At 72.6% G+C, this 57671-nt stretch carries 47 protein-coding genes (1 of these 47 running past the window's edge); 30 read left to right on the top strand and 17 right to left on the bottom strand.

The window, feature by feature from the left end:
• On the bottom strand, positions 1-179 hold the start of the coding sequence (locus ACFZAM_RS35735; protein ID WP_391052390.1) for an SDR family NAD(P)-dependent oxidoreductase. The gene continues 769 nt to the left of window position 1, outside the view; the window shows 179 of its 948 coding nt (coding positions 1-179); the start codon lies at positions 177-179; its stop codon lies off the left edge, out of view.
• 162 nt (positions 180-341) lie between these two features.
• On the opposite strand from ACFZAM_RS35735, the gene ACFZAM_RS35730 reads away from it, so the two are divergent.
• The 3 genes from ACFZAM_RS35730 (at position 342) to ACFZAM_RS35720 (ending at position 2498) form a co-directional block, all read left to right on the top strand.
• Positions 342-920, top strand: a complete 579-nt coding sequence (locus ACFZAM_RS35730; protein ID WP_355345886.1) for a helix-turn-helix domain-containing protein — start codon at positions 342-344, stop codon at positions 918-920.
• Positions 921-1104: 184 nt separating this feature from the next.
• Complete coding sequence (locus tag ACFZAM_RS35725; RefSeq protein ID WP_391052386.1) at positions 1105-2007, top strand: SigB/SigF/SigG family RNA polymerase sigma factor; 903 nt, start codon at positions 1105-1107, stop codon at positions 2005-2007.
• Between the two features lie 209 nt (positions 2008-2216).
• Complete coding sequence (locus tag ACFZAM_RS35720; protein ID WP_391052382.1) at positions 2217-2498, top strand: hypothetical protein; 282 nt, start codon at positions 2217-2219, stop codon at positions 2496-2498.
• A gap of 79 nt (positions 2499-2577) precedes the next feature.
• Here the strand turns inward: ACFZAM_RS35720 and ACFZAM_RS35715 are convergent, their stop codons facing one another.
• From ACFZAM_RS35715 to ACFZAM_RS35685, 7 genes are all read right to left on the bottom strand, one after another.
• Positions 2578-4377, bottom strand: a complete 1800-nt coding sequence (locus ACFZAM_RS35715; protein WP_391052380.1) for a beta-xylosidase — start codon at positions 4375-4377, stop codon at positions 2578-2580.
• Positions 4374-6440 carry a TIM-barrel domain-containing protein gene (locus ACFZAM_RS35710; protein ID WP_391052377.1) on the bottom strand — a complete coding sequence of 689 codons (2067 nt, stop codon included), beginning with the start codon at positions 6438-6440 and terminating at the stop codon, positions 4374-4376. The genes ACFZAM_RS35715 and ACFZAM_RS35710 overlap by 4 nt, the downstream gene beginning before the upstream one ends.
• Before the next feature lie 103 nt (positions 6441-6543).
• A complete protein-coding gene (locus ACFZAM_RS35705) occupies positions 6544-7305 on the bottom strand; it encodes an ABC transporter permease subunit (RefSeq protein ID WP_391052400.1) in 762 nt (253 codons plus the stop codon).
• Between the two features lie 74 nt (positions 7306-7379).
• Positions 7380-8351, bottom strand: coding sequence for an ABC transporter permease subunit (locus ACFZAM_RS35700; protein ID WP_391052374.1), 972 nt, complete (start codon positions 8349-8351; stop codon positions 7380-7382).
• 13 nt (positions 8352-8364) lie between these two features.
• Positions 8365-9621, bottom strand: coding sequence for an extracellular solute-binding protein (locus ACFZAM_RS35695; protein ID WP_391052371.1), 1257 nt, complete (start codon positions 9619-9621; stop codon positions 8365-8367).
• 215 nt (positions 9622-9836) lie between these two features.
• On the bottom strand, positions 9837-10844 hold the full coding sequence (locus ACFZAM_RS35690) for a substrate-binding domain-containing protein (RefSeq protein ID WP_391052369.1): 1008 nt from the start codon (positions 10842-10844) through the stop codon (positions 9837-9839).
• 146 nt (positions 10845-10990) lie between these two features.
• Positions 10991-12466: an MFS transporter gene (locus tag ACFZAM_RS35685; RefSeq protein WP_391052366.1), complete on the bottom strand. Its 1476-nt coding sequence runs from the start codon at positions 12464-12466 to the stop codon at positions 10991-10993.
• 495 nt (positions 12467-12961) lie between these two features.
• Here ACFZAM_RS35685 and ACFZAM_RS35680 point away from each other — a divergent pair, with 495 nt between their 5' ends.
• The 9 genes from ACFZAM_RS35680 to ACFZAM_RS35640 all read left to right on the top strand — a co-directional run bounded on the left by ACFZAM_RS35680 (position 12962) and on the right by ACFZAM_RS35640 (position 28529).
• Positions 12962-13696 carry a DUF1275 family protein gene (locus tag ACFZAM_RS35680; protein WP_391052363.1) on the top strand — a complete coding sequence of 245 codons (735 nt, stop codon included), beginning with the start codon at positions 12962-12964 and terminating at the stop codon, positions 13694-13696.
• Positions 13697-13844: 148 nt separating this feature from the next.
• The gene (locus ACFZAM_RS35675) at positions 13845-14174 is read left to right on the top strand and encodes a YciI family protein (protein ID WP_391052361.1); all 330 of its coding nucleotides are present in this window, start codon (positions 13845-13847) and stop codon (positions 14172-14174) included.
• A 42-nt stretch (positions 14175-14216) separates the two neighbouring features.
• A complete protein-coding gene (locus tag ACFZAM_RS35670) occupies positions 14217-15614 on the top strand; it encodes a sigma-70 family RNA polymerase sigma factor (protein WP_391052360.1) in 1398 nt (465 codons plus the stop codon).
• Between the two features lie 241 nt (positions 15615-15855).
• Positions 15856-17109, top strand: a complete 1254-nt coding sequence (locus tag ACFZAM_RS35665) for a glycoside hydrolase family 3 N-terminal domain-containing protein (protein WP_355345853.1) — start codon at positions 15856-15858, stop codon at positions 17107-17109.
• A 290-nt stretch (positions 17110-17399) separates the two neighbouring features.
• Positions 17400-18590, top strand: a complete 1191-nt coding sequence (locus ACFZAM_RS35660; protein WP_391052397.1) for an imelysin family protein — start codon at positions 17400-17402, stop codon at positions 18588-18590.
• Complete coding sequence (efeB, locus tag ACFZAM_RS35655) at positions 18587-19864, top strand: iron uptake transporter deferrochelatase/peroxidase subunit (protein WP_391052357.1); 1278 nt, start codon at positions 18587-18589, stop codon at positions 19862-19864. The genes ACFZAM_RS35660 and efeB overlap by 4 nt, the downstream gene beginning before the upstream one ends.
• A 182-nt stretch (positions 19865-20046) precedes the next feature.
• Positions 20047-22026, top strand: a complete 1980-nt coding sequence (locus ACFZAM_RS35650; protein ID WP_391052354.1) for an alkaline phosphatase family protein — start codon at positions 20047-20049, stop codon at positions 22024-22026.
• 493 nt (positions 22027-22519) lie between these two features.
• A complete protein-coding gene (locus tag ACFZAM_RS35645) occupies positions 22520-25129 on the top strand; it encodes a discoidin domain-containing protein (RefSeq protein ID WP_355345842.1) in 2610 nt (869 codons plus the stop codon).
• A gap of 439 nt (positions 25130-25568) precedes the next feature.
• The gene (locus ACFZAM_RS35640) at positions 25569-28529 is read left to right on the top strand and encodes a glycoside hydrolase family 3 C-terminal domain-containing protein (RefSeq protein ID WP_391052351.1); all 2961 of its coding nucleotides are present in this window, start codon (positions 25569-25571) and stop codon (positions 28527-28529) included.
• A gap of 93 nt (positions 28530-28622) precedes the next feature.
• On the opposite strand, the gene ACFZAM_RS35635 is transcribed toward ACFZAM_RS35640, so the two are convergent.
• Complete coding sequence (locus ACFZAM_RS35635) at positions 28623-29129, bottom strand: cupin domain-containing protein (protein WP_355345836.1); 507 nt, start codon at positions 29127-29129, stop codon at positions 28623-28625.
• A 139-nt stretch (positions 29130-29268) separates the two neighbouring features.
• Here ACFZAM_RS35635 and ACFZAM_RS35630 point away from each other — a divergent pair, with 139 nt between their 5' ends.
• From ACFZAM_RS35630 to ACFZAM_RS35570, 13 genes are all read left to right on the top strand, one after another.
• The gene (locus ACFZAM_RS35630; protein WP_391052348.1) at positions 29269-29772 is read left to right on the top strand and encodes an Rrf2 family transcriptional regulator; all 504 of its coding nucleotides are present in this window, start codon (positions 29269-29271) and stop codon (positions 29770-29772) included.
• Positions 29769-30695 carry a DsbA family protein gene (locus ACFZAM_RS35625; RefSeq protein ID WP_391052345.1) on the top strand — a complete coding sequence of 309 codons (927 nt, stop codon included), beginning with the start codon at positions 29769-29771 and terminating at the stop codon, positions 30693-30695. Before ACFZAM_RS35630 ends, ACFZAM_RS35625 begins: the two co-directional genes overlap by 4 nt.
• A 579-nt stretch (positions 30696-31274) precedes the next feature.
• On the top strand, positions 31275-32816 hold the full coding sequence (locus tag ACFZAM_RS35620) for an ABC transporter substrate-binding protein (RefSeq protein WP_391052342.1): 1542 nt from the start codon (positions 31275-31277) through the stop codon (positions 32814-32816).
• Positions 32813-33889: an ABC transporter permease gene (locus ACFZAM_RS35615; protein WP_355345824.1), complete on the top strand. Its 1077-nt coding sequence runs from the start codon at positions 32813-32815 to the stop codon at positions 33887-33889. The genes ACFZAM_RS35620 and ACFZAM_RS35615 overlap by 4 nt, the downstream gene beginning before the upstream one ends.
• Positions 33886-34770 (top strand): ABC transporter permease subunit, encoded by an 885-nt coding sequence (locus tag ACFZAM_RS35610; protein WP_391052338.1) that lies wholly within the window; start codon positions 33886-33888, stop codon positions 34768-34770. Before ACFZAM_RS35615 ends, ACFZAM_RS35610 begins: the two co-directional genes overlap by 4 nt.
• Positions 34754-35992: an oligopeptide/dipeptide ABC transporter ATP-binding protein gene (locus tag ACFZAM_RS35605; RefSeq protein WP_391052335.1), complete on the top strand. Its 1239-nt coding sequence runs from the start codon at positions 34754-34756 to the stop codon at positions 35990-35992. Before ACFZAM_RS35610 ends, ACFZAM_RS35605 begins: the two co-directional genes overlap by 17 nt.
• Positions 35989-37083, top strand: coding sequence for an oligopeptide/dipeptide ABC transporter ATP-binding protein (locus tag ACFZAM_RS35600; RefSeq protein WP_391052333.1), 1095 nt, complete (start codon positions 35989-35991; stop codon positions 37081-37083). Before ACFZAM_RS35605 ends, ACFZAM_RS35600 begins: the two co-directional genes overlap by 4 nt.
• A 45-nt stretch (positions 37084-37128) precedes the next feature.
• A complete protein-coding gene (locus ACFZAM_RS35595) occupies positions 37129-38211 on the top strand; it encodes an LLM class flavin-dependent oxidoreductase (RefSeq protein ID WP_391052331.1) in 1083 nt (360 codons plus the stop codon).
• Positions 38208-40715, top strand: coding sequence for a molybdopterin-dependent oxidoreductase (locus tag ACFZAM_RS35590; RefSeq protein ID WP_391052329.1), 2508 nt, complete (start codon positions 38208-38210; stop codon positions 40713-40715). The genes ACFZAM_RS35595 and ACFZAM_RS35590 overlap by 4 nt, the downstream gene beginning before the upstream one ends.
• Complete coding sequence (locus ACFZAM_RS35585) at positions 40712-41932, top strand: acyl-CoA dehydrogenase family protein (RefSeq protein WP_391052327.1); 1221 nt, start codon at positions 40712-40714, stop codon at positions 41930-41932. Before ACFZAM_RS35590 ends, ACFZAM_RS35585 begins: the two co-directional genes overlap by 4 nt.
• Positions 41933-41983: 51 nt before the next feature.
• Positions 41984-43147, top strand: coding sequence for an LLM class flavin-dependent oxidoreductase (locus tag ACFZAM_RS35580; protein ID WP_391052325.1), 1164 nt, complete (start codon positions 41984-41986; stop codon positions 43145-43147).
• Positions 43144-43950: a serine aminopeptidase domain-containing protein gene (locus ACFZAM_RS35575; protein WP_391052323.1), complete on the top strand. Its 807-nt coding sequence runs from the start codon at positions 43144-43146 to the stop codon at positions 43948-43950. The genes ACFZAM_RS35580 and ACFZAM_RS35575 overlap by 4 nt, the downstream gene beginning before the upstream one ends.
• Positions 43951-44024: 74 nt before the next feature.
• Positions 44025-44576 carry a flavin reductase family protein gene (locus ACFZAM_RS35570; RefSeq protein WP_355345797.1) on the top strand — a complete coding sequence of 184 codons (552 nt, stop codon included), beginning with the start codon at positions 44025-44027 and terminating at the stop codon, positions 44574-44576.
• Positions 44577-44609: 33 nt separating this feature from the next.
• On the opposite strand, the gene ACFZAM_RS35565 is transcribed toward ACFZAM_RS35570, so the two are convergent.
• The 6 genes from ACFZAM_RS35565 to ACFZAM_RS35540 all read right to left on the bottom strand — a co-directional run bounded on the left by ACFZAM_RS35565 (position 44610) and on the right by ACFZAM_RS35540 (position 51595).
• Positions 44610-45371 carry a methyltransferase domain-containing protein gene (locus ACFZAM_RS35565; protein WP_391052319.1) on the bottom strand — a complete coding sequence of 254 codons (762 nt, stop codon included), beginning with the start codon at positions 45369-45371 and terminating at the stop codon, positions 44610-44612.
• 244 nt (positions 45372-45615) lie between these two features.
• Positions 45616-46950, bottom strand: a complete 1335-nt coding sequence (locus ACFZAM_RS35560) for a hypothetical protein (protein ID WP_391052316.1) — start codon at positions 46948-46950, stop codon at positions 45616-45618.
• Between the two features lie 166 nt (positions 46951-47116).
• Entirely contained in the window at positions 47117-47707 is a 591-nt protein-coding gene (locus tag ACFZAM_RS35555) for a lytic polysaccharide monooxygenase (RefSeq protein WP_391052314.1), read from the bottom strand.
• 248 nt (positions 47708-47955) lie between these two features.
• Positions 47956-49335 carry a cellulose binding domain-containing protein gene (locus tag ACFZAM_RS35550; RefSeq protein ID WP_391052311.1) on the bottom strand — a complete coding sequence of 460 codons (1380 nt, stop codon included), beginning with the start codon at positions 49333-49335 and terminating at the stop codon, positions 47956-47958.
• Positions 49336-49682: 347 nt separating this feature from the next.
• A complete protein-coding gene (locus ACFZAM_RS35545; RefSeq protein ID WP_391052309.1) occupies positions 49683-50633 on the bottom strand; it encodes an anti-sigma factor RsbA family regulatory protein in 951 nt (316 codons plus the stop codon).
• A gap of 323 nt (positions 50634-50956) precedes the next feature.
• Positions 50957-51595 carry an alpha-ketoglutarate-dependent dioxygenase AlkB gene (locus ACFZAM_RS35540; RefSeq protein ID WP_391052307.1) on the bottom strand — a complete coding sequence of 213 codons (639 nt, stop codon included), beginning with the start codon at positions 51593-51595 and terminating at the stop codon, positions 50957-50959.
• Positions 51596-51763: 168 nt separating this feature from the next.
• Between ACFZAM_RS35540 and ACFZAM_RS35535 the strand changes: the two genes are divergently transcribed.
• Positions 51764-53317 (top strand): ATP-dependent DNA ligase, encoded by a 1554-nt coding sequence (locus ACFZAM_RS35535; protein ID WP_391052304.1) that lies wholly within the window; start codon positions 51764-51766, stop codon positions 53315-53317.
• A 129-nt stretch (positions 53318-53446) separates the two neighbouring features.
• On the opposite strand, the gene ACFZAM_RS35530 is transcribed toward ACFZAM_RS35535, so the two are convergent.
• Entirely contained in the window at positions 53447-53824 is a 378-nt protein-coding gene (locus ACFZAM_RS35530) for a hypothetical protein (RefSeq protein ID WP_355350292.1), read from the bottom strand.
• A 126-nt stretch (positions 53825-53950) separates the two neighbouring features.
• On the opposite strand from ACFZAM_RS35530, the gene ACFZAM_RS35525 reads away from it, so the two are divergent.
• Positions 53951-54385 carry a YchJ family metal-binding protein gene (locus tag ACFZAM_RS35525; protein ID WP_355350289.1) on the top strand — a complete coding sequence of 145 codons (435 nt, stop codon included), beginning with the start codon at positions 53951-53953 and terminating at the stop codon, positions 54383-54385.
• On the top strand, positions 54346-55008 hold the full coding sequence (locus ACFZAM_RS35520) for a hypothetical protein (protein WP_391052300.1): 663 nt from the start codon (positions 54346-54348) through the stop codon (positions 55006-55008). Before ACFZAM_RS35525 ends, ACFZAM_RS35520 begins: the two co-directional genes overlap by 40 nt.
• A 9-nt stretch (positions 55009-55017) precedes the next feature.
• Here the strand turns inward: ACFZAM_RS35520 and ACFZAM_RS35515 are convergent, their stop codons facing one another.
• Complete coding sequence (locus ACFZAM_RS35515; RefSeq protein ID WP_391052298.1) at positions 55018-56277, bottom strand: MFS transporter; 1260 nt, start codon at positions 56275-56277, stop codon at positions 55018-55020.
• Between the two features lie 434 nt (positions 56278-56711).
• On the opposite strand from ACFZAM_RS35515, the gene ACFZAM_RS35510 reads away from it, so the two are divergent.
• Positions 56712-56882 carry a hypothetical protein gene (locus ACFZAM_RS35510; RefSeq protein WP_355350281.1) on the top strand — a complete coding sequence of 57 codons (171 nt, stop codon included), beginning with the start codon at positions 56712-56714 and terminating at the stop codon, positions 56880-56882.
• Positions 56883-57279: 397 nt separating this feature from the next.
• On the top strand, positions 57280-57528 hold the full coding sequence (locus tag ACFZAM_RS35505) for a DUF5133 domain-containing protein (protein ID WP_355350278.1): 249 nt from the start codon (positions 57280-57282) through the stop codon (positions 57526-57528).
• Positions 57529-57671 lie beyond the last annotated feature (143 nt).

Below are 57671 nucleotides of genomic sequence, written 5' to 3'. Positions count from 1 at the left end.
CGTACGGCCAGCGTCACCTCGGCCCCGGCGGCGGCCAGGGCGCGGGCGGTCTCGACACCGATACCGGACGCGCCACCGGTCACGACGGCGCGGCGGCCGGTCAGATCGATGCCCGCCAGCACGTCGGCGGCGGTGGACTCCCTGGTGAAGGGGGTGGTGATGAGGGGGTTTGACGTCATGATCCGTGCGTCTCCTCGGTAGCGCGGAGGGCATGGCACTGCCGGTACGATAAAAACCGGAGGAACCTCCGCTCAGATCCACCGTAAGTGGAGGAACCTCCGCTTGCAAATTCGCCGGGCCCCCGTACCCCGACGATCCGCGTCCCACCGAGGAGAGACACCGTGCCGGGCACCTCACCCCGCCCCCTGCGCGCCGACGCGCAGCGCAATCGCGACCGGCTGCTGGCCGCCGCCGTGCGCGCGTTCGCCCACGACGGGCCCGAGGTGACGCTCGAGGCCATCGCCAAGGACGCGGGGGTCGGCATCGGCACGCTCTACCGGAACTTCCCGACCCGAGAGGCGCTGGTCGAGGCCGCGTACCGCAACGAGCTGACCCGGCTGTGCGACGCCGCGCCCCGGCTGCTCACCGCCGCTCCCCCCGACGTGGCGGCGCGCGCCTGGATGGACCACTTCATCGACTACATGACGACCAAGCGCGGCATGGCCGACGCGCTGCGCGCCGTGATCGCGTCCGGCGGCGACCCCTTCGCGCACAGCCGTGAGGCGCTGCTCGGCGCGGTCGGCACCCTGCTGCGGGCGGGCGCGGAGGCCGGGACGCTGCGGGCGGACGCCGACCCCGAAGACGTGCTCGTCGGGCTCGGCGGGGTGGCGCTGTCGGCGGCCGGTCCGGAGCGCAGGGCGCAGGCGGGACGTCTGCTGGACCTGCTCATGGACGGATTGCGCTACCGTGCGGGGCAGTAGTCGCGGCGCGCGGCCGGAGACGGGACGCGCGACGGGACCCGGCAGAACACGGACGAGGACGCGAAACAGGCCGCCGCTCGGACCCGTTCGGGGCCCGGAAAAATTGCTCGAAAAAAAGTTGGCATAGGACGTTCGACAGCGGGCAAGCGGCTTGTGGACAGTCTTACCGAGGCGAGGCGATGACGTGACCACACAGGTTCAGCAGTCGGACAGCGCGTACGAAACGGCGACGCTTGAGGCATCACCGCGATCCGAGGGCGGCTTGATTGGTGAACTTCCGCGGATCGACGACGCCACGGCGGTAGCCCCCAAGGACGCGCGGGCGCTGTCGAAGCTCTTCTTCGACCGGCTCCAGGCCGTCGAGGAGGGCACCCGTGAATACCAGTACGCCCGCAACACGCTGATCGAGATGAACCTCTCGTTGGTGCACTTCGCCGCCGGGCGCTACCGCAACCGGCCGGCCACCGACATGGAGGAGATCGTCCAGGTCGGCACGATCGGCCTGATCAAGGCCATCGACCGGTTCGACCTGTCGCGGGAGAACGAGTTCACCACCTTCGCCATCCCGTACATCGTCGGCGAGATGAAGCGGTTCTTCCGCGACACCTCCTGGGCCGTCCACGTGCCGCGCCGCCTCCAGGAGCTGCGCGTCGAGCTGAGCAAGGCCAAGGAAGCGCTCGCGCTGGTGCTGGACCGCGACCCGACGGTGGCCGAGCTGGCCGCGCACCTTGACCTGACCGAGGAAGAGGTCATCGAGGGCCTGGTCGCCGCCAACGGCTACACCGCGGGCTCGCTGGACACGCCGTACAACGACGGTGAGAGCGGCGGTGACGGCGAGGGCCGCACGCTGGCCGACACCTTCGGCGAGTGCGACTACGCGATGGATCTCATCGAGAACTTCCAGAGCCTGGCCCCGCTGATCGCCAAGCTCCCCGAGCGCGACCGGCAGATCCTCCAGATGCGCTTCGGCGAGGAGATGACGCAGGCGCAGATCGGCGAGGAGCTGGGCTACTCGCAGATGCACGTGTCGCGGCTGCTGAGCCGCACCATCGCCGGCCTGCGCGCGGGCCTGATGACGCAGAAGTAGGCAGCCGGAAGCAGGCAGCGAGCACGACGAACGGCTGAGGGGCCTCCCGGACCGGGAGGCCCCTCAGCCGTTCACGCCTGCCCGTACCGCTCCCCCGTCGATTGCGCGACACGTGAAGTGTGTGACGGACAGTGAACGGGGAATGCGAGGGGTAGTTGACGATTGCGGGATGAGGGATCCGGATGACGGATGACGAAGGGGTGCGGTCCATGACCATTGCCAGTGACAGCCAGTCGGTGTCGGACGAACTGCGCGACCGGGCGGGCGCGTTCGTGAACAGCCATGTCGACATGTGGGTGACGGTGGAGGACGACGGGGTGCTGATCCTCGCCGGTGGCGACGCCGCCGAGCTCTTCCAGGCCGCCACGGACTGGCTGCGCGAGGGGCCCGCCTACACGGTCGCCTCGGTCGGCTGGGCGCGCCAGGAGACGGAGCCCGCTTACGCGTTGCGACTGGTCCTTCGGCAGCCGGTGGGCGGCGAGGCCGTGTGACCGGTGCCCGTCCGCGGCCCCGTGGCCGGAAGGCCGGGGGTCGCGGACGGGCCGGTGTGCGTCGCGGAGGCGTTCGGGACTACGAGACGTCCGCGCGGTCGACGGCGATGTTGTTCCCGGTGCTGTGCGCGTTGCGCGCGCCGGTGTTGGTGATGGTCAGGGTGTGGCTGCCGGACGGGAGCGCGGGGCTGGTCCACACGGTGCCCGAGGCGTTGCGGGCGGCCGCGTAGTTGTCGACGGTGACGGGTGAACCGCCGTCGACCGAGAGCGACATGATGCCCTGGTCGGTGTCGCGGACGGCGTGCAGGGCGACGGTGCTCCCGTGGAAGTGGAAGGTCGCCGAGGCGCCCGCGGTGAACGTCCAGTTGGCGGTCTGCTGGTACATGTCGGTGATGCCGTTGGCGACGCCCCAGTTGGCGCCGTACTGGAAGTAGTTGGCGTCACCGGAGTTGGTGGCGGTGCCGTCCACGACGGTCGTCACCGGGTCGACGGGCCCGGTGGAGCCGTTGCCCGCGGTCAGGGTGACCGTGTAGGCGTCGGTGCCGCTGGTGAGGGTGACGGGGACGCGCAGGGTGTTGCCGTCTGGGGTGAGGTCGGAGTCCAGGACGGTGGCGGGCGCGCCGAGCGGGGACTGGTCGGGGATGCGCTGGATCTTGGCGTGCACCTTGCCGTTGCCGCCGCGCAGCCAGGAGGCGGCGGACAGATTCTGGAAGGTGACCGTGGTGGTGCCGCCCTGGCCCGAGTTGTTGCCGATCAGCGCGAGGACCTGGTGGGCGGTGGTGTCCGCGCCCGCGGCGACGGCGATACCGCCGCTGCCCGTGGTGCCCAGCAGATGGCCGCCGATCCGCGCGTACGCCTGGTAGACCCACCACTGGCCGGTCGGCTGGCCGCCGACGAGCAGGGAGTCGAGCGTCCCGGCCCCGCAGCAGTCGGTCCAGATCGCGTGCGCGGCGGACGCGACGCCCGAGGCGGAGAGCCGGTCGAGGAACCAGGCGGTGTACGCGGCGTTCTGCTGCTGCGAGAACAGGTACTCGTTGATGGTCAGCGGGAGCGGGGCGATGCCGTGCGCGGACAGCAGGGCGCGGGCGTCGGCGGCGTCGGCCGCGGGGTCGTTGCCGAAGTGCCAGTTGACGACGGTCGGCAGGGTGTTGTCGGCCTTGGTACGGCCGAGGAAGTCGTCGAGCCAGCCGTGGTTGTAGCCGCTGTAGGAGGGGCCGACGATCTGCGCGGAGGGCACCAGGCGGCGGATCTCGCGCACCGCCGTGTCCCACATCTGGTAGTACTGCGCGCTGTTGACACCGCGCTGCCAGAAGCCGGTGCCGTCCGGCTCGTTCCAGATGTCGTAGCTGACGGGCACCCCGGACGCCTGGACGTCGGCGACGAGCCGGTCGATGAAGGCCGCCCAGTTGGAGCAGTCGCCGTTGTCGCAGGGGTAGACGGTGTTCGACGGCTGGGTGGTGTCGGCGCCCCAGACGTCGGAGACCAGCAGGTGGTAGGTGGCGCGGTAGGGCGCGGCGGTGACGCGGCGGGCCTGGGACAGCGCGGAGTCGACGCGTATCCGGTAGCCGGAGCCCGCGGTGTAGCCGTCGCCCAGCCAGCCGCCGCCCGCGATCCGGGCGCCGCCGCCGCGGAAGAGGGTGGGCTTGAGGGGTTGGAGCAGGCTGTCGGCGGGCCCCGAGCCGTCCTGGCTGAGGCCGTAGAGGAAGCCGGAGCCGGCCTGGTTGGGCACCGCGCCCTGGTTGCCGAGGTCGACGGAGACGGTGGTGTCGGCCGCGGCGGCCGGGGACGGGCCGAGGGTGGCGCAGGCCAGGACGGCGGCGCCCAGCGCCGCCGCCAGTGCGGTGGCGCGCCACCGGGGTCGTGCCGTGGACGGGTTCATCTGTCCTCCTTGACAGGTGGGGTGGGGGGTACGTCAGCAGGTGGGCCGAGCGGGTCGGCGCGGTCGCGCACGAACAGCGGTACGGCGTCGAGCGGGGCGGGGACGGTGACCCACCGGCCGCCCGCGTACCGCGTCGGTGTCGGCGTTGTGGGGTGGTCCGGGGCCCCGGCGCCTTCGAGGTGCGTCCAGTCGGCGCCCGCGGGGAGGTAGACGCGGCGCTCACGGGCGCCGGGGCGTGTGACCGGGGCCACCAACAGGTCGTGTCCGCACAGGAATTGGTCGTCCACCGACCAGGCGGTGGCGTCGTCGGGGAATGCGAGCAGCAGCGGGCGGAGCAGCGGCAGCCCGTCCTCGCGCCCCGCGTCCAACTGGGCGTGCAGGTAGGGGCGCAGCCGCTCGCGCAGGGCCAGCGCGCCGGTCATCGCGCGCTCGGCGACCGCGCCGTAGGACCAGATCTCGTTGGGCCCGCCGCCGGTGCCGATCGGGCCGTGGAAGACGCGCGGCTCGCGGTGACCGTGCAGCCGCAACAGCGGGCAGAACACGGCGAATTGGAACCAGCGGACCATCAGCTCGCGGTAGTCCTCGTCGTCCGGGTCGCCGCCGTGGAAGCCGCCGATGTCGGTGGTCCACCACGGGATGCCGCTCATGGCGACGTTGAGCCCGGCCCTGATGGAGTCGGCGAGCGCGTCGAAGGTCGCGGGGATGTCGCCGGACCAGAGCGCGACGCCGTACCGCTGCGAGCCCGCCCACGCGGATCTGACCAGCGACAGGATCTCCGTCTCGCCCTGCTCGGCGAGGTGTTCGTACACACCGCGGGCGTGTTCGCGCGGGTAGAGGTTGGCGACCTCGCTGCCGGGGCCCGCCGCGTAGCTGAGATTGTGCGGGTGTCCGGGGCGCATCTCCGGTTCGCAGGCGTCCAGCCAGAAGGCGCGGACGCCGAGCTTGTAGTAGTGCTCCTGGAGCCGGTCCCACAGGGCGGCGCGGGCGGCGGGGTCGGTGGCGTCGTAGAAGGCGACGCCGATGCCCTCGGCCGCGTCCTCGGTGTCCGGCCAGTCGCCGTGCGAGGTCACGCCGTTGTACGTGGCGACGAGCTGGCCCGCGTCCCGAAGCGCCGCGTAGCCGGTGGACAGCGGGCTGACCGACGGCCAGACGGAGACGGCCAACTCAACGCCGAGCGCGCGCAGTTCCTCGACCATGGCGCGCGGGTCCGGCCAGTCGCGGCGGTCGAAGTCCCAGTCGCCGAGATTGCGCCAGTGCAGGTAGTCGACGACGATCACCGACAGCGGCAGGCCGCGGCGGGCGTATTCGCGGGCGACGGCGAGGAGTTCGTCCTGGTCGCGGTAGCGGAGCTTGCTCTGCCACAGTCCGGAGGCCCAGCGCGGGAAGGCGGGGGCGTGTCCGGTGGCGGCGGCGTAGTGGCCGAGGACGTCGGCGGGGGTGCGGCCCGCGGTGAGCCAGTAGTCGAGCTGCTGGGCGCGGTCGGCGACCCAGCGGGTGCCGTTGGCGGCGAATTCCACCCGGCCGACCGCCGGGCTGTTCCACAGGAAGCCGTAGCCTCGGCTGGACACGGCGAAGGGGACGGTCACCTCGCCGTTGCGCTGCTGGAGTTCGAGGACCGTGCCCTTCTGGTCGAAGCGGCCGTGGCCGTGCTGGCCGAGGCCGTGGATCCGTTCGTCGTCGTACGCGGCGAAGCGCTGCTCGATCCGGTACTTGCCGCCGCCCGCCGACTCGAAGTGCCGTGCTCCCGGCCACCAGAAGTGCGGCGGCTCCTCGCGCAGCAACTCCGCGCCGGTGTCGGCGCGTACGGCCGTGAGCAGTCCGTCGGAGGCGGCGACGGTGATCCGCAGCAGGCCGTTGGTCAAGGTGGCGTGCGTGTCGTGGACGTCGATCTCGCACGCGGAGGGTGCGGGCGCGGTCTCCAGCGCGCCGGGCAGGCCGTCGGTGACGCGGTGGACACCGGCCCGCACGCGGACGCTGTCGGGTCCCCACGGCTGGATCTCCAGCACGTGGTGGCCGTGACGCCACCGCAGGCGGTTCGGGGAGCGGGTGAACGCGGACGGCAAGGTCTCTCCTCGGTGGTCGGGGTCGCGGGCGGCCGGGGTCGCAGGGTCCGGTCGTGGTCGCGAGGCGGTGCGGGGCTGTTGGGCCGGGCGGGGCTGTTGGGGGTCAGTCCTTGACGGCGCCGCTGGTCACGCCCGCCGCCACGTAGCGCTGGGCGATGACGAGCAGCACCGCGGCCGGGAGCGAGGCGATGATCCCGGTGGCCATCACGCTGTTCCAGTCGCTGAGATGGGCGCCGATGAAGCGGTAGATGCCGACGGTGACGGGCGCCCGGTCGTCCTGGGTGGTGAGGGTGACGGCGAACAGGAAGTCGGCCCACGCGAAGAGGAAGGAGAACAGGCTCGCGGTGACCACGGCGTTCCTGCTGACCGGCAGGATCACCGACAGCAGGGTGCGCAGCCGTGACGCGCCGTCGAGTTCCGCCGCCTCGCTCAGTTCCGCGGGCACACCGCGCATGGCGGTGCTCAGGATGAGTGCCGCGAAGGGCACGCACAGTGTGGAGTCGGCCAGGATCAGCGCCAGCGGCGAATTCAGCAACTGGAGCTTGTTGGCCATCGTGTAGAGCGAGTTGGCCATCACCACGCCGGGGATCATCTGCGCCACCAGGAAGGCGAAGGTGAGCATCCGGCCGCCGGGCGCCCGCAGTTGGGCCAGACCGTACGCGGCGGGCACCGCGATCAGCAGCACCACCAGGACGGTCCCGGCCGACACCCCGAGGCTGACCAGGAGGTGGCCGCCCTGGCTGGACAGCGCCCTGCGGTAGCCCTGGAGCGTGCCGTGCAGCGGGAACCAGGTCGGGGAGCTCTTCACCAGATCGGTCGAGGGCAGCAGCGACGCGTTGAGCATCCAGTACAGCGGGAAGAGCATCACCGCGAGGATCAGCAGCGCGATCACGGTGTTCAGCGGGCGGGTGAACCGGCGCGCGCCGGTGGCGGGGGCGCTCACCGTCCCGCCCGCCGCTGCTCACGGGTGCTGCGCAGATAGACCGCGGCGAAGACCACCGCGACCACGATGAGCAGGTTGCCCACCGCCGCGCCCCGCCCGAACAGCAGTTGCTGGAAGGAGAGGTTGTACGCGTAGGTGGTCAGCGTCTGCGAGGACCCGGCGGGGCCGCCCTGGGTGAGGATCATGATCACGTCGAAGACCTTGATGGTGTAGATCAGCCCCAGCGTCAGCACCACGGCCGTGACCGGCCGCAGCAGCGGGAGCGTGATGTGCCGGAAGCGGCGCCAGGCGTTCGCGCCGTCCAGCGACGCGGCCTCGTACAGCTCCCCCGGAATGCTCTGGAGTCCGCCGTAGAGGATCACCATGTTGAAGGGGATGCCGACCCAGATGTTGACCAGCGTCACGGCGATCAGCGAGTCGTGGGTGCTGGCGAGCCACGGGATCGGATGGCCCGTCAGACCCAGGCTCAGCAGTGCGTGGTTGAGCACGCCCGAGTCGGTGTCGAGGATCCAGCGCCAGGCGGTGCCCGAGACCACCAGCGGGAGCAGCCAGGGGATCAGCAGCAGTGAGCGCAGCGGGCCGCCCAGCGGGAAGGACCGGTTGAAGAAGACCGCGAGGGCCAGGCCGATGGCGAACTGGAAGGCCAGCGAACCGGCCGTGAACAGCACGGTGTTGACGACGGTGCGGGAGAAGTGGCTGTCGTGGAGGACGGCCGTGTAGTTGTCCCAGCCGACGTACGGCGCGACGCCGGTGTAGAAGGAGGAGACGGTGTAGTTCTGGAAGCCCATCCGGACGTTGCCGGCCAGCGGGTACAGATAGAAGCCGAGGACGTAGAGCCAGGCGGGGGCGATGAAGGCGAAGGCCGCCCAGCGACCGGTGCGGCGCCGGGGGCGGCGGCCGTGGCCGTCCTGCCGGGCGGCGACGGGCTTCGCCCGTGCCACCGGGGCGTTGCGGACAGTGGTGGACATCGGTCGGCCCCGCCTAGTTCCGCGCGGAGCGCTGCGCCTGGGCGAGCGCGGACTGCGGGCTGGTGCCGCCCGCGAGCGCGGCCTGGATCGCGTCGGCGAGCGCCTGGCTGACCTTGGGGTAGTCGGTGCCCAGTTCCGTGGTCCTGGCCCGCGCGGTGCCGACCTCCGCCACGAAGGCCGCCAACTGCGGCTGACTGGTCGCCAGTTGCGCGGCGGCCTGCTGGTTGCTGGGGATGTAGCCCGCGTCCTTGGACCACTTCAGGCTCTCCTCCTGGCCGAGCAGGCACTTCACCACGGAGACGGCCTTGGCCTCGCGCGCCGCATTGCTGTGCCCGACCGTCCAGACCTCGCCGCCCAGCGGCACGACCGGCTTCGCGGAGGGATCGGGCACCGGTATGGGCACCACGCCGAAGTGCAGGTCCTTGGCCGCGTTGAGCGTGGGGAGCTGCCAGGGGCCGTTCACCATCATCGCCGCGTTCCCGGCGAGGAACTGGTCGTTGACGTCCGCCTGCGTCCAGGTGACCACCGATTTGGAGGCCGAGCCCGTACCGACCAGGTCCTTCCACAGCGTGAGCGCCTTGACGGCCTGCGGCGAGTCCAGCGCCTTAAGGCTGGCGCCCGCGGTCCAGAAGAAGGGCTCGAACTGGAAGCTGCCCTCCTCGGTGCCGACCGCGCTGAACGCGACGCCGTAGCGGGAGCCCTTGGTCAACTTCTTCGCCGCGGCGGTCAGTTCGTCCCAGGTCTTCGGCGGCGTGAGCCCCGCCCGGGTGAACAGGTCCTTGTTGTAGTAGAGCGCCAGGCCGTTGACGCCCGGCGCGATCCCGTACGTCTGGCCGTCGTACTGCCCCGCGGCGACGATCGACGGGTACAGGCCCTCGGTGGTCAGTCCGGCCTTCGACAGCGACACCAGGCCCCCGGTGGCGGCCAGTTGCTGGAGGTCGGGGTTGTCGATCAGCGCCAGGTCGGGGAGGGTGCGGGCCGATGCCTGCTGGAGCAGTTTCGGCATGAACTGGGCGCGCGGCACCTGCTGGTGCTTGATGTGCACGCCGGACTTGGCGGCGCACTCGTCGAGTATCCGCGGCAGTTGGGTGTTCTGTGGCGCCGCGTCGTAGTAGTCGATCTCCGTCAGCGTGTCGGAGCCGGAGCCCGAACTGCCGGAGCCGGTGCCGCAGGCGGCCAGCACGAGCACCCCGGCGGCGGCCAGCGCCGCCAGCGTGCCGGGTCGGGCGGCGGTGCGGGAGAGGCGGGGGAAGGGGAGGGAGCGGCTCATCGACGTGCCTTTCGAATTGATTCGACAGTGGCGCCGCGGGCACGGGACCGCCCACCGGTCCGTGCCGTGCGTGAGGGAGTGTGGGCAAGGAAACGCAGAGGGTGGTGCGGTGTGACACCGGGTTCGGTGCGGTGACACCGGGTCAGAGCGGTGACACCGGGTCAGAGCGGTGACGCCCGGTCAGAGCGGAGGCGGTAAGCGCCGGTGGACGCGCCTCAGCGGGCTGGACCCGTACTGCCGCGCACCTTCAGCGTCGGGGCGAGCAGCGTGCTCGCGGGCAGCTCCTCGCCCTTGATCCGCCGGGCCAGGCTGCGTACGGCCGCCCTGGCCAGTTCCTCGGCGGGCAGCGACACCGAGGTCAGCGGCGGGGTGCACCGCTCGGCCTCGTCGTCGGGACAGATCGCGATGACGGAGATGTCGCGCGGGACCGCGCACCCCATACCGGCGAGCCGGTCCATCACCAGCGGCAGCACCCGCTCGTTGTAGACGATCAGCGCGGTCAGTTCGGGCTCGCGGGTCAGCAGGTCGTCCAGCGCGCGGACCACCCCGCCGGGAGCGGGCTCGCACGCGGCCCAGACCGCGGTCCTGCCCCCGCTCTCCAGCGCGGCCAGCACCGACTCGCGGGCGTGCACCGCGTAGGCCACGTCACGGCCGAACGCCTCGGGCGCCTGCCCGAGGTAGCCGACCCGGGTGTGGCCCGACTCGTGCAGATGCTCCGCGCAGGCCCGCGCGGCCAGCGCGAAGTCGAAGTCGACGCGCGGCAGTCCGTGCGGGTCGTCCGGCGTGCCGACCAGCACCGCGGGGCACTTCAGCTCGGTGAGCAGCGGGATCCTGGGGTCCTGCCGCTGCACCTCCATCAGCATCACGCCGTCGACGAGCGCGCTGGCGACCGCGTCCCTGATGGCCGCCTCACCGTCGTCGTCGGTCAGCATCAGCACCTTGAGCCCGCTGTCCTGGGCCGCGGTGAGTGCGGCCCAGACGTACGGCATCTGCACCTGGTTGTGCGGGCCGTAGACCATCGGCAGGGCCATCGCGATCACACCGGTGCGGCGGGTGCGGATGGACCGCGCCCCGGCGTGCGGCCTGAACCCCAGCGTCTCGATGCTCAGTTCGACGCGCCTGATGGTCTCGGGCGAGATGGTCCGGTTGCCGCTCAGGACGTACGACACCGTGCTGCGCGAAACGCCCGCGTGCCGCGCCACATCCGCGATCGTCACCGTCATGACCGACTCCGAGTCCCTCGACTGTCGAACTGATTCGATTCGTTCGATTGGCGGTGAACGTAGCACCGGCTCCGGGCCCCGGACAAGACAGTGGACGCGACCGGAATCCGGCCGCGTCCACTCGGTTCGCCCCGCGGGGCCCGCCGCTAGGCGGAGGCGGACGCCGGTTCGGCGGACGACAGCGGGGTGGCGATGTCCTCGAGCGAGCGGCCCTCGGCCTTGACCGCGAGCACCGCCGCGACCAGGCCCGCCGCGCACATCAGGGACGCGCCGATCACGAAGGCCAGCACGGTGTCGTCCACGACACCGGACTTGGTGAGGTCGGCGAAGACCAGCGGCCCGCTGATGCCGCCGGCGGCCGTACCGATCGCGTAGAAGAAGGCGATGGCCATCGCGCGGGTCTCCATCGGGAAGATCTCCGAGACGGTCAGATACGCGCTGCTGGCACCGGCGGAGGCGAAGAACAGCACGACGCACCAGCACGCGGTCATCGTCGTGGCGTCCAGCGAGCCGCGGTGGAAGAGCCACGCCGTGCCGAACAGCAGGATGCCGGAGATCAGATACGTCGAGGAGATCATGATCCGGCGGCCGACGGTGTCGAAGAGCTTGCCGAGCAGCAGCGGGCCGAGGAAGTTGCCCGCCGCGATGACCGCGAAGTAGTAGCCGGTCTTGCCGGTCGAGACGCCGAAGAAGGTGGTGAGGATGGAGCCGAACCCGAAGGTGATGGCGTTGTAGAGGAACGCCTGGCCGATGAAGAGCGACAGGCCGAGCACCGCGCGCTTGGGGTACTTGTGGAAGACGGTCTTGGCGATCAGCCCGAATCCGATGCTCTTGCGCTGGTGGATGGTGATCGAGTTCTTGGCGCGCGGCAGCCGCTCGCCCTTCTCCTCCTCGATCTCCCGCTCGACCGTGCCGACCAGTTGGTCCGCCTCGTCGCCGTAGCCGTGGATGAACTGCCAGCGCGGGCTCTCCGGCACGTGCCGCCGTACCACCAGGATCACCAGACCGAGGACGACGCCGAGGGCGAAGGTGAGCCGCCAGCCGACGTCCTTGGGGAAGATGTCGGTGTTCAGCGCGACGATCGACAGCAGCGAGCCGCCGATGGCGCCGAGCCAGTAACTGCCGTTGATGATCAGGTCGACCCGGCCGCGGAATCGGGACGGGATCAGTTCGTCGATGGCCGAGTTGATCGCCGCGTACTCGCCGCCGATGCCGAAGCCGGTCAGGAAGCGGAAGGTGAAGAACCACCAGGGCTGGAAGGACAGCGCGGTCATCGCGGTCGCGGTGAGGTAGACCGCGAGGGTGACCATGAAGAGCTTCTTGCGGCCGAAGCGGTCGGTCAGCCAGCCGAAGAACAGCGCGCCCGCGCAGGAGCCCGCCACGTAGAGCGCGGCGGCGATGCCCGTGATCTGGGCGGCTGTGATCGACAGCCCGCTGCCCTGTTCGGAGATCCGCCCGGCGATGTTGCCGACGGTGGTCACCTCGAGGCCGTCGAGGATCCACACGGTGCCCAGGCCGATCACGATCATCCAGTGCCAGCGCGACCACGGCAGCCGGTCGAGGCGCGCGGGGACGTCGGTGGTGATCGTGCCGCCGGACGCGGCTTCCGGCGCTGACGCCATGGGTCCCTCCTTCATGAGCCGTACCGACGGCTCGACGTGAGCCGGTCCGACAGCCCGGTCCGAGCCGGGCCGACGGCCCGACCCTTGCGCGGCTGCCCCCTTGACGTGCCGTCATGCCGCGCCGCTGCTCGCGCGCTCCAGGATCGCCACGTCGCGGGCCAGTCTCACACCGGCGCGGGCCCGTACGGCGCCGACAGCCCGCGCGTCCCCCGTATGCCACGCGCGGCACGGCTGACGTGCCCGTTCGGGCGCGGGAGCGGGCGCCGGCACGGCTGTGGGCGGTCCGCTTTTCGGTACGGGCGCGGACCGATCTTCAGACCGGCGCGGCCCGGCTTTCGGACCGGCGCGGACCGACTTCATACGGGCGCGGATGCACGGCGTTCGTACGGGCAACGGCCCGCTTAGGGCGGAAGGTCCCGCGCGGCGGGGGGTCTGACGGGCTGCGGGGCGGGACCATGGGTCGCCCAGGGAACGCATGATCGGAGGACGGCCGCCGTGAACTCCACGCTCCGCGAGGCCCGCGACACGCTCGTACCCGACTTCGGCGGGCGGCACGGGCCGCTGCCGCCGCTGCTGCTCGGGCTCACCGTCGTGACCGGGCTGGTCGACGCCTTCAGCTATCTGGCGCTGGGCCGGGTCTTCGTCGCGAACATGACGGGCAACGTCGTCTTCATGGCCTTCTCGCTCGCCGGTTCCAGCGGCTTCTCGCTGACCGCCTCCGTCCTGTCGCTGCTCTCCTTCGCCGTGGGCGCGCTGGCCGCGGGGCGGCTGGCCAACCGTGTCGTGCGGCACCGGGCGCGGCTGCTGCTCGCGGTGACGGCCGGACAGGCACTGCTCGTCCTGGTCTGTTACGTGGTCGGCGAGCTGGTCGACCTGCCGGCCGCCGGGTGGAGCCGCTGGTGCCTGGTCGTGCTGCTGGGCTTCGCGATGGGCGGGCAGAACGCGGTGGTACGGCGGCTGGCCGTGCCCGACCTGACGACCACGGTGCTGACCCTGACCATCACCGGCGTGGCCTCGGACAGCCGCCTGGCGGGCGGCGAGACGAGCAAGGCGGGGCGCAGGCTGCTCTCGGCGGCGGCGATGTTCCTCGGGGCACTGGCCGGTGCCGCGCTGATCGGGCACGGGCACCAGGCGCTGCCGCTGCTCATCGCCGGTGCGGCGCTGGTCGCGGTGGCGGTGGCGCTGTTCCCGCACCGGCGCTCGGCGCTCGGCTGGACGGCGGCGGCGTGACGCGGACGCGGCTCGTGCCGAAGTTCTTTCCGCCCGGTGTAGTTTCCGGCGGTTCCCGATCGTCGTAGGGGTGGACGCACGGGAGGAAGAGGCCCGTGGCCGCCGGAGGCATCGCGACCTCCGGAGTGACCGGAGAAGGAGAAGGACCATGAAGTATCTGCTGCTCATCTGCGACGACGGATCGCTGGCCGACGCGCCCGAGGAGGAGATGGACGCGATGCCGTGGGTCGCCGAGACGACCCGCACCGGCACCCGGCTGCTGGGCAGCCGCATCCGTCCGGCGCAGGACGCGACCACCGTACGGTTCAAGGACGGCGCGCCGCTGATCACGGACGGGCCCTTCGCCGAGACGAAGGAGCAGATCTGCGGCTTCGACATCATCGACTGCGCCGATCTGGACGAGGCGATCGCGATCGCCGCGAAGCATCCGGTGGCGCGGTACGGGATGGTCGAGGTGCGGCCGTTCTGGACGGAGTGACGCAGACCGCGGGCTGACGAGGTGGCGGGGCGGAGTGAGGCGATGACGGGTCGGGACGCGGAGTCCTGGGCGGTGACCGGGGCGCACGGGGACTCCGGCCGCGGACAGGCGCGTCCCCCGTCGGGGCCGCGCCGCCCCGACCCCGTCAAGGAAGCCGTCGCCGCGGCCTGGTCCGAGGAGTGGGGCCGGGTCGTGGCCGCGGTGATCGGCATGACCGGCGACTGGGACCTCGCGGAGGAGTGCGCGCAGGACGCCTTCGCGCGGGCGCTGGAGCGCTGGCCGGTCGACGGCGTGCCGCGCAGGCCCGGTGCCTGGCTGACCACCGCCGCCCGCAACCGCGCCCTGGACCGGCTGCGCAGGGCGGCGAACGAGAAACGCAAGCTGCGGGAGGCGGCCGTGCTGACCCCGGTGGACGACGCCCTCCCGCCGTCCGGGAACGACGACGATCCCGTACCGGACGACCGGCTGCGGCTGATCTTCACCTGCTGCCACCCCGCGCTGCCGCTGCCGTCCCGCGTCGCGCTGACCCTGCGCACCCTGACCGGGCTGAGCACGGCGGAGATCGCGCGGGCCTTCCTGGTGCCCGAGGGCACGATGGGACAGCGGCTCACCCGCGCCAAGGGCAAGATCCGGCACGCGGGCATCCCCTTCCGCGTGCCGCCGCGCGACCTGCTCCCGGAGCGGACCTCCGCCGTACTCGCCGTGCTGTACCTGCTGTTCAACGCCGGTTACGCGCCCGGCGCCGACACGGCGGACAGCGCTGACCAGCGGCGCGTCACGGCCGAGGCGATCCGGCTGGCCCGGCTGCTGGCCGCGCTGCTGCCGTACGAGCCGGAGGCGCGCGGCCTGCTCGCGCTGATGCTGCTGCACGACGCGCGCGCCGCCGCCCGTACCGACGCGGCCGGTGACCTGGTGCCGCTCGACGAGCAGGACCGTACGGCCTGGGACCGGGACGAGATCGCCGAGGGGCTCGCCGTCGTGGAGGACGCCCTGCTCGCCCGCCGCCCGGGGCCGTACCAGGTCCAGGCCGCCATCGCCGCCTGTCACGCGAGCGCCGCCGAGGCCGCCGCCACCGACTGGCCGCAGATCGCGCTCCTCTACGGCGAACTGGCGCGCATGACGCCGGGCCCCGTGGTCGAGCTCAACCGCGCGGTCGCCGTCGCCATGGCCCGCGGGCCCGCCGCGGGCCTCGCCCTGGTCGACGCCCTCACCGCGAGCGGCCGACTCGACGGCTACCACCTGCTCCCCGCCACCCGCGCCGACCTGCTGCGCCGTCTCGGCCGCTCCGACGCCGCCGCCGACGCCTACCGGGAGGCCATCGCCCTCTCCCCCACCCCGCCGGAACGCCGCTTCCTCCTCCGCCGCCTGGCCGAGGTCGAATCCGGCACCGGAACGTCCGGCTCGACGCCTCCCACCGCCCCGGACCCGGCCGACGGCTGACGGCCGCTCCGACGCCTTCCCCTGGTAAGGGCCTTGCCGGGCGTGTCACACCCATCGCGGGGGTTTCTCCACGTCACATGAGACAACTGGCGCCTCAGGGGGAAGGGGATGAGTGCATACGTTCCGTTTCCGTGTGATCAAAAAGGTGTGAGGTCTTCCCGTGCGTCTGCCGACTGCTCCTGGTGCCGCCAGCCGAACGTCCCGCTCGCGACGGCGTGGGGTGGGGCTCGCGGTGGGGCTGATGGTCACTGTCGCGGCCTGTTCCAACGGGGGCGGGAGCGGTGACACGTCGGCCACGTCCGTGGCGCCCGGTACGACGTCGGCGTCGCCCAGCGCGGCGCCGACGACCACGGCCACGTCGGCCCGTCCGTCGGCGTCACCGTCGCCCAGCACGACGCACGCCACTCCCGTACCGCCGCCCGCGGCGAGCACGACCAAGGCGCAGGCGAGCTGCGTGGACCGAACGGCGGGCGCGATGTCGACCGCCCAGCGCGTCGGGCAGCTCTTCATGTCGGCCGTGACGTCCACCGGGATGACCGGCTCCGAGGCGTCGGCGATCACGCAGGGCAAGGTGGGCGCGGTCATTCTGATGGGCCACACCTCGGCGGGCACACAGGCGGTCAAGGGGGTCACCGACCGGGTGCGGACGCTCGCCACCTCCGTCAAGGGCTCGAATCTGCGGCTGCTGGTCTCCACCGACCAGGAGGGCGGCGAGGTCCAGGTGCTCAACGGCCCCGGCTTCTCCAGCATGCCGAACGCGGTCACGCAGGGTCAGTGGTCCGCGTCGCGGCTCCGGCAGGAGGCGGCGACGTGGGCGGGCCAGCTCAAGGCGGCCGGGGTGAACATGAACCTGGCACCGGTCGCGGACACGGTCCCGGCGGATCTGGTGGGCGTCAACGCGCCGATCGGCGAGCTGCACCGGGAGTACGGAAACGATCCCGCGACCGTCGCCACGCACAGCGACGCGTTTCTGCTCGGCATGCGGCAGTCCGGGGTCGTTCCCACGGCCAAGCACTTTCCCGGCCTCGGCCGGGTCCGCGGCAACACCGACCTGACGGCGGGCGTCACGGACACGGTGACCACCCGTAACGACTCCTACCTCCAGCCGTTCCGCAGCGCCATCCAGGCGGGCACGCCGTTCATCATGGTCTCGTCGGCGACCTATACGAAGATCGACCCCGACAACCAGGCGGTCTTCTCGCGCATCGTCCTGCACGACCTGCTGCGCACCCAGCTCGGCTTCAAGGGCGCGGTCATCTCCGACGACATCGGCGCGGCCGTCGCCGTCAGCGACCGTACCCCCGCGCAGCGCGCGCTGGACTTCTTCGCCGCGGGCGGCAACATGCTGCTGACGGTCCGGCCGAGCGACATCGCCCCGATGACCGCAGCCGTCATCGACCGGCTCCCGAAGGACGCGACGCTGCGCGCCGCGGTCGACGACAGCCTGCACCGCATCCTGACCGCCAAGGTCAACGCGGGCCTGCTGAGCTGCTGAGGCGCTACGCGTGACGGTGCTGCTAAAGCGCTACGGTGCTCCGGGCGCGAACCGGCACTTCACCGGCCGGGACCCGGCCGAAAACCCCGGTAAGGGTGCCCTTATGTGACCCAAGGGTGAACTGCCGGGGAATTGTGGATTCCTGACCTTGGCGCAGGTGGGTGCGCGGTCGTGAGGTGCTTAGCATGAACGGCGCCCCGTTCCACTGCACCGACATCTGGAGGTCCGGTGTGTCCGCCGAACCAGACGGCATAGCTCCGCCGCCACCGAACCGACTCCGCCGCGTGCCGATGTGGCAGGTGGCCGCGGCCGGGCTCGCCGTCGCGGGAGCGGTCACCGCGGCGGTGCTCACCGTCGGCGGCGGTGGCGGTCACACCGACAAGCACGCCGCTCCCGCCACCGCGTCGGACGGTCTGCGGCACACGGCGGTGGACGCGTCCACGGGCGGCTGCGGCCGGGGCTGGATCACGCCGAAGCCGGGCACGCAGGTCTTCGACCTGCGCAACACCGGCGCGAGCGCCACCGAGGTCTATCTGACCGACCCGCGCAGCGGGAAGGTCTACGGCGAGGTGGAGGGCCTGGCGCCGGGCATCACCCGGCCGATGGCGGTGGACCTGGGCAGCGGCTCGTACGCGTTCAAGTGCCTCCAGGAGGACACCGACGCGGTCACCGGGCCGACCGTCGTCGTGCCGGGCAAGGCTCCCCGGGGCCCGGCCGCGGTGCCGGTCACCCAGCACGATCTGATCCCGCCGACGCTGGCGTACCAGCGGTGGGTCGGCGCCCGGATCGACGACCTCGCCCGCGGCGTCGGCGCCCTCAGGTCGGACATCGACGGCGGCGATCTGACCGCGGCCCGGCGCGACTGGCTGAGCGCGCACCTGGTCTACGAGCGGATGGGCGCCGCGTACGGCACCTTCGGCGACGCGGACGGCGCGATCAACGGCACGGCCTCGCTCACGCCAGGCTCGGTCGCCTCCGCGGACTTCACCGGCTTCCACCGGATCGAGTACGGGCTGTGGCACGGCGCCTCCGCCGACTCGCTGCGCGGCCCGGCCGCCGCGCTGGTCAAGGACGTGGCGACGCTGCGCGACGGCTGGTCGCAGGAGCGGATGGACCCGGCCGACCTGGGACTGCGCGCGCACGAGATCGTGGAGAACGCCGAGCAGTTCGAGCTGACCGGCCGTACGGACTACGGCAGCGGTACGAATCTGGCCACGGCCCGCGCGAATCTCGACGGCACGAAGGAACTGCTCGACCGGCTGCACGCCCTGCTCGCCCCGCGTGACCCGCGGACCGCCGAGCTCGACGCGTCACTCAAGCGCGCGGAGCGCGACCTGGACGCCGCGCACCACGGTGGGACGTGGACGCCGCTCGACAAGCTGACACACGATCAGCGCCAGCGGATCAACGCCGACTTCGGCGATCTGCTCGAACAACTCGCCCCGGTGGCGACGATCTTCGATGTACGGAGGACGGCATGACGGACACGCACGGGCCCGTGGCGGGCGCGGGCGACCTGCGGCGGCGCGGCTTTCTGCGCGGCGCGGCGCTCGGTGTGGGCGCCGTCGGCGCGGTGGCCGGTGGCGCCGCCGCGCTGACGGGCGCGACCGCTTCCGCCGCCGGCCCGGCCCCGGCCCCGGCGGCACGCGCGAACGCCGACTTCCACGGCCCGCACCAGGCGGGCGTCACGCGACCGGTGCAGCAGTCCTCGCTCTTCCTGTCCTTCGACGTCACCGCCGCCGACCGGCGTGAACTGACCGAGCTGCTGCACACCGTCACCGACCGGGCGAGGTTCCTGACCGGCGGCGGCACACCCGCGGCGCTCGGCATCACGGACTCGCCGTCGGACAGCGGCACGCTGGGCCCGAAGGTGCCGGGCGACGGTCTGACCGTCACCGTCGGGGTGGGCGCGTCGCTCTTCGACGAGCGGTTCGGACTCAAGGACCGCAAGCCGCTGCGGCTGAGCACGATGCCCGCGTTCGAGGACGACGACCTCCAACCCGGCTGGTGCCACGGGGACCTGAGCCTCCAGCTCTCCGCGCCGCACCCGGACACGGCGCTGCACGCGCTGCGCGACATCGCCCGGCACACCCGCGGCGGGATGCAGGTGCGCTGGCGGCTGGACGGTTTCACCAGCCCGCCGCGGCCCAGCGGCACACCGCGCAACCACATGGGTTTCAAGGACGGCACCTCCAATCCGGACATCAGCGATCCGGCCACCGCGAACGAGCTGCTCTGGGTGCGGGGCGCCGGGGGCGGCGGCGAGCCCGCCTGGACGACCGGAGGCACGTACCAGGTGGTGCGGACGATCCGGATGCTGGTGGAGTTCTGGGACCGGGTCTCGATCACCGAACAGGAGCGGATGTTCGGCCGCAGCCGGGACACCGGCGCGCCGCTCGACGGGACCAGGGAATTCGACACACCGCGATTCGCGCAGGATCCGACCGGCGATGTGATCCCGTTGGACAGCCATATCCGGGTCGCCAATCCGCGCACCGCGCGCACCGACAAGTCCCGTATTCTGCGCCGTGGTTACAACTACGACCGGGGTATGGACAGCAATGGCAACCTCGACATGGGGCTGATCTTCGTCTGTTATCAGCAGGACATCGAGCGGCAGTTCGCGACGGTGCAAAAGCGCCTCGCAGGTGAGCCGCTGGTGGACTACATCACCCCGTTCGGCGGCGGCTATTTCTTCGTCCTGCCGGGAGTGCGCAACCGGTCCGACTGGCTCGGCAGCGGGCTGCTCGCCTGAAACCGCAGCTCAGAGTGTAAAAGCGGGGTCAAGGCTTCCTAAGATTTTACTGACCCGCTGTTCACCCCGCCTCCACCGCTGTGCCTTTGTCATGTCGCGGACCGCCATGACGATCGCGTTCGACACCGTGCACGAATGACAGCGGCACGCGCGACGCGGCACTTAGCGGAGGCTGAGAAAGTATGAGCACCACAAGCGGTTCTGGCAGGAGCAGAGGGGCGGGCCCGCGCGTACGGGCCGCCCGGTGGGGGGCGTTCGCCGGAGCTGCGGCGCTCGTGCTGATGGGCGGGACGGCGGCGCCGGCCCTGGCTGACTCCCCGTCGCACAACGGCGGTGGCGGCACCGAGACGCCGATCAAGCACCTGGTGGTGATCTTCCAGGAGAACGTCTCCTTCGACCACTACTTCGGCAGCTACCCTGCCGCGGCGAACACCGACGGCACGAAGTTCACGGCGGCCGGGAACACGCCGAAGAACATCGACACCCTCGCGCACGCCGGTCTGCTCAAGACCAACCCGAACCAGTACGCGCCCAAGCGGCTCTCCCCCGACCAGGCCGTGACCTGCGACCAGAACCACAACTACGGGCCCGAGCAGTACGCGGCCAACGGCGGCAAGGCCGACGCATACGTCCAGAACACCGAGACCAGCAAGTGTTCTGGCGGCCTGTTCGGCGAGCCCGGTCTGGTGATGGACTACTACGACGGCAACACCGTCACGGGCCTGTGGAACTACGCGCAGCACTACTCGCTGGGCGACAACTCGTACAGCTCCACGTACGGTCCGTCCACGCCGGGCGCGCTCAATCTGATCTCCGGTCAGACGCACGGTGTCATCTCGGTCGACCCGGCCTCGGGCACCGAGCACCCGAAGCAGACGGCGAAGCCGGACGCGTACACGGTGGTCTCCCCCGACGCCAAGGGCGTCGGCACGGTCATCAACGACCCCGACCCGGCGTTCGACGACTGCTCGGACAACAGCCACACCGGCACCAACGCGCTGGCGGTCATGCGCGGCAAGAACGTCGGCGACCTGCTGAACTCCAAGAAGGTCACCTGGGGCTGGTTCCAGGGCGGCTTCCGTCCCTCCACCGCGTGGGACGGCAAGAGCGGCGACTACGCGAGCTGCGCCAACTCCACGCACGCCAACATCGCCGGCGCGTCCTCGGTCGACTACAGCCCGCACCACTCGCCGTTCCAGTACTACGCGTCGACGTCGAACCCGCACCACCTCGCGCCGAAGAACACCGCCGAGATCGGGCACAACGGCCAGGCGAACCACAACTACGACCTGACCGACTTCGACTCCGCGCTCAAGGCGGGCAGCCTGCCCGCCGTCAGCTTCCTCAAGGCCGCCGAGTACCAGGACGGCCACGCCGCCTACTCCGACCCGACCGACGAGCAGAACTTCCTCGTCAAGGAGATCAACGCGGTCCAGGCGTCGTCCTCCTGGAAGGACACCGCGGTCGTCGTCGCGTACGACGACTCCGACGGCTGGTACGACCACGCGTACGCCAAGCCGCAGAACGGCTCGAAGGACAGCACGGTCGGCTCCAACGGCAAGGCCGTCGACAGCCCGGCGTGCCAGGCGGGTCCCGCGTCGGCCGGTGGCTACGCGGACCGCTGCGGCCCCGGCACCCGGCAGCCGCTGCTGGTCATCTCCCCGTACAGCAAGGTGAATTCGGTCGACCACACCCGCACCGAGCAGGCGTCGATCACCAGGTTCATCGAGGACAACTGGAAGACCGGCCGGGTCGGTGACGCGTCCTTCGACAGCCGCGCCAACTCGCTGACCGGCGCGTTCGACTTCAAGCACCCGAACAACAAGCAGGTGCTGCTGAACGCCGACGGCTCCGTGAAGTCGGTCAAGGACATCGACACCCACGGCGGGGGCGGCCACGGCACCTCCGGCGGCTCCTCCTCGGGCGGCGCGAACTCGGGCGGCGCGAACTCCGGCGGGGCGAACTCCGGCGGCTCCAACGGCGGTTCGCACTCGGGCGACTCGTCCGGCGGCCACAACGACGCCTCCACGCAGACCCTCGCGGAGACCGGCGGCACCTCCCCGGTCCTGCCACTGGGCATCACCGCGGGCGTACTGCTCGTCGGCGGCGGGGCGCTCTACTACGCCCGCCGCGGCCGTCGCCGTTCGACCACCGCGGTCTGATCCGACGCTCTGCCCCAGGGCCGTTCCCGGTGCGCCTCGCGCGCGCCGGGAACGGCCCTTTTCGCCATCCGCCGCACATACCACCGCAGTCCACTGCGGCTTCATGCTCTGAAGGTATACGGAAGCGTTTCCGGGTCGGACCGGGGTGCGGGCGAGGTGCGACGGCGCGTCAAGCGGCCTGCCGCGCGGAGACGTCCTGACATACCCGCTGGTCACCGCAGTGCGTTCAACTTGTGTCACCAGCTACGACGGCTTTGCCCGGATTTCTGGAGCTTCCCCATTCGGGAGGACGCACTCTGTGCACAACTCTTGACATGGATGAAACACAGGGAGAACCATCGCGGTGTGCACCCGGGAGAGCGCTCTCACCTCAACAGGTGGGCGCCCGCCCGGACTTCACCGTTTCAGCAGCATCCTGTCGTCCGGCCACCGCAGTTCGGCCTGACGATCACCGACCCCTGCCCCCCCACGTGTGGAACCAGGAGAGTTGCTCATGCTCGCTCCCCCCTCCGGCTCGACGGCGCTGAGACCATCAGCACCGGCGAATCGGCGTAACACCGCCGCGGCGATCATCACGGCCCTGATCGCCTCGTTGCTCCTCTTCGTACCCTCGCACTCGGCCCGCGCGGCGGACACACTGCTCTCCCAGGGCAAGACCGCGACGGCGTCGTCGACCGAGAACGCGGGCACGCCCGCCTCGGCCGCGGTCGACGGCAACACCGGCACCCGCTGGTCCAGCGCCGCCTCCGACCCGCAGTGGCTCCAGGTCGACCTCGGCGCCACGGCGACCATCAGCTCCGTCACCCTCAACTGGGAGGCGGCGTACGCCAAGGCGTTCAAGATCCAGACCTCGGCCGACGGCACGAACTGGACCGACGCCTACTCCACCACCACCGCGACCGGTGGTGTCCAGACAGTCGCCGTAAACGCTTCCGGGCGTTATGTCCGTATGTACGGTACGGCGCGCGCGACCGGTTACGGTTACTCGCTCTGGGAGTTCCAGGTCTACGGCAGCACGGGCGGCGGGGGCAACCCGCCGGCCACCGGGACGCTGCTCTCGCAGGGCAAGACCGCCACCGCGTCCTCGACCGAGAACGCGGGCACGCCCGCCTCGGCCGCGGTCGACGGCAACGCCGGCACCCGCTGGTCCAGCGCGGCCAGCGACCCGCAGTGGCTCCAGGTCGACCTGGGCGCGTCCGCGACCATCAGCTCGGTCGCGCTCAACTGGGAGGCGGCGTACGCCAAGTCCTTCAAGATCCAGACCTCGGCCGACGGCACGAACTGGACCGACATCTACTCCACCACCACCGGCACGGGCGGCAACCAGACGCTCACCGTGACCGGCACCGGGCGCTACGTCCGGGTGTACGGCACGGTCCGCGCCACCGGATACGGCTACTCCCTGTGGGAGTTCCAGGTGTTCGGCACCGCGGGCAGCGGCGGTGGCGGCACCGGCCCGATCCAGGGCGGCGGCGACCTCGGCCCCAACGTCAAGGTCTTCGACCCGTCCACGCCCAACCTCCAGGGCCAGCTCGACCAGATCTTCGCCCAGCAGGAGTCCAACCAGTTCGGTGACGCCCGCTACCAGGTCTTCTTCAAGCCGGGTACGTACAACGGCATCAACGACCAGGTCGGCTTCTACACCTCGGTCTCCGGCCTGGGCAAGAACCCGGACGACGTCCAGATCAACGGTGACATCACCGTCGACGCGGGCTGGTTCAACGGCAACGCGACGCAGAACTTCTGGCGCTCGGTGGAGAACCTGGCCATCAAGCCGGTCAGCGGCGACGACCGCTGGGCCGTCGCGCAGGCCGCGCCGTTCCGCCGGATCCACGTCCAGGGCGGTCTGAACCTGGCCCCGGCCGGTTACGGCTGGGCGAGTGGCGGCTACATCGCCGACAGCAAGATCGACGGCACCGTGGGCCCGTACTCGCAGCAGCAGTGGTACACCCGCGACAGCTCCATCGGCGGCTGGACCAACGGCGTGTGGAACATGGTGTTCTCGGGTGTGAAGGGCGCTCCGGCGCAGGGCTTCCCGAACCCGGTCTACACGACGCTGGCCACGACGCCGGAGTCGCGTGAGAAGCCGTACATGTACCTGGACGGCAACAACTACTCGGTGTTCGTGCCGAGCCTGCGGCAGAACGCGAGCGGCACCTCCTGGCCCAACACGCCGGGTACGTCGATCCCGCTGACGCAGTTCTACGTGGCGCACCCCGGCGACTCCGCGGCGACCATCAACGCGGCGCTCGCACAGGGGCTGAACCTGCTGCTCACTCCGGGCATCTACCACGTGGACCAGCCGATCAACGTCACGCGCGCCAACACCGTCGTCCTCGGCCTCGGCTACGCCACGGTCGTCCCGGACAACGGCGTGGACGCGGTGAAGGTCGCCGACGTGGACGGCGTCCGGCTGGCGAGCTTCCTGATCGACGCCGGTGCGGGCAACTCGCCGCAGCTCCTCCAGGTCGGCGCGCCCGGTTCGTCCGCGAACCACTCGGCCAACCCGACCACGGTCCAGGACGTGTTCGCCCGGGTCGGCGGCGCGCGCGCCGCTCAGGCCCAGACCGCGTTCGAGATCAACAGCAATGACGTCATCATCGACCACACCTGGATCTGGCGTGCCGACCACGGCAGCGCGCCGACCGGCTGGAACGTCAACCCGGCCGACATCGGTCTGAAGGTCAACGGCAACAACGTGCTGGCGACCGGCCTGTTCGTGGAGCACTTCAAGAAGTACGACGTGGAGTGGTCCGGTCAGAACGGCAGGACGATCTTCTTCCAGAACGAGAAGGCCTACGACGCCCCGAACCAGGCGGCGGTCCAGAACGGCAGTATCCGCGGGTTCGCGGCCTACAAGGTGGACGACAACGTCACCACCCACGAGGGCTGGGGTCTCGGCAGCTACTGCAACTACACGGCCGATCCGTCGATCATCCAGGACCACGGCTTCGAGGCACCGACCACGGCGGGCGTGAAGTTCCACGACCTGTTGGTCGTCTCGCTCGGCGGCATGGGCCAATACGCCCACGTCATCAACAACACCGGGCCGGGCACGTCGGGCACCTCGACCGTACCGTCCACGGTGACGTCGTACCCGTAACCCCATGACGAAGGCCGTCATGGCGCCTGAGACCCCGTAGGCGCGTCGCCCCACAGGCGCGCCTACGGGCACCACCGAGTGCGAGGGGCCGCCGCCCTGTTCAGGGCGGCGGCCCTTCCGCATGTCCGGGAGCGGGCCGTACGGGTCCGGGCCGCTCGGCGCGCGCGGGCTCGGGCCGCTCGGCGCGTGCCGTCTCGGGCCGCTCGCGCGCGCCGTCTCGGGCCGACTCCGGGTGTTCGGGATCGCACCTAATCAGGTCAGTCGCGGACGCAACAGGCGGTCGTAGCGGCCGACTTCACGCAATATGGCGGCGTCGAATCTGCAATAACCCTTGACCTGTGCGCAAGTTGAGCACAATCCTCGGTGAGCACTCTTGGGCTCCATCCCCCCTGGCACGGGCGGCACCCCACACCGCCCGCCGAACCCGAACGGAGTGGCGATGAGACGACGCCCCCTGCTCTCCAGCGTGCTCGCCATCGCGGTCGCCGCGCTGGCCGCGCTGACCGCCGGACCCCTGCCCGCGCAGTCCGCGTCGGCGGTCGACGCCCGGCCGTGGATGAGCGCGGCCGACACCCCCGCGCAGCGCGCCGACGCTCTGCTGGCGCAGATGACCAACGCCGAGAAGATCACGATGATGCACGGCGGCGCGCAGTGCTCATGGGGCGCCTGCGTGGACGCCAACACCCGTCTCGGCATACCCCAGTTACGCCTCCAGGACGGCCCGGCGGGCGTCGCGGACGGCGCGGGCGGCGTCACACAGCTCCCGGCCCCGGTGGCCGCCGCGGCCTCCTGGGACCGCGACCTGGCCAAGAGCTACGGCCAGGTGATCGGCAACGAGGAGTGGGGCAAGGGCGCCAACGTGGTGCTCGGCCCGACGATCAACATCGTGCGCGACCCGCGCTGGGGCCGCGCCTTCGAGTCACTGGGCGAAGACCCGTATCTGACAGGCCAGTTGGGCGCAGCCGACATCCAGGGCATCCAGAGCCAGGGCCCGATGGCCCAGGTCAAGCACTACGCGGACTACAACCAGGAGACCAACCGCAACAACGCCTCGGACAACGTCATCATGTCCGACCGTACCCAGCGGGAGATCTACCTGCCCGCCTTCGAGGCCGCCGTCAAGCAAGGCCAGGCGTACTCGGTGATGTGTTCCTACGCCTCGGTCGCGGGCACCTTCGCCTGCGAGAACGCCCAGTTGATCCAGCAGGTGCTGGAGGGCGACCTCGGCTTCACCGGCTTCGTCACCTCCGACTGGGGCGGCACCCACTCCACGGTCGCCTCGGCCAACAACGGCCTGGACATGGAGATGAACGGCAGCGACTTCTACGGCACGGCGCTCACCAACGCGGTGGCCTCCGGCCAGGTCTCGCAGGCCACGCTCGACGGGCACGTCCGCCGCATCCTCACCGCGATGTTCGCCTCCGGGCTCTTCGACACCACGCAGACCGGCACGATCACCACGCCGGTCAGCACGGACGCGCACCGGACCACGGCCCGGCAGGTCGCCGAGGAGGGCAGCGTCCTGCTGAAGAACGCCTCCGCCGCGCTGCCGCTGGGCTCCGCGAACAAGAAGATCGCCGTGATCGGCGACGACGCGGGTCCCAACGCCATGACGGCGGGCGGCGGCAGCACGCACGTCGGCTCGTCCTCGGTCGTGACCCCGTACTCGGCGCTGGTCACCCGCGCGGGCAGCGGCGCGAGCGTCAACTACGCCCAGGGGTACGCCTCCCCGAGCGGCGAGATCGTCGACAGCCCGTATCTGACGCCCTCTTCGGGCAGCGGCCACGGCCTGTACGGGCAGTTCTACAACGGGACGTCGATGGGCGGCACGCCGGTCCTCTCGCGAGTCGACCCGACGCTGAACTTCCTGTGGGGCGGCGCCTCTCCGGCGTCCGGTGTCCCGGCGACCGGCTGGTCGGCGAAGTGGACCGGCACGCTGACCCCGCCGACCACCGGCACGTACACCTTCGCCCTGACCAGTGACGACGGCAGCAGGCTGTTCGTCAACGGCCAGCAGATCATCAACAACTGGGCGAATCAGCCGACCACCACGAAGACGGGCACGGTGACGCTCACCGCGGGCCAGCCGGTCAGCGTCGAGATCGACTACTTCCAGGACGGCGGCGGCAGCGAGCTGGAACTGGGCTGGCAGATCCCCAACCAGGACCTGCACGGCGAGGCCGTCACGGCGGCGCGCAACGCGGACACCGCGATCGTCTTCGTGAACAAGGGCGAGGGCGAAGGCGCCGACATCAACGACATCTCGCTGTCCGGCGACCAGAACCAGCTCGTCACCGATGTGGCGGCGGCCAACCCCAACACCATCGTGGTCGTCAACAGCGGCTCGGCGATCGCCATGCCGTGGGCCAACTCCGTCCGGGGCATCATCGAGAACTGGTATCCGGGCCAGGAGGACGGCAACGCCATCGCCCGGCTCCTCTACGGCGACGTCAACTTCTCCGGCAAGCTGCCGGTGACCTTCCCCGCCTCCCTCGCGGACGTCCCCGCCCACACCCCGGCCCAATGGCCCGGCCAGAACAACACCGTGCAGTACAGCGAGGGCATCAACGTCGGCTACCGCTGGTACGACTCGCAGAACAAGACCCCGGCCTACCCGTTCGGCTTCGGCCTGTCGTACACGACCTTCGGCTACTCGGGCCTGACGGTCGGCGCGCCCGACGCGAACGGCAACGTGGCCGTCGGCTTCGACGTCACCAACACCGGCACACGAGCGGGCGCCGAGGTCGCCCAGGTCTACGTCGGACAGCCCGCCACGACCGGCGAACCGCCCAAGAACCTGCGCGGCTTCCAGCGGGTCAGCCTCAACCCCGGCCAGAGCCAGCACGTCACGGTCACCCTGGACGCCCGCAGCTTCCAGTACTGGACCACCACCTGGACCAACGCGGCCGGCACCAACGCCGTCTACGTCGGCTCCTCCTCCCGCGACATCCGCCTCACCGGCCAGACCACCATCCCGGGCGGCGGGACGGGGAATCCGGGCCAGAGCACCACGATCAGCCTCAAGGCGCACGCCAACAGCCAGTACGTGACGGCGGAAAGCGCGGGCGCGGCGGCGCTCATCGCCAACCGTACGGCGATCGGCCCCTGGGAGACCTTCGACGCGATCGACCTCGGTTCAGGGACGGTCGCGCTGCGGGCGCACGCCAACAACAAGTACGTGACCACCCCCAACTCCGGGGCCGGTGCGCTGATCGCGAGCAGCAGTACCATCGGCGCCGCCGAGACCTTCGACCTGATCCACGACCCGGACGGCGCGGTGACGCTGCGCGCCCACTCCAACCATCAGTACGTGACGGCGGAGAACGCGGGCGCCGCCGCCCTGATCGCCAACCGTGCGGCGATCGGCCCCTGGGAGGAGTTCGACCTGGTCAACGACTGACCCCGGCCGCCGGTCTCGGACACACGTGACGGCACCGGCCCCCGGTGACCGGTCTCGGTGACCGCTTCGCGTGACCTTCCGAGTGACGGCTCGTCAGGAGCCGTCACCCGGAAGCGCGTACAGGCTCGGGAGGTTCACCACGATCGCTTCCTGGGTGCTGCGGGCGATGACGACCACGGCCTCCTCGGAGTCGTCCGGGTTCTCCTCGCGGTGCGGCACGAAGGGGGGTACGAAGATGTAGTCGCCGGGCGCGGCGCGCAGCCGTACCTCCTCGGGCTCGCCGCCGGAGTCGTCCACGAAGACGAACTCCGGGCGTCCGCTGACGACATAGATCGCGGTCTCCGACTCGCCGTGGTGGTGGTCGGAGGAGGCGGTGGCGGGGGCGACATGGGTCTGGCCCATCCACAGCCGCTCGGACCCGACGGTCCCGCCGCTGATCGCCGCGAACCGCCGCATGCCGCCGGTCTGCGCGGTGTCGCCGTCGAGGCCGTCGGCCTTGATGTGGTGCAGTCGGCTGCGCAGCGAGCCGTGCGAAGGGTCGGAACCGGCCGGGAGATGCGGATGGAATCCCTCACCGGCGATGGTCGGCTGATCGCTCATGGCAGACGACGCTAGAGGGCGCCCGGAAAAGATGTCAAGAGGTGTCCATTACGGCTCACCTGCACAGACGCACCCTTCCGTGGCCGGTGGAGCCGCCCGCGGTGCCGACTTCCGCCGTCCGGCGCGCCATACTGGAGCCATGCATATCTCCGCGAAGGCGGACTACGCCGCGCGGGCCCTCATGGAGCTGGCCTGCGACATCGACCGCCCGCTGACCTGCGAGGCCATCGCCTCCTCGCAGGAGATTCCGTTCCGATTCCTGAAGTCCGTGGTCGGCGAGCTGCGGCGGGCGGGGCTGGTGCGCAGCCAGCGCGGCTGTGAGGGCGGCTACTGGCTGACCAGACCCGCCGCCGAGATCACGCTGCTCGACGTGGTGCGCGCCGTGGACGGCGAGGTGATCACGCTGCGCGGCGAGCCGTTGGCCGAGCTGGCCTATCCGACGCCCGCCACGGGCCTGCCGAGTGTGTGGCGCACGATCGAGGAGGGCGCCGCCGCCGTACTGGCCGGGGTGACGATCGCCGCGCTGCTGCCGTCCGGGTCGGCCGCGGCCGGCGGCGCACAGGCCGCCGCGCCGGACGCCGCTTCGATCGCCGCTCCGGCCGCCCCTTCGGCGGGCGAGGACCGCCTGGCGGGCGTGGCATGACCGGTCCCCCGCTGCCCGGTGGCACCGACCGCCTCCAGGTCACCGAGTACACCGATCCGCTCTGTCCGTGGGCGTGGGGCTCCGAGCCCGTCTTCCGCGCGCTGCGGGCCGCGCTCGGCGAACAGGCGTCATGGCGGCGGGTGTTCGGCATCCTCTTCGACACCGACGACGACCCGGCGCCCGATCCGGCGGCCGAGACCCGGTGGTACGAGGGCTTCGTCCGGGAGATCAGCGGGCACACAGGGGCTCCGCACGCGGTGCGGCTGAGCCGGGTGGCGGCGACGAGCTGGCCCGCCTCGCTGGTCGCCAAGGCGGCCGAGGCGCAGGGCGGACAGGTGGCCGACCGGGTGCTGCGGCGGCTGCGCGAGACGATGTTCGTGACCGGCGAGCCCGCCGACACACTGGACCTGGCGCTGGCCGCCGCCGACGGCGTGCCCGGTCTCGACCCCGTGCGCCTGGCCGCCGACGCCGCTTCCCCCCGGGTGCTCGCCGCAGTGACGGCCGACCACCGCGAGACGCGCGCCCCGCTGGCCGATGTGCTGACCGTCACAGCGGCGGGGCCGCATCCGGGCACCGCCAAGGAGACCCCGTCGGGAGAGCTGCGGTACGCGCTGCCCACCGTCGTGCTGACCGGGCCGCTCGGGCGTCGCGTGGTGCCCGGCAGGCGTCCGGCGGCGAGCTATCTGGAGGCGGCGCTCGCGGTCGCACCCGGGGTGTCCGTGTCAGCCGAACAGCCGTCCGCCGAGGCCCTGTTGGCGTACCACCGCAGCCTGACCGGGCCGGAGTGGGAGCTGCTGGCGCCGGGGGTCGCGCCGCCCGCGTCGGCCGTCCCGGTGGCCACCGGGAACGGCCCGCTGTGGCTCCACCCGGCCGAGGCCGCGGCATACCCGGCCCCCGTATCCGTACCCCCGCTGCCGCGTTGACCAGCGGGTCTTTCGCACGCGGTCACCGTTCCACCGAATGAGACACCTTTTGGTGTCCATTGACATCGGCTCACCCCGGCAGTCAGGATGGGCACATGCTTACGACGCACCCCGGTGTGGTGTGCCGCTACGTGGACTTCCTGCGTACCAGCAGCGCTCTCTGTCGCTGACCGTACGCCCGTGGCCCTCGCGCGGCGCCTGACCGCCCCGCAGACCCCAGGCCCCAGGCCCCCGATCGGCCGGCCTGTGTCCAGGCCCGTGCGCCCCGCCCACGCGTCCTCCCGCTCGTCTTTCCGTGGCCCCGTCGTCCCGTGACGTCCACGCCATGACCCCCGCCGTAACCGCCTGAGGCACCCGCCCCCGGCGCGGCACTCCCCCGTCACGCCCACCGCCCAGTGCCGCCGCCATGGCGCCGCACCGCGATCCGTGCCGCCTCCGTCCTCGGCGCGCCGGTCTCCTGGCCGTCGCCGAGCGGAACGGCACGCTGTACGCCGCCCCCGTCGCGCCGCCCTCACCGTCGAGGGCACCCCCTCGAAACGCACCCTCGAAAGGTGACGCCTCGTCATGATTCGTGCCGCCGTGTCCAGTTCTCTTCCCTCCTCCCCGAGCAGACGTTCCTTCCTCGGGCTCGGCCTCGGCGCGGGCGCCGCCCTGGCGCTCGCGGCCTGCGGCAGTGGCAGCGGTACCTCGGGGAGCAGCGCGGGCTCCTCCGTCCTCAAGTGGGGCTGGGCGCTGCCCACTTCGTGGGACCCGGTCTTCTCCTCCGCCGGATGGGACGTGCACTCGCTCTCCCTGGTCTACGCGGGCCTCACCAAGCTCGACCCGCACGGCGCGGCCGTACCGGCGCTCGCCAGCGCGTGGAAGTACAACGCCCTGGGCACGCAGGTGACCTTCACCCTCCGTCCCGGACTGACCTTCTCCGACGGCTCCGCGCTGGACGCCACCGCCGTCAAGAAGAGCCTCGACCGCGGCCGTACCGACCCCAAGTCGCTGGTCGCACCGCAGCTCACCTCGGTCAAGGCGGTGTCCGCGCCGAACGCCACGACCGTCGTGATCGACCTGACGCACGCGGACTACCAGCTCCCCAACCTGCTGGCGGGCAAGACCGGGATGGTCGTCAATCCGGCCGCCTTCACCTCGGACGCCGCGGGCATCGCCTCCAAACCGGCCGGCTCGGGACCCTTCACGCTGACCTCGTACACCCAGAACGCCAAGGCCGTCCTGCGGCGCAACCCCACGTACTGGGACGCGGCGTCAATCAAGCTGAACAACTTCGAGCTGTACCCGCTGCCCGACGCCTCCACGGTCGTCGCGGCGCTCCAGTCGGGGCAGTACAACGTGGCGCAGATCCCGGGCAGCCAGGTCGAGGCGGCCAAGGCGGCCGGGCTCGAAGTGCAGGTCATTCCCTCGATGGTGGTCGCCACCCTGGATGTGAACAGCAGCAAGGCGCCGTTCGACGACCCCAAGGTGGTCGAGGCGCTGAAGTACGCGATCGACCGTGAGGCGCTGCTGAAGACCCAGGCGTTCGGCCACGGCGAGGTCAGCTACCAGCCCTTCCCGAAGGGTTACGCGGGGTACGACCCGGCCAGCGCGAATCTCTTCCCGTACGACCCGGAGAAGGCCAAGCGGTTGCTCGCGGAGGCCGGGCACGCGGGCGGCCTGGACCTCACGCTGACCACGGGCGCCGCGCAGGGCGAGCCCGAGCAGATCCAGGCGCAGCTCAAGAAGGTCGGGATCAACGCGAAGATCGAGGTCATCCCCGAGGCGCAGTTCACCCAGATCATCTACATCCAGCACGACCGGCAGTTGGCCGTCGACCAGTTCGCAGGCCGCGACTCCGCCGTGCAGGCGTTCCAAGTGCTCTTCGGTGAGCAGGGGTTGATGAATCCGGGCCGCACCACCCCGCCGGAGCTGGCCGCCGCCATCGACAAGGTGACCCGCACTCCGCTCGACTCCCCCGACTACCCGAAGGTCCTCCAGGCCGCGAGCGCCACCGCGGTGCGCACCACGCCGAACGTCTTCCTGTTCACGGTGCCGCGCATCCTCGCCAGGGCCCGCGGGGTGTCGGCGCTGCCCGAGACCACGGTGGTGCAGCGCTTCGAAGGGGTGACCGTCGGATGACGGCGCTCGCCGCCGCGCTGCCCCGGCGGCGGTCGGCACGGGCCCGCCGGGCGCTGATCGCGCCGCGGCCGATCGGTTCCGCGGTGCTCACCACCGCCACCGTGTTCCTGCTGTCGTCGCTGCTGACCTTCGGGCTCGGCGCGCTGTCGAACGCCAACCCCGGCGCGGCGGTGCTCGGCGAGACCGCCACGCCCGCCGACATCGACCGGATGAACCACGCCTTCGGCCTGGACCGGCCGCTGCCGGTGCAGTACGTGAGCTGGCTCGGCCACGCCCTGACCGGCGATCTCGGGCGCTCCTGGTTCACCACGCTCCCGGTCTCCGACAGCGTCTTCCGGGCGCTGCCGGTGGACCTGTCGATCGCCGGTCTCGCCCTGGTGATCGCCGTGCTGCTCGGCGCGGCGGGCGGGATCGCCGCCGCGTACAGCAACGGCGGGCGGCTGGACCGCGCGATCACGGCGGCCTGCTCGGTGCTCGGTACGCTGCCGGCCTTCGTCGTCGCGATCGGTCTGATCGCGGTGGTGTCGGTGAAGCTCGGGTGGCTGCCGTCCGGCGGCTACACCGCCTTCGGCGACGATCCGGCGCAGTGGCTGCGCTTCGCGGCGCTGCCCGCCTTCGCGCTCAGCCTGGACGCCGCCGCGAACGTGGCCCGGCAGCTACGGGCCTCGCTGGTTGGGGAGCTGCGGGCGAATTACGTGACGGGCGCGATGATGCGCGGTCTGTCGGCCCGGCGGGTGCTCTTCGGGCACGTGCTGCGCAACGCGGCGGGACCCGCGCTCACCGTCCTCGGCATGAGCGTGCCGATGCTGATCGGCGGCGCGGTCGTCACCGAGCGGATCTTCAACCTGCCCGGTATCGCGCAGCTCTCCCTCCAGGCCGCACAGCAGCACGATGTGCCGGTCATCCAGGGCACGCTGCTGGTCACGGTGGCGGTGGTCCTGCTCGCCAACATCGCGATCAACGCCGGTCTGCTGGCGCTCAACCCGGCCGCCCGCAGGGGCCGTTCCAAGGCGAACGCGGCATCGGGAGACGCCGCGCTCGCTGACGGCGCGTCACGTGGCGGTGCCTCATGAGGACGCTGCGCCGCACCGGACGGGTGCCCGCCGCCCGTTTCGCACTGGCCGTACTCGCCGTCGTCGCCCTGCTCGCGGTGCTCGGCGGGGTGATCGCTCCGCAGGACCCGCTCGCGCAGGACACCGCGCGGGTGCTCCAAGGTCCCAGCGGATCGCACCTGTTGGGGACGGACTACCTCGGCAGGGACGTCCTGAGCAGGCTGCTGGCGGGCACCGGCCGCTCCGTGCTCGGCGCGGTCGAGTCGGTCGGCGCGGCGATGGTCCTCGGCGTCGTGCCGGGCCTCGCGTCGCTGTGGCTCGGCCGCGGCTTCGAGTGGGCCGCGCTGCGCGCGGTGGACGCGCTGATGACGCTGCCGTTCACCCTCTTCGCCATCGCCGCGATCGGCGTCTTCGGCAACGGCCTCAACCAGGCGATGCTCGCGCTCGGCGTGCTGCTGGCCCCGCTGTTCTTCCGGGTGTCCCGCGCCGCCGCGCTGGGCCTGAAGCAGGCCCAGTACGTGGAGGCCGCGGAGCTGATGGGCGCCTCGCGCGGCCGGATCCTGCGGACCCACATCGCCGCGAAGGTGCTGCCGACGATCGCCGTGACCACGGCCCACGCGCTGGCGACGGCGCTGCTGACCGTCGCCTCGCTGACCTTCCTCGGCGTCGGCGTCCAGCCGCCCGCCCCGACCTGGGGCGGCATGCTCGCCAGCGACCTGGGCTATCTCGCCCAGCAGCCGTGGGCGCCCGCCCTGCCCGGCGTCCTGATCATGATCACCGTCGGCGCGCTCAATCTGCTCGCGGACGCCGTACGGGACAGCGGCGCCGATGTCGGGGCCGAGCCGCGAGCCGCCCGCGAACCCCAGGGGAGGAAGGCCGATGACCGTGTCGTCGCTGTCTGAGCCGGGCCGCGCCCGCACCGTCGGTGCGACCGGACCCGTACTCACCGTGGACGGGCTGCACATCACCGTCTCCGGCGGTCGCGCCGAGGCCGTCCGCGACGTGTCCTTCACCGTCCACGCGGGCGAGGCCGTCGGCGTCGTCGGCGAGTCGGGCAGCGGCAAGACGCTGACCTGCCGCTCCCTGCTCGGCGTGCTGCCGCCCGGCTGCGAGGTGTCGGCGGGCAGCGCGGTGCTGGCCGGTGCGGATCCCGACGGTATGGAAGCGGTCGGTACGGCGACGGCCGGTGCCTCGGCCGCGGGTGGGTCGGCGGCGGGTGCGTCGGCGGCCGGAAAGGCGTCGCCCGCAAGCCCGTCGCCCACAAGCCGGTCGTTCGGCAAGGCGTCCGCCGCGAAGTCCTCGGCCAGGAAGTCGTCGGGCGCAGCCTCGTCGTCCGGTACCGATCTGACCGCGCTCGACAAGCGGCAGTGGGAGCGGCTGCGCGGGGTGGAGCTGGGCGCGGTCTTCCAGGACCCGGCCTCGTATCTCAACCCGGCGCTGACCGTGGGCCGCCAGCTCGCGGAGCCGCTGCGCGTACGCCTCGGTCTGAAGCGGGCGCGGGCGCACGAGCGGGCCGTGGAACTCTTCGCCTCGGTCGGCCTGCGCGATCCCGCCGACGTCTACCACCGGTACCCGCACGAGCTGTCGGGCGGCATGCTGCAACGCGTCCTGATCGCCATCGCGGTCGCCTGCGATCCGCGGCTGCTCGTCGCGGACGAGGCGACGACGGCGCTCGACACCGTCGTGCAGGCCGAAGTCCTCGATCTGCTGGCCCAGTTGCGCGACGAGCGCGGTCTCGCCCTGCTGCTGGTCACCCACGACCTGGCCGTCGTCGCCGAGGTCACCGACCGGGTGCTGGTCTTCTACGCGGGCGAGATCGTCGAGGACGGCCCCACCCAGGACGTCGTCCACCGCCCCGCGCACCCCTACACCGCCGCGCTGCTGCGCGTCGCCTCCCTCGGCGACTGGAACCGCCGCGAGCTGGCCGTCATCCCCGGCCGTCCGCCCGAGGCGGGCGAGGCCCCCATCGGCTGCCGGTTCGCCGACCGCTGCGCCTTCGCCGAGGACCGCTGCCGTACGCGGCCGGTGCCGCTCACCGCGACCGCCGACGGCCGCCGTGTCCGCTGTGTGCGCGCCGCGGAACTCGCCCTGTCCCCGCCGCCCCTCCAGGAGGTGCCCGCATGACCACCACCCCCGCGGCCCGCACGGCGCCGGTCTCCGACGTCTCCCCGCCCACGGCGGACATCGAGCGGCCGGTCGCGCCGTCCGCGGTGCCCGCCGCCGAACGCGAGACGCGGGCGTCCGCGCCCGCGCTCCAGGTCGAAGGGCTCGGTGTCACCTACCAGCGGCGCCCCGGCCACAGCCACAGCGCCCCCGTGCTGAGCGGTGTGGACCTGGAGGTGACGGCCGGTCAGATCCTCGGGGTGATCGGCGAGACCGGGTCGGGTAAGACGACGCTGGCGCGGGCCGTGGTCGGGCTGGCGCCGGTGGTGGCCGGGCGGATCGGCGTGGCGGGCGTCGAGGTCGGCGCGCTGCGCGGACGGGAGTTGCGCGACCACCGGCGGTCCGGGCTGGTGCAGTACATGTTCCAGGACCCGCTGCGGTCGCTGGACCCGGATCTGACGGTGAACGACCTGGTGGGCGAGCCGTTGGCGGTCGCCGGGGTGGAGCGCGGCGAGCGGCGCGGCCGGGTGGCGGAGGCGCTGCACCGGGTGGGGCTCGACGCGGGCACCCTGGGCGGCCGGATTCCGGCCCAGCTCTCCGGCGGCCAGCGTCAGCGCGTGTCCTTGGCGCGGGCGATCGTCACGCGGCCCGCGTTGCTGCTGGCGGACGAGCCGGTCAGCGCGCTGGACGCCTCGAACCGCAACCATGTGCTGCGGCTGCTGGACGAGTTGCGCCGCGACCTGGGCGTGGCCGTCGTCGTCATCTCGCACGACCTCAGCTCGCTGGCCGGGATCGCCGACCGGATCGCGGTGCTGTACCGGGGGCGGCTGGTCGAACAGGGCCCGACCGCCGATGTGCTGGCCCGCCCGCTGCACCCGTACACCGCGCTGCTCACCGCGTCCGCGCCCCGCGTGGACCGCGATCCGTCGAAGCGGCGCGAGCGGCCGGGGCCGCCCGGTGAGGTGCCGGTCTGGGCGGCCGATCCCGGCGCCTGCGTCTTCGCCCACCGCTGCCCGCTGGCGGACGCCGACTGCCGTGCACAACCGGGCAGTTCTCCGCACTCGGGCGAGCGGGCCGCCGCCTGTCACCACCCGGTCGCCGCCGCCCGCTGACCCGCGCCCACCACCAGCAACCCCACGATCTTCGGGAGAGACCCCGTGCCCATCGAATTCATCGGCATCGCCAGCACCCAGCAGTTCAGTGAGACCGGCGCCGCGTCCGGGCCTGTCGTCGACCCCGGCTATCTGACCGAACTGGCCCTGGCGCACGAGGAGTCCGGCTTCGACCGTGTGCTGGTCGCGCACTCCTCCGCGAGCCCCGACGGCTTCACCGTCGCCGACCAGATCCTGAGCCGTACGACCCGGCTCGGTGTGCTGCTCGCCCACCGTCCCGGTTTCGTCGCCCCGACGCTCACGGCCCGCAAGTACGCCACGCTCGACGCCTTCCACCCTGGCCGGGTCGCGCTGCACGTCATCACCGGAGGCGACGACGCCGACCAGGCGCGGGACGGCGACCTCAGCGACAAGCCGACCCGCTACCGGCGCACCGACGAGTTCCTCGACGTGGTGCGCAAGGAGTGGGAGTCGGCCGAACCCTTCGACTACGAGGGCGAGTTCTACACCGTGCGCGGCGGCTACTCGTCGGTCCGCCCGGCCGATCCGATCCCGGTGTACTTCGGCGGCGCGTCCGGTGACGCGGTGCGGGTCGGCGGCAAGCACGCGGATGTGTACGCCTTCTGGGGCGAGCCGCTCGCGGGGATCGCCGAGCGCATCCGGCAGGTCCGCGCGGCGGCGTCGCCGTACGGCCGCGACCCGCGGTTCAGCGTCAGCCTGCGCCCGATACCGGCCGCCACGGAGGCCGAGGCGTGGCGCCGCGCCGAGGACGTCCTGCGGCTGACGAAGGAGAAGGCGGGCGAGGTGCGCAAGGCGTTCAACCTCGACCACACCGCGCAGGAGGGCTCGCGCAGGCTGCTCGAATACGCCGCCAAGGGCGACGTGCACGACAAGCGGCTGTGGACGGCGGTCGCCAAGGTCACCGGGGCCGCGGGCAACTCCACCGCGCTGGTGGGCAGTTACGAGCAGGTCGCCGAGTCGCTGCTGGACTACGTGGGCCTGGGCGTGTCGACCCTCCTGATCCGCGGCTTCAGCCCGCTGGAGGACGCCCGCGACTACGGCTCCCTGGTGCGGCTGGTCCGCGAGCAGACCGACGGCGCCGCGCTGACCGGAGCGGCTGCCGTATGACCGCCGGGACCGGGAGCGCGCCCTCGGTGGGGAGGAGGGCCGGGGCGGTCACCCCGACGACCTCCCACTGGGGGGCGTTCGGGGTACGGCGGAACGCGGACGGCACGGTCACCGCCGTCCCGCACCCCGCCGACCCCTCGCCGTCACCGCTGCTGCGCGGTGTGCCGGGCTCGCTCCGGCACGCCACCCGGATCCGGCGGCCCGCCGCCCGGCGCGGCTGGCTGGAGCACGGCCCCGGTCCCACCTCCGGGCGCGGCGACGAGCCCTTCGTGGAACTCGGCTGGGACGAGGCGCTTGACCTGGCCGCCGCCGAACTGGCTCGGGTCCGCGACGAGTTCGGCAACACGGCGGTGTTCGGCGGCTCGTACGGCTGGGCGAGCGCGGGGCGCTTCCACCACGCGCAGAGCCAACTCCACCGGTTCCTGGCGCAGTTCGGCGGCTACACGGGCACGCGCAACTCGTACAGCCTGGGCACCTCGCTGGTGCTGCTGCCCTATCTGGTCGGCGACGCGGAGTCGGTGCTGCGGTCCTCGTCCACCTGGCCGACGATCACCGGGCACACCGAACTGATCATCGCCTTCGGCGGAATCCCCGCGAAGAACGTGCATGTCACCCCCGGCGGGGTGACCCGGCACGGCACGCCCGGCCATCTGTCGGCGCTGGCCGCGGCCGGTGCCCGGGTCGCGCTGGTCAGCCCGCTGCGCGACGACCTGCCGGACGGCCTGGACGCCGACTGGTACCCGATCCGCCCGGCGACCGACACCGCGCTGATGCTGGCGCTCGCCCACACCCTGGTCGACGAGGGCCTGTACGACCGGGAGTTCGTCGACCGGTACTGCGCCGGGGCCGACACCTTCCTGCGCTATCTGCGCGGCGCCGACGACGGCACGGTGAAGGACGCGCGGTGGGCCGCGGCGCTCACCGGCATCCCGGCCGACCGAATCCGCGACCTGGCCCGCAGCGCCGCGCGGCAGCGCACCCTGGTCACCGTCACCTGGTCGTTGCAGCGCATCCAGCACGGCGAGCAGCCGGTGTGGGCGGCGCTCGCGCTGGCCGCGCTGCTCGGCCAGATCGGACTGCCGGGCGGCGGATTCGGCCACGGCTACGGCTCGATGGGCGACGTGGGCGACACCGGTCCGCAGGTCCGGCTGCCGTATCTGCCCCAAGGGCCCAATCCCGTCGCGGAGTTCATCCCCTGCGCCCGGATCGCGGACCTGCTGCTGCGTCCCGGCGAGGAGTACGACTACGACGGCACGCGCCGCCGCTACCCGGACATCAGGCTGGTGCACTGGGCCGGCGGCAACCCCTTCCACCACCATCAGGACCTGGGCAGGCTGCGGCGCGCCTTCGGGCGGCCGGACACCGTGCTGGTGCACGAGACGCACTGGACGGCGACCGCCCGCCACGCCGACCTGGTGTTCCCCGCCACCACGTCCCTGGAGCGCGAGGACATCGGCGGCGGGCGGCGCGACACCCATCTGATCGCCATGCACCGCGCGGTCGAGCCGGTCGGCGAGGCCCGCGACGACCACGCGATCCTGGCCGGTCTGGCCGAACGCCTCGGATTCGGCGAGCGGTTCACCGAGGGACGGGACCCGGCGGGATGGCTGGAGCACCTGTACACCCGGTGGGCCGAGGAGTTGGCGGCGACCGGGGGCGGCGAGCCGCCCGCCTTCGCGGACTTCTGGTCGGCGGGCGAGTGGGAACTGCCGCCGCAGCCCGCCGAGCGCACGCTCTTCGCCGACTTCAGGGCCGACCCGCTGGGCGCGCCCCTGGCCACCCCCAGCGGCCGGATCGAGCTGACCAGCGCGACGGTGGCCGCCCTCGGGCTGCCCGACTGCCCCGGCCACCCGGCCTGGCTCGAACCCGACGAGTGGCCGGGCGCCCCGGCCGCGGACCGGCTGCCGCTGCTGCTGATCGCGAACCAGCCCGCCAACCGGCTGCACAGTCAGCTCGACACCGGGGCCGCGAGCCTGGACGCCAAGGTCGCCGGGCGCGAGGCGCTGCGGATCCATCCGGCGGACGCGGCGGCCCGTTCGGTCCGCGACGGCGATCTGGTGCGGATCTTCAACGACCGGGGCGCCTGCCTGGCGGGCGCGGTGCTCACCGACCGGGTACGGCCCGGTGTCGTACGGCTGCCGACCGGCGCGTGGTTCGACCCGGTGCCCGGTCACGAGCCGCCGCTGTGCGCGCACGGCAATCCGAACGTGCTGACCGCCGACATCCCCAGCTCCCGGCTCTCCCAGGGCTGCACCGGCCAACACGCTCTGGTCGAGGTCGAGTTGTGGGCCGGAGGGCCGCCGCCCGAGGTGACCGTCCGCCGGCCGCCCGCCTTCGCCGACGATCCCCGCGCGGGCCGTACGGCGCACGCGACACCCTCGACGGCCGCCGCGGGACCGGCCACCGCTGACACGTACGCGCCCGGCCCGTACGGCCGCCTCGGACCACCCGAGCCCGGCGACCCCCACTTCGAACGGCCCCACCACAGGAAGGCCACACCGTGACCACCGACCTCGCGTCCTCGTCCGGCACCGGCTCCGCCGCGCCCGCGGACGCCGCCGCCACCGGCCTGCCCGCACCCGACTACGACCGGCTGCCCGAGGTCGCGGCGGCGCTGGCCGCGCGGGCCGGTGAGCACGACCGGGACGCGAGCTTCCCGCACGAGGGCGTGGCCGCCGTGCACGCCGCCGGACTGCTCACCGCGACCGTCGACCGCGGCCACGGCGGCGCGGGGGCCGGTCTCGCCGACACCGTACGCATCCTGCGGGCGCTCGGCGGCGGCGATCCGGCGGTCGCGCTGGTCACGTCGATGACGCTGTTCGCGCACGCGGCGCAGGCCCGCGCCCCGCACTGGCCGCAGGACACCTACGGCGAGCTGCTGGCCGAGTCGGCGCGACGCCCGGCGCTGGTGAACGCCCTGCGGGTGGAGCCCGATCTGGGCAGTCCGGTACGCGGCGGGCTTCCGGCGGCCACCGCGCGGCGGCGCGAGGACCACTGGGAGCTGACCGGGCACAAGATCTTCTCGACCGGCGCGGTGGCGCTGCGCTGGATGATGGTGTGGGCGCGCACCGACGAGGAGCCGGTGCGGACCGGTTCGTTCCTGGTGCGCACCGACTCGCCGGGCATCGAAGTGCGGCCCACCTGGAACCACTTGGGGCTGCGCGCCAGCCGCAGCGACGACGTGCTGTTCGACTCGGTCCGTGTGCCGCTCGGCCGCACCGCCGGGCTCGCGGAGCCCGGCCAGGACGGCGGCCGGGACGTCGTCGGCGGTGCCTGGAACTCGCTGGGCCTGACCGCGCTCTACCTCGGCGTGGCGCGCGCCGCCCAGCGGTGGCTGACCGGTTTCCTGCACGAGCGCGTGCCCAGCGCGCTCGGTGCTCCACTGGCCACGCTGCCGCGCTTCCAGAGCGCGGTCGGCGAGATCGAGGTCCAACTGGCCGGTGCGGAAAGGCTGGTGGCGGCGCTGGCCGAGGCCGTCGACAGCGGCGATCCGCTCGCCGCCGCGGAGGCGGGCGGCGCGAAGGTGCTCGGCACCCGGGCCGCGATCGGTTCGGTCGAGCAGGCCGTCGCGCTGATCGGCAACAACGGCCTGACCAACGACAACCCGCTGCAACGGCATCTGCGGGACGTGCTGTGCTCCCGCGTCCACACCCCGCAGGACGACTCGGTGCTGCTCGGCACCGGGCGCGCCGCCCTCGATCTCGGCGGGTCCGCCCGCTGACCCCCTTTTCGCTTTCTCTCCCGCTCCCTCTCACGAAAGGCCCCAGCAGCCATGCCTGTTGAGTTCATCGGCATGATCGGCACCCGCGACGTCTCCGAGGTCCGTCCTCCGTCCGGGCCGGTCGTCGACCCCGACTACACGCGGCGGTTCGCCCTCGCCCACGAGGAGGCGGGCTTCGACCGCGTCCTGATCGGCTACGGCTCCGGCAGCCCCGACGGTACGCAGGTCGCCGCCCATGTCGCCGCGCACACCGAGCGGTTGGGCCTGCTGGTGGCGCACCGCCCCGGCTTCGTCGCCCCGACCCTTGCGGCCAGGACCTTCGCCACCCTCGACCAGTTCTCCGGCGGGCGCACCGCGGTGCACATCATCACCGGCGGGCACGACGCCGAGCAGCGCAGGGACGGCGACCACCTCGGCAAGGACGACCGCTACGCGCGGACCGACGAATACCTCGACATCCTCAAGTCCGCCTGGACCAGCACAGAACCGGTCAGCCACGAGGGCCGCTTCTACCACTACGAGGACTACCTCTCCGAGGTGCGCCCGGTCACCGAGCCCCGCATCCCGCTGTACTTCGGCGGCTCGTCCGAGGCGGCCTACCGGGTCGGCGGCAAGCACGCCGACGTCTTCGCGCTGTGGGGCGAACCGCTGGCGGAGACGGCGGAGCAGATCGCGTCCGTGCGGGCCGCGGCCGCGGCGGCGGGCCGCACCGAGCCGCCGCGGATCAGCGTCTCCTTCCGGCCGATCCTCGGCCGTACCGAGGAGGAGGCGTGGGACCGCGCGCACCGCATCCTGGACACCATCAACTCCCGCGGCGCGGCAGGGTCGTTCGTCGGCAGCCGCCGCACAACCCTGCCGGTCGGCCCGGACGCCCAGCCGCAGAACACCGGCTCGCAGCGGCTGCTCGCCGCCGCGGCCAAGGGTGAGCTGCACGACCGCGCGCTGTGGACCCCCACCGCCAAGGCGACCGGGGCGGCGGGCAATTCGACCGCCCTGGTCGGCACGCCGGAGACCGTCGCCCAGGCGCTGCTGGACTACGTGGACATCGGCGTCACCACGCTGCTGATCCGCGGCTACGACCCGCTGGACGACGTGATCGACTACGGCCGTGACCTGCTGCCGCTGGTCCGGGCCGAGGTGGCCCGGCGCGACGCGGACGCGACGGGCGTGTCCGGCTCCGCTCCCGCGGTCGCCGCCGTGAGCGGTGCCCGATGAGCGCCCCGGTCGGCCTCGCCGAGGCCACCGGCGACCCGGTGCACCCGCGAGTCCCGAGCCCGGCGGAGGAGGCCGCGCCGGTCGCGGACTGGTACCCGGCCGCGGGCCTGGCGCACCGCGGCACCGTCGTCCTGCTCCCCGGGCGCGGTGAACACCCGGGCGTGTACGAGCGGTTCGGCCGGCGGCTGGCGGCCGACGCGTATGTCGTCCACGTACTCGACGTGCCCGAGGACGGCGATCCCGAGCCGGTCGCGGGCGCCGTCGAAGCGATCGCGGCGGGCGCGGCCAGGCCGCTGGTGCTGGCCGGTTCCGACAGCGGGGCCCTGCACGCGCTGGCAGCCGCGGGGCGTACGGGCGTCGCACCGGACGCGCTGCTGCTCGCCGGGGCGCCGGAACCGGGCGCGGCGGCCGGGTGGGACGACGAGCTGGCCGTACGCACGGCGTGCCCGACGCACCGGGGGCGACTGGACGCCGACCCGCTGTTCGTCGCCGGCGCCCTCGCCGCCCCCGTCCCCGGCGCACTGGCCGAGGCCGCCGACGCGGCGCTCACAGCCGGGCTCCCGTTCCCGGCCCTCGTGCTGCACGGCGCGGCCGACCCGGTCTCCGCGCCGTCCGTCGCCCACTCCCTGGCCGCGCGGCTGCCCGCGGCGACCCTGACCACGGTGACGGACGGCAGGCACGACGTGCTCAACGACATCCAGCACCGCAGTGTCGCCGCCCTCGTCGTCCAGTGGCTGGAGCGGCTGCGTATCGCTCCCTCGCTCCCGCCGATCCTCACGGTGACCCCGGTCGCCGCGCCCTGACGCCCCGCCATGTGCCCGGCCCCGTAAGGGGTCCGGCCACTCCCCTGGCATCCGACCCGGAAGGACCGCCCGTCATGACCGCGACCCCGTCGCTCGCCGCTGCCACCAACTCACCCGTGGATCACACCCGTTCCGCCGCCGGAGCGGTACGTCCGGCCGATCTGCTGCGGCGTACGCTGCGGCGGCAGGCGACGGCGGTGACCGTCGTGACCGTGCCGGGTCCCGCGGGATTCACCGCGACGTCCTTCACCTCGGCGTCCCTCGAACCGGCCCTGGTGTCCTTCTACTTGTCCACCACGGCGTCCACGGCGGGCGCCGTCAGGTCGGCCGACCGTTTCGCGGTGCATCTGCTCGGGTCCGACCAGGAGGACCTGGCGCGGGGCTTCGCGCGCAGTGGCGTGGACCGGTTCGCCGGGGTGGACTGGACACCGGACACGGGCGGGCTGCCGCTGCTGTCCGGGGTGCCGGCCTGGCTGACCGCCCGTACCGTGCACGTCCACGATGTCGGCGACCACTTCCTCGTGGTCGGCCATGTGGAGGACGCGGGCGGTCCCGGCGCGGACTCGCCGCTGGTCCACCACGACGGGGCGTTCGGCACCTTCCACACCGACCGGCCCCGCGCGTAACCGCGACGGGCGTCGCGGGGGGCGGTCCCGGCGTCAGGCCGCCTTCCGCGCCTCGATGAGGAAGCGGGTCACCGTGGCCGTGAACGACCCCTCGGACGTGATGTGTTCGTGCAGGGCGCGCAGGGTGTCGCGGTGCTCGGCGACCGTGAATCCGGGGACCATCCAGATGACCTTGCGCAGGTAGTAGACGACCGCGCCGATGTCGTGGAATTCCATTCGCAGCGACTCGGCGCGCAGGTCGACCACCTCGAGTCCGGCCGCGGCGGCGCCCGCACGCGCCAGGTCGGGGTGGCGCGCGCCGCGCACCGCGTCGGGCTGCTCTCCGAGGAAGAACTCCACGAGCTCGAACGCGCTGGCCGGGCCGACCTGCTGGGAGAAGTACGTGCCGCCGGGGCGCAGGACGCGCGCGATCTCGTCCCACCACACCGTCACGGGGTGGCGGCTGGTCACCAGGTCGAACGCCTCGTCGGCGAAGGGCAGCGGGGGCTCGTCCGTGTCCGCGACGACGACCGCGCCGCGCGGGTGCAGCAGCGCGGTCGCCTTGGCCACATTCGGCGGCCACGACTCGGTCGCGGCCATCAGCGGCGGCAGCGCGGGCACCCCGGCGAGCACTTCGCCGCCGCCGGTCTGGATGTCGAGCGCGGCCGACGCCCGGCCGAGACGCTCGCCCATCCGCCGCTGATACCCCCACGACGGCCGCTGCTCGGTGGCCCGCCCGCCCAGCCAGGAGAAGTCCCACCCGTCGACCGACACCGAGTCGGCCTCCGCCACCAGCGCGTCGAAGTCACGTTCCATCCCGGCATCATCGCCGCAGGCCGCCCGCCGGACCACTCGATTAACCCGTGCCTCGATCGCCTCGAACCTCGACCAGCCCGGGCTCGGGCCGCGAACACACCCGGGCCGCGACCACCTCAGGCTTCGACCACCTCGGACCTCAATCACACCCGGGCCTCGATCAACCGGCGCCTGGGCCACGGGCCGTACCTGAGTAGCCGGCCAGCAAGGGGGGCCGTCCCGCGCCGGAGGCGGCCCCTGCCGCTCAGCGCACCGGCACCCCGCCGTAGCCCTGGACGATCGGCCGCCAGGTCGGCTGGAACTGGGGAAGGGTCGAGCCGACCGCCCACGCGGTGGGTGTGCCGGGCAGCGGGTGCGGCACGGCGGCCACGCCGAAGAGCGAGGCACCCTGGCCCGCCGCGTCGGTCGCCGCGGGCTCGGCGTGCCAGGCCGCGCCGTCCCAGCGCATGGTGAACGCCGGTGTGGCCACGCCCTGTTGCTCGCCGACGGCGATCAGGCCGTGCTCGCCGTACGCGGTGACGCCGTGCAGGTCCGCGTGGACGGCGGGCGCCGCGACCTCCGTCCACGTACGCCCGTCCCAGTGCAGGGTCAGCGGGGAGTTCGTGCCGTCCGGCGTGCTGCTCCCGCCGACCGCCCACACGTCGTCGGGGCCGAGCACGGCGACGCTCTCCAGCGACTCGCCGCGGCCGGCGGTGTGCGGCGTCGGCACGATCCGCCAGGCCGCGCCGTCCCAGCGCTCGACGAGCGGGCGGCCCTCGCCCCGCGCGTCGTAGACGACGCCGACGGCCCAGACACGACCGTCGCCGTCGGCCGCCGCACCCGACAGCAGCGCGTCGCCGCCAGGCTCCGGGGTGGCGACCGACGACCAGGCGCGCCCGTTCCAGTGGTACGCCAGCGGGCGCGGCGCGCCGATCCGGTCCTGCGCGGTGACGCCGACCGTCCAGAGGTCGTCCGGGCCGGTGCCCGCGAGCGCCGACGGGTACGCCGACCGGTCGGCGGCCTCCGCGGGCAGCGGGACCTCCTGCCAGCGGCGGCCGTCGAAGTGCTCGGCCAGCGAGCGGTCCTGGAACGCCGCGGCGTCGTTCCAGGAGCCGACAGCCCAGACGTCACGGGCGGACAGCGGCAGTACGGCGTCGAGCTTGCCGTTCGCCGCCGCGCCGACGGACGGCCGGTGGGCGAGCGGGCCGGTGGCGTTCCACCGGGCGCCGTCGAACCGCTCGGCGACGGGGACGTTCACGCCCGACGGGTCCTCGCGGTAGCCGACCGACCACGCGTCGAGCGAGTCGCGGGCCGCCACGGCGCGCAGTTCCTCGTCCCGCTCGGGCCCGGCCGCGCGGCGGCTGCGCCACACCGGCAGGTCGGGGCCGCCGGGCGCGGGCGCGGCAGCGGAAGCGTCCGGCACCGGGGCGAAGGCCGAGTCCCGTACCCCGTCGCCGGGCGCCGCCGTCGCCGTCGCCGCGCCCGCTCCCGTTCCGGCGAGCGCCGCCGCAGCCGTGAGGGCCGCCGCGGCGAACACTCCGCCGCGCGCCCGCCTCGGGCCGAGGCCCCGCGTCAGTCGCCGTCCCCGTCGTGTCCGCATCCCGCTGCCGCCTCCGTCGTCGTGTCGCGCGCCGTCCGGGCGTCCGAACGGCCCGGTTCCGGCTTCGACACTGCCCTACGCGGCGGCGCGGGTGCGGCTGCCCACGCCGGGCGTTACGGTGACGCACCGTCAGCGGAGCAGGACGGCGGCGGCCCCGGACAGTGCGTCAGAACTGCACGTCGGCGCAGGAGTAGAAGGCGTTCGCGGTGTCTGCGATGGTCCAGACGCCGACGATGAGCTGCTTGCCGCTCAGCCCGCTGGGGATCGTGCCCTGGTGGACGACGGTGGCGGGCGGCTGAGAGCCGTTGTAGGGGATCTTCAGGAAGGGCGTGGTGTTGAGCATCGCCCGGATGAGCGGCTTCTTCGGGTCGTACCCGGCCTTGGTCAGGTAGTACGAGAAGTCGGTCGTCGAGTGCCGGGCGGTCAACTTCCAGGTGAAGGTGTAGCTCTGACCGCCCGTCACGTGTGTGGCGGGCCAGCCGCCGTTGCGCGGGTCGTCGAGCTGGGCGAAGCGGCTGTTGGCGCCGCTGCAGATCTTGCCGTCGGCGGGACCGCCGGCCGGGAAGCCCTTGGGGCCCTCAACGCTCTGCGGCTCGTACTGGATGTCGCCGCAGTTCGTGACGGTCCCGGCGGCGCACAGCGCCTGGCGGCTGGGCGGGGTGCTGATGTAGCCGTGACTGCTGGCGCTTCCGGTGGCGAGCACGAACGAACCGGCGACGCCGAGCCCGATCACGGCCGCACTGATCTTCTTGCGCATGGCGTACTCCTTGAGAACGTGGGGGAGTTCCGCGGATGTCTACGGTCGTACGCGGCCCGGACCTGCCCGTGCGGCACAAGACCACACCGATCCAGGTCTAGACCAAGTCGCACCCTAGTCCCAGGATTTAGTCATGTCCACACCAAGAATCAGCCGTGCGGCGGCGCAATGTGTCCGCTACGCACGGCGGCCCGGCGAGCGGGTCTCCCCGCTCGCCGGGCCGCCGCGAGGCGTGACCGGACGGTGCGTCAGGTCGCCGTGCAGGTCAGCACGGGAACGGCGTTCCCGCCGCTGTACGTGCCCTGGAAGCCGAAGTGGGTCTCGGCGGACGGCGCGAGGGCGCCGTTGTAGGCGAGACTCGCCGCGGTCACCGCCGCGCCCGACTGGGCGACGGTGGCGTTCCAGGAGTTGGTGACGCGCTGGCTGCCGGGGTAGGTCCACGACACCGTCCACGAACGCGTCGCCGACGTACCGCTGTTGGCCACCGTCACATCGGCGGTGAAGCCGCTCCCCCAGTCGTTGCTCACCGTGTAGCTGGCGGAACAGCCGCTGCCGCCACCGCCGTTGGACCCGCTGGAGGTGGTCGCGGTGACCGGCGCCGAGGCGGCGGAGGTGTTGCCCGCCGCGTCGCGGGCCTTGACGGTGTACGTGTACGCCGTCGCGGCGGTCAGCCCCGAGTCGGTGTACGACCGGCCGGCGGTCGTCCCCACCAACGCGCCGCCGCGGTAGACGTCGTACGCCGTCACCCCGACGTTGTCGGTCGCCGCCGACCAGCCCAGGGAGACCGAGGTCGCCGTGGTCCCGGTGACGCCGAGGCCGCCGGGCGCGGTCGGCGCCTGGGTGTCGGAGCCGGTGCCGCCGGAGCCCGCCGCGCTCGCGCTGAAGGAGAAGCCGGTGGTGGCCAGACCCTGGCCGCCCTGCCAGACCTCGAAACCGGCCTCGGCGTCGATGAGGTAGTGCGCCGGGTCGACCGAACCGCGGCCGACCGCGTCGTCGATCAGCGCCTTGACGTCGAGGTTCGAGACCGAGGTCCCGCCGCCCTGCAACACGTAGGAGATGATCTTCCACGAGGTCTGACGGCCGGTCCACACGTCCCAGTTGTGACCCGCGGCGGCCGACGTGCCGCTCTTCCCGCCGAACGGCTGCACCCCGCCACGGCTGTTGAGCCAGATCATGATCTCGGTGCCGTCAGGCTGACCGGCCGTGGTCGGCGTCGAGTTGATCCACAGGTCGTACGCGACGTCGTAGGCGCCGGACGCCGGTTGCACCGTGCTCCACGAGGAGACCGCGCTGCCCAGCTTGCTGATCTGGATCGGCATACCGCTGTTCGGCGTGCAGTCGCCCCAGTGGCAGCCCTTGAAGAGCGAGGGATACGTGGCGGGCGCGCCGTTCGTCGGCAGGTTGAAGTCGGCCGTCGCCAGCGACCAAGCGGTGCCGCTGGAGTACGTGACGCACTGCTGCGCGGTGGAGTTCCACTCGTTGGCCTGGAGCGTGTACTCGCCACCGGCCACCGGGAGGGTGCCCTGCGGCGCGCAGGTCGAGACGGGGTCGGCGTGCGCGGTCGTCGAGGTGGTCAGCGGCAGCAGCAGCGCCGCGACGGCGGCGAGCACCGCGACCGCCGGGCGCAACCGGCTGAGCCGCCGGAGCGGATGGGGCCGGTTCCGACGGGGCGGACGGGGCGGACGGGGCAGCCGGGGCCGTGCGAGCGGCCCGGAGCGAGGACGGGCGGGATGACGTGTCACTGGTAAGTCCCTTCACCAGTTCGTGGGGGGATGGGTGACGGCTCGGCAGCGCAGGGCACGATGGGAGCGCTCCCATGCCACCGCGTTCATGAAGCCAGGCCCCTCCCCCGGCGTCAAGGGGCTCCGCATGGCAGAGGGTCCCCGCCGTCCGCGTACCGCGAGACCACACCGTGCGCGCACAGCGAAAGGCCCCGCTCACGCGACGTCGGCGGGGCGGGGCGGTTCGGGGTCGGTCAGTCCGCGGCTCCGGCCGGGACGGGAGCGCCGCCGAGGTAGCAGCGGATCGCCGTGCCGTCGGGGGCGGCGTGGACGCGGACGAGGTCCGCGATGTGATTGACCATCAGCAGACCGCGACCGCCCGGGCGGCCGTTCGGAGGCAGGCGGCGGCCCGCCATCGGGTCGCTGAGCCTGCCGCCGTCGCGGACCTCGCAGACCACCTGGTCGTTCTCGGTCCACAGCCGGATCGTGCCGGAACCGCCGCCGTGCAGAACGCTGTTGGTGATGAGTTCGGAGACCGCGAGGGCCAGGTCGTCCAGCCGGGTGCCGGTCAGGCCGAAGCCGCCCGCCAGCCGGACGGCGAAGCGCCGCGCGTCGCGCAGGCGTTGGTCGTCGAAGGCGAAGGACGCGGCGTCCCGCGGCTCGGGCAGCGGGGTGTTGCCGGAGGCGACGGCGTGGTCCGGCGCGTAGCGGTCGCTGGGCCGCTCACGGCCCGCCTCGATCACCACCGGATGGGTGGCGTGCGCGTCGTCCAGGACGTCGGGGGCGAGCCCGGCCGCGTCGTACGGACACAGGATCGTCACCTGCCGCCCGGCGAAGGCGGTGTTGATCAGCGCCTCGTGCTGGACGCAGGCCGGGTACTCCAGCGCGGTGCGCCCCGGCCAGATCGGCTCGCCGATGATCCGGACCGGACCCGGCGGCTGCGCGTCGCAGAAGGCGCGGAGCACGGCCGGAATGATGCGCCCGGGGTTGCGCCCGACCGTGGTCATGTCGATGAAGCGCACGGCGCCCGCGTCGGACCCGAGGGCGGTACGCAGCAGGCCGAGTCCGACGGGCGGGGCCGCGACGGCGACCGGTTCGCCCGCGGCGAGGCCGTCCCGTACGAAGGGGACGGTGCCCTCCAGATACTCGCGCGCGCCGCGGTAGAACAGAGCGGGATGGGAGAAGTTCCGGGCAGGACTGATCACGGCGCCACCGTTCGCGACATCGCACGGCAGCGTCCCGGTGGCGTTTCCCACGCCTCTCGCGTCGGCCTCGGCGCCCCCTGACGCCGGCCGACCGCGATGTCCACCCTGAATGCCCCCTTCGGACACCTGCGGTTTTTTCGGACACCCCTTGACAGCGGTTTCGGACAACAGTGCTGTCACCGCCAGTATGCTCCTCGCCCGACGATCATCAACGCCGGGAGCCGCCTGGCCGCCGTACGCGCCCGCAGCGGGGGCCGCTCCCCCGGAGAACCGACCGGTCCCGCACCGCTCCGCGCCGGTCCCGCACCAACTCCGCACCGGTCCTACGCCACTCCGCGTGGCCGGAACTGGACGCTGATCCGCCCGCCCACCGCTCCCCGCGTCTTCGGCACCGCGTGATCCCAGGTCCGCTGGCAGGAGCCGCCCATCACGATCAGGTCGCCGTGGCCCAGCGGCTGCCGGACGGTGCTCCCGGCGCCCCCGCCGCCGCGCGGCCTGAGCAGCAGCGGGCGCGGCTCCCCCAGGGACACGATGGCGACCATCGTGTCGTGGGTGCCGCCGCGCCCGAAGCGGTCGCCGTGCCAGGCCACGCTGTCCCGGCCGTCGCGGTAGAAGCACAGTCCGGCGCTGACGAAGGGCTCGCCCAGTTCGGCCGCGTAGTGCGCGCTGAGCCGCGCGCGGGCGTCGGTGAGCACGTCGGCGGGCAGCGGGTCGCCCTCGCGGTAGTGGGCGAGGAGGCGGGGCACGGCCACCACGTTGTCGTACATCCGGCGCCGCTCCTCGCGCCAGGGGACCTCCGCGGCCAGGTCCGCGTAGAGGTCGTCGGCGCCGCTCAGCCATCCGGGGAGCGTGTCGATCCAGGCGCCCTGTCCGAGGTGGGTGCGGCGGGCTCCCTCCAGGTCACCGAGGCCCGGAGCGCCGCCGCCGAAGATGGACGCTTGCTGAGGGGACGGGTGGCTCATGCGCCGAGCCTACCTCGACTGTCGTACACCTGTTCTATTGTGTGCCGTGTGTCGAACGTGTGCCGAACGCGTGTGCCGGATGTCTGCCGGGCACACGTCGGGCATGCGTCGGGCATACGTCCGGCACACGCCGGGCGTTCCCGCCCGGTTCGCCGCAGGATGGAGAACATGCTGTTCGCCGAGGTCGCCCGTGTCTCGTACGAGGTCGCGCACACATCAGCGCGGACCCGCAAGACGGCGCTGCTGGCCGAGTTCTTCCGGGCCATGGAGCCCGAGGACGTGCCGGTCGCCATCGCGTATCTGGCCGGACGCCTGCCGCAGGGGCGGCTCGGTGTCGGCTGGGCGGCGCTGCGGGACCGCGCCGAGCCCGCCGCGGAGCCGACGCTGACCGTACGGGCGGTGGACGAGGCGCTGACGGCCGTCGGCGCGGTCGCGGGCGCCGGGTCGCAGGGCCGGCGGCGGGACCTGCTCCAGGGCCTGCTGGGCGCGGCGACCGAGCGGGAGCAGGAGTTCCTGGTCGGGCTGCTCACCGGCGAGGTCAGGCAGGGCGCGCTGGACGCCGCGGCGGCGGAGGGCCTGGCCGCCGCGACCGGCGCGCCGCCCGCCGACGTACGCCGCGCGGTGATGCTCGCGGGCGCCCTCGAACCGGTCGCGCGGGCCCTGCTGGCGCGGGGCCCCGACGCGCTCACCGAATTCGCCCTCGCGGTCGGCCGGCCGCTGCTGCCGATGCTGGCGTCCTCCGCCAAATCGGTCGCCGAGGCGGTCGCCAAGGCGGGGCCCTGCGCGATCGAGGAGAAGATCGACGGCATCCGTGTCCAGGTGCACCGCGACGGCGAGTCGGTCCGGATCTTCACCCGCACGCTGGACGACATCACCGAGCGCCTGCCGGAGGTCGTCGCGGCCGTCCGCGCGCTGGGCGCGGACCGTTTGGTCCTGGACGGCGAGGTGCTGGCGCTCGGCCCGGACGGGCGGCCCCGGCCATTCCAGGAGACCGCGGGCCGTGTCGGCTCCCGCGTCGACGTGTCGGCGGCGGCCCGCGCCCTGCCGCTGACGGCGGTCTTCTTCGACGTGCTCGCCGTCGGCGACCGGGACGCCACCGAGGACCTGCTCGACCGCGGCTACGACGAGCGGCACGCGGTGCTGGCCGGGCTCCTCCCCGAGGAGCTGCGGGTCCGGCGGACCGTCGTGTCGGACGCGGCGGACGAGGCGGAGCTGCGGGCCGCCGAGGACTTCTGGCGGGCCACGCTGGACCGCGGGCACGAGGGCGTGATGGTCAAGGCCGCCGACAGCGGCTACGCGGCCGGTCGGCGCGGCGCGTCCTGGATCAAGGTCAAGCCGGTGCACACCCTCGACCTGGTGGTGCTGGCCGTCGAGTGGGGCCACGGCCGCCGCACGGGAAAGCTCTCCAACCTCCACCTGGGCGCGCGCGACGGCGACGGCTTCGCCATGCTCGGCAAGACCTTCAAGGGCCTGACGGACGCGCTGCTCGACTGGCAGACCGAGCGGCTGCTCGCCCTGGCGGTCGGCCCCACCGACGGATACGTGGTCACCGTGCGCCCCGAACTGGTCGTCGAGATCGCCTACGACGGCCTCCAGACCTCGACCCGCTACCCGGCGGGCGTCACCCTGCGCTTCGCCCGCGTCGTGCGCTACCGCGAGGACAAGACGGCGGCCGAGGCCGACACGCTGGAGGCGGTACGGGCGGCGCACGGCGGGACGTGACGCGGACGGACGGCGTACGGCCGGACATGCCGCGGACCGCCGGGCGGCGCGCCCTCCCGGTCAGGCGGCGCCCCGTCCCGGGCAGTCGGTCACGCGGTCAGGCGGTCACGCGGTCACGCGGTCACGCGGTCACGCGGCGCCGTGGTTCTCCAGCCGGAAGCGCGCCTCCTGCTCCTGGTCGCCCGCCGCGGTGCCGACCACCCGGACGGTGAACGCCTCGGCCAGGCTCTCCCGCAGCCGGTCCACCGCGCGGTAGCCGCCCTGGGCCGTGACCGTCAGCGACTCGCCGAGCCGCGCGGGTCCCGGCACCCCGAGGGTGCGGGACACGTCGAAGGTGGCACTCCAGACCATCGGCCGCCCGTCCGCCGAGTCCTGCGGGATGTCGTCGGGCTCGCGGTCCGAGGCGAAGCTGGTGTTCAGAGCGTCGAGAACGGTCTGCGCGTCCTCCTTCGCGCAACCGTCGAAGGTGACCGCTACCTGGGCTGACTCGTCTTGCGCCGTACTCACGGGGATTCCTTTCGGAGGAGGATGGTGGCGCGCGCACCCGATTTGCGCCACGGTCAGCACTTTTCCGCTGCGGGGCGGGCAAAACCCACGACTCCCGCGAATGGCGGCGTCCGCCACAATCAGAGGATGCCCCGACGTCAGAACCGCCGCCCGGCGGCCACCCGGCTCTCCCCTACGGCTCCCTGCCCGTGCGGACGGCCCGCCGCGTACGACGACTGCTGCGGCGCCCTCCACCAGGGACGGTCCGCCGCCACGACCGCGGAGCAGCTCATGCGGTCGCGGTACGCCGCCTTCGCCGTACGCGACGCCGCCTATCTGCTGCGTACGTGGCACTCCGGCACCCGGCCGCCGGGCCTGCGCTTCGACGGGGACGTGCGGTGGACCGGCCTCGACATCCTCGGTTCGACCGGCGGCACCGCCTTCCACACCGAGGGCACCGTCGAATTCCGCGCCCGCTTCCTGGCCGACGGCCAACCGGGTGACCAGTACGAGAACAGCCGCTTCGGCCGCGAGGACGGTGCGTGGGTGTACGTCGACGCGCTGCCCGAGCGCAGCGGATGACGGCCCTCGACCCGGCCGTACGCGCGGCCCTGGCGCGCGACCTGCTGGACGCGCTGGCCGCGTACTGCCCCGGCTCCCGGACCCGGCTGCGCGGCTCGCTGGCCTCGGGCACCGCCGACGCCTACAGCGACATCGACCTCGAATGGACCGTGCCGGGCGACCGCTTCGCCCACTGCGTCGACACCGCCGCCGTGGCGTTGGGGCGCGTCCGGCCGCTGGCCTCGCTCCGCGTCGACCCGGAGTCGGCCGCCGCCATGGGCGAGCGGCTGCTCTTCGCCGCCTTCCGCGGTCTTCCGCTCTTCTGGCGCCTGGACCTGTCCGTCCGCGCGGAGCCGGCCGGGTCGGCCACCGTGCCCGCGGCGCCCGCCACCGCCTGGTCCCCGGCCGCCAGCGCCCTGGCCAACGCCGTCGCCACCGTCAAGATGCTGCGCCGCGGCCGTCCCGATGCCGCCCGCGGCCTGCTCACCCGCGGCCTCGCGCGCGTCGGCGCGCCCGACCACCTCACCGACGGCGCCCTCGCCGACGTCCTACGGCTGACGGCCGCCGCCGTCGCGTACGACCCGTCGCAGGCCGATCTGGCCGCCGCCGTGTCGGCGCTCGCCGAGGAGCGGCTACGCCCCTGAAGGCGGCTCCTAGGCCACCGGGCGGCGGGCGTCGTAGGCGACGAAGCCGCGCTGGAAGAGGCCGATCAGCGCGATCGCCGAGATGCACGCCAGGCCGCCGCCGACGACGGCGACGGTGGGCGTGAACAGGTCGGAGACGGAACCCGCGAGGAAGTCGCCGAGGCGGGGGCCGCCGACCACCACGACGAGGAAGACGCCCTGGAGGCGCCCGCGCATGTCGTCGGGGGCGGCGGATTGCAGCATGGTGTTGCGAAAGACCATCGAGACGGTGTCGGCGCAGCCCGCGAAGGCCAGGAAGAGCAGACCCAGCCAGAGGTTGCGGGTGAGGCCGAAGACGGCGACGGCCGCGCCCCAGGAGCCGACGGCGAGCAGCACGGCGAAGCCCTGGCGGTGGACCCGGCCGAGCCAGCCGGAGAAGACGCTGCCGAGGAGCGCGCCGACGGCGGGGGCCGCGGCGAGCAGGCCGACGGTGCGGGTGTCGCCGCCGAACCAGAGCCCGGCGACGGCGGGGAACAGCACGCGGGGCTGGGCGAGCACCATGGCGGCGAGGTCGGAGACGAAGGTGGTGCGCAGGTTGGGCCGGGCGGCGAGGTAGCGCAGGCCCTCGATGACCGACGGGCGGCGACGGGCCGCGCCGTCCCCTTCGCCGGGGAGCATCGCGGGCAGCCGCCACATCGCGTAGAGGGAGGCACTGAAGGCGGCGACGTCGACGGTGTACGCGGCCTGGTAGCCCCAGGCGCCGACGAGGACGGCGCCGAGCATGGGTCCTGCCATCTGGCCGACCCCGCCCGCGAGCGAGGCCAGCGCGTTGGCGGCGGGCAGCCGCTCGGGCGGCAGCAGGCGCGGGATCATCGAGGAGCGGGCGGGCGAGTTCATCGCGAAGCAGACCGCCTGGAGCGCGACGACGGCGTAGAGCAGTGCCACGGACCTGAGATGGCCGAAAGCCGCCGCGGCCAGCACGCCGGAGCAGACGGTGGAGCCGGCGGCCGTGATCAGGCCGAGCTTGCGCCGGTCGACCGCGTCGGCGACGGCGCCGCCGTACAGGCCGAAGACGATCAGCGGGACGAGCGAGAAGAGGCCGACCAGGCCGACGTAGAAGCTGGAGCCGGTGATCGCGTAGACCTGGAGCGAGACGGCCATCGCGGTCATCTGCGAGCCGATGTACGACACGGTGTTGCCGAACCACAGGCGGCGGAAGTCCGGGTGCTCGCGCAGCGGGCTCACATCGGCCAGCAGTCGGCGGCGGGGCTTGGCCGGCGGCGCGGACATCTCCGGCTTTCCGGATATTTCAGGCGCGCGTGACCCGGATGGCGCAGGCCCCTCGTCTCGGTCCTCTTCGCTGTTGAGCACGAGGAACCGTAGCAACCATGCGCCGCACGGCAGCGGCCAGGGCCGGTTTCGCACGCGCGCACGGCACTTCGCCACTGTGCGTAGCGCGCCGGAAACCGGCTGGTGACGGAGGACGGGCAGGCTTACGCTGTGCGGGACGAACCGGTCTCAGGGGATGTACCGAACCCCGGGGCCCGTCCCGGAACGAGTCGCCCACCTCGGCCGCGCTCCGGTCCTCCCCTTCGCCCCCGGGCGTGGGGGGCCCAAGGCGCCACCGCGTCCGTACCGCCCGAAGAGCCATCCCACCGGGCGCCGGGCGCGGTCGGACGGCCGCGTCGGGTGTCGCCGGTCCACGCGACGCAAAGGAGTGCGCGGTGTCACCTGATCAACTGAAGCGCAATGAGTCGGCCGAACGAGGCGGCGACGGTGCCTCGCTCCTGGCCGAGGAACGCCCCCTGGACACCTGGTCCCGGTGCGCGCCGATCCGCCTCGCCGGTTACGAGGACGATCTGACGGAGACCCACATCCTGCGCGGCATCGACTAGAAGGCCGCCCGGACGACACCGCGTCCGACAAGCAGTCAGCTGTCGACCTGTCACCGCGTCATGTCGTGGCGACAGGTCGACTCGTCGGTACGTCGGTACGTCGACACCCGGTGTTCGACAACCGGCCGCCCGACGCCCGCGCGAGCGGCATTCCCTCGGCACGGCGGCGAAGACGAGTCGAACATCACGTTCACCGGCCCCCGTTGTGGACATGAGTGTCATGTACCGTGAAGGGACTACTACTTCGCACCCCTCGACCCCTATCCGGGGCCTGCGCAAAGACGCGACGAAGAAGAGGGTGCGGCCCGGCAGGCAATTTTTTTCGCCGCTCTCACGCATGGAACAGCGTGGGCCGGGCAGGCGCGTCCCGACTTCGCCGACATCGAGGAGTACGACGATGCTGATGGCCCACCCGACCGTCCTTCGGAACCTGGTGGAACGCTACGAGACGCTGACCGCTGAGGTCGAGACGGCGAAGTCCGTCGACCCGCGCGTGCGGCAGCAGCTCCAGGACACGGCGTACACGCTGTGCGTGTCGACCGGCACCCGGGAGATCGCCCCGGCGCTGGCCGCCGCCCGCGTGCACATGGAGCGCCACCTGTTCATGGACGAGGACGACGAGACCGAGGACGCTTCGGCGGCCTGAAGCCAGACCCCACGACAGACGGTCACAGCGGCGGGGGGGGGGGGGGCGGGGGGGGGGGGCGGGGGGGGGGGGGGGGGGGGGCGCAAGCCACAAACCCACCCCCCAGACTGAAGGGAGTAAAATAGATAGCAGCAGCCAACCCT

The sequence above is a fragment of the Streptomyces sp. NPDC008079 genome (genome assembly GCF_042957385.1).
Taxonomy (GTDB): domain Bacteria; phylum Actinomycetota; class Actinomycetes; order Streptomycetales; family Streptomycetaceae; genus Actinacidiphila.
Note: the sequence above shows the minus strand (reverse complement) of the source record. Positions and strands in the feature narration are given on the sequence as shown.

What these genes read in the sequence shown, in the direction of transcription:
- ACFZAM_RS35575 (WP_391052323.1), top strand. Translation starts at nt 43,144, where the DNA reads ATGAGCGCCCCGGTCGGCCTCGCCGAGGCCACCGGCGACCCGGTGCAC.
- ACFZAM_RS35625 (WP_391052345.1), top strand. Translation starts at nt 29,769, where the DNA reads ATGACCGGTCCCCCGCTGCCCGGTGGCACCGACCGCCTCCAGGTCACC.
- ACFZAM_RS35645 (WP_355345842.1), top strand. Translation starts at nt 22,520, where the DNA reads ATGCTCGCTCCCCCCTCCGGCTCGACGGCGCTGAGACCATCAGCACCG.
- ACFZAM_RS35515 (WP_391052298.1), bottom strand. Translation starts at nt 56,277, where the DNA reads ATGTCCGCGCCGCCGGCCAAGCCCCGCCGCCGACTGCTGGCCGATGTG.
- ACFZAM_RS35700 (WP_391052374.1), bottom strand. Translation starts at nt 8,351, where the DNA reads ATGTCCACCACTGTCCGCAACGCCCCGGTGGCACGGGCGAAGCCCGTC.
- ACFZAM_RS35630 (WP_391052348.1), top strand. Translation starts at nt 29,269, where the DNA reads ATGCATATCTCCGCGAAGGCGGACTACGCCGCGCGGGCCCTCATGGAG.
- ACFZAM_RS35650 (WP_391052354.1), top strand. Translation starts at nt 20,047, where the DNA reads ATGAGCACCACAAGCGGTTCTGGCAGGAGCAGAGGGGCGGGCCCGCGC.
- efeB (WP_391052357.1), top strand. Translation starts at nt 18,587, where the DNA reads ATGACGGACACGCACGGGCCCGTGGCGGGCGCGGGCGACCTGCGGCGG.
- ACFZAM_RS35525 (WP_355350289.1), top strand. Translation starts at nt 53,951, where the DNA reads ATGCCCCGACGTCAGAACCGCCGCCCGGCGGCCACCCGGCTCTCCCCT.
- ACFZAM_RS35720 (WP_391052382.1), top strand. Translation starts at nt 2,217, where the DNA reads ATGACCATTGCCAGTGACAGCCAGTCGGTGTCGGACGAACTGCGCGAC.
- ACFZAM_RS35685 (WP_391052366.1), bottom strand. Translation starts at nt 12,466, where the DNA reads ATGGCGTCAGCGCCGGAAGCCGCGTCCGGCGGCACGATCACCACCGAC.
- ACFZAM_RS35535 (WP_391052304.1), top strand. Translation starts at nt 51,764, where the DNA reads ATGCTGTTCGCCGAGGTCGCCCGTGTCTCGTACGAGGTCGCGCACACA.
- ACFZAM_RS35540 (WP_391052307.1), bottom strand. Translation starts at nt 51,595, where the DNA reads ATGAGCCACCCGTCCCCTCAGCAAGCGTCCATCTTCGGCGGCGGCGCT.
- ACFZAM_RS35660 (WP_391052397.1), top strand. Translation starts at nt 17,400, where the DNA reads ATGTGGCAGGTGGCCGCGGCCGGGCTCGCCGTCGCGGGAGCGGTCACC.
- ACFZAM_RS35695 (WP_391052371.1), bottom strand. Translation starts at nt 9,621, where the DNA reads ATGAGCCGCTCCCTCCCCTTCCCCCGCCTCTCCCGCACCGCCGCCCGA.
- ACFZAM_RS35555 (WP_391052314.1), bottom strand. Translation starts at nt 47,707, where the DNA reads ATGCGCAAGAAGATCAGTGCGGCCGTGATCGGGCTCGGCGTCGCCGGT.
- ACFZAM_RS35665 (WP_355345853.1), top strand. Translation starts at nt 15,856, where the DNA reads ATGGTCACTGTCGCGGCCTGTTCCAACGGGGGCGGGAGCGGTGACACG.
- ACFZAM_RS35635 (WP_355345836.1), bottom strand. Translation starts at nt 29,129, where the DNA reads ATGAGCGATCAGCCGACCATCGCCGGTGAGGGATTCCATCCGCATCTC.
- ACFZAM_RS35565 (WP_391052319.1), bottom strand. Translation starts at nt 45,371, where the DNA reads ATGGAACGTGACTTCGACGCGCTGGTGGCGGAGGCCGACTCGGTGTCG.
- ACFZAM_RS35670 (WP_391052360.1), top strand. Translation starts at nt 14,217, where the DNA reads ATGACGGGTCGGGACGCGGAGTCCTGGGCGGTGACCGGGGCGCACGGG.
- ACFZAM_RS35675 (WP_391052361.1), top strand. Translation starts at nt 13,845, where the DNA reads ATGAAGTATCTGCTGCTCATCTGCGACGACGGATCGCTGGCCGACGCG.
- ACFZAM_RS35715 (WP_391052380.1), bottom strand. Translation starts at nt 4,377, where the DNA reads ATGAACCCGTCCACGGCACGACCCCGGTGGCGCGCCACCGCACTGGCG.
- ACFZAM_RS35705 (WP_391052400.1), bottom strand. Translation starts at nt 7,305, where the DNA reads ATGCTCTTCCCGCTGTACTGGATGCTCAACGCGTCGCTGCTGCCCTCG.
- ACFZAM_RS35570 (WP_355345797.1), top strand. Translation starts at nt 44,025, where the DNA reads ATGACCGCGACCCCGTCGCTCGCCGCTGCCACCAACTCACCCGTGGAT.
- ACFZAM_RS35690 (WP_391052369.1), bottom strand. Translation starts at nt 10,844, where the DNA reads ATGACGGTGACGATCGCGGATGTGGCGCGGCACGCGGGCGTTTCGCGC.
- ACFZAM_RS35590 (WP_391052329.1), top strand. Translation starts at nt 38,208, where the DNA reads ATGACCGCCGGGACCGGGAGCGCGCCCTCGGTGGGGAGGAGGGCCGGG.
- ACFZAM_RS35640 (WP_391052351.1), top strand. Translation starts at nt 25,569, where the DNA reads ATGAGACGACGCCCCCTGCTCTCCAGCGTGCTCGCCATCGCGGTCGCC.
- ACFZAM_RS35615 (WP_355345824.1), top strand. Translation starts at nt 32,813, where the DNA reads ATGACGGCGCTCGCCGCCGCGCTGCCCCGGCGGCGGTCGGCACGGGCC.
- ACFZAM_RS35560 (WP_391052316.1), bottom strand. Translation starts at nt 46,950, where the DNA reads ATGCGGACACGACGGGGACGGCGACTGACGCGGGGCCTCGGCCCGAGG.
- ACFZAM_RS35610 (WP_391052338.1), top strand. Translation starts at nt 33,886, where the DNA reads ATGAGGACGCTGCGCCGCACCGGACGGGTGCCCGCCGCCCGTTTCGCA.
- ACFZAM_RS35600 (WP_391052333.1), top strand. Translation starts at nt 35,989, where the DNA reads ATGACCACCACCCCCGCGGCCCGCACGGCGCCGGTCTCCGACGTCTCC.
- ACFZAM_RS35505 (WP_355350278.1), top strand. Translation starts at nt 57,280, where the DNA reads ATGCTGATGGCCCACCCGACCGTCCTTCGGAACCTGGTGGAACGCTAC.
- ACFZAM_RS35580 (WP_391052325.1), top strand. Translation starts at nt 41,984, where the DNA reads ATGCCTGTTGAGTTCATCGGCATGATCGGCACCCGCGACGTCTCCGAG.